We start from the raw sequence: 57,215 nt of genomic DNA on the forward strand, positions 1-57,215 counted from the left end.
GTTCCGGGGTGGAAAACTGCTCCGACAGTTCGGCGATGCGGCGGAAGGCGATCTGCGCGCGGCTGACGATCGGCAAGGTGCTGATCAAATGCTCCAGCGGGCCTTTCATATAAAGCAGCACCAGCACGAAACCGCTCATCACGGTTTTGTCGGCGCTCGGCCAGAAGGTTTGCAGCGCGAGGGCCAGGCCGATGACCACGAAGAACAGCATCGAGCCGAAGGTCTTGGCAATCACGAACGTATTGATCGAACGCACCTGGGTGTTGCAGATGAACTCGGCCGTGGCCTTGATGCCCGAGACGAACATGCGCTGGCGGCGTGGGCGATGAATGCGCAGTTCCTTGGCGCCTTCGGCAATCGCGTTGTAGTGCTTTTGCAGTTCATCTTCGGCCTCTCGGGCGGCCATGAAACCCTGCACCCCTTTGCTCTGGGCGTAGGCCTGAATCGCTGTGCCGATCAGGATGGCGGCGACCATGATCAGGAACATCGGCCACGACAGAATGGCCAGGTAGCCCATGCAGCCCAAGGTCACGGTGACGGAAATGGCCAGCGGCGCGAAGGCGAAAGCGAAGTCGCTGATGGTGTCGACGTCGTGGGTCAGCACCGGGATCAGACGGTGGCTGCGATAGCGCTCGATCTGTTCGATCGGCGCCGACAGGACTTTCTCGCCCAGCTGTTTACGCAGTTTGGCGATGATGTGCTGGCCGACATAGTTGGTGCCGATGTCCGAGCAGATCGAACTGGCCAGTGCCAGCAGGCACAGGCCGGCGAACAGGGCGACGACGCCTTGGGTCAGGCCGGTGTCCGAATGCAGGGCGTTGTTGATGGTCGCCAGCAATACCGTGACGCTCAGGCCGCCGACCATGCCCAGGAAAATGGACGCGGCGACGATGAGCCGAAAGGGTTTCAACAGGGCGAACAATTCGCCGATGGCGCCACGGGTAGGCTGGGTCATGGAAGACAGTTCCTTGGGTCGTGAAGGCAGATACCCAGTAGAACGTCTGGTGGAAGGCTTAATTTAGAAGGGCGCCGACTGGTGGCGATCGCGACTCAAACACATGACCCTGTGGGAGCGAGCTTGCTCGCGATAGCGGACTGACAGTCGACATATCTATCGACTGTGATGCAGTCATCGCGAGCAAGCTCGCTCCCACAGGATTGGGGGTGTGTCTTAGAGATCGCGCACGATTCGGAATCCCATCCAGTCGCCGCGCTCTTGCGGGTACTGGCTGTTGCGGTTGCCGGAGCGGGAGAACACCGGCGCTTCGCCCCAGTCGTTACCGCGAATCCGCACGGCTTTGCATTTAGGCTCGACCCAGGCGCTGCCATCGGTGGGGGCACCGACGGAATCAGGGTGTTCGCAGTCTTCTACCCATTCGTAGACGTTGCCGTGCATGTCGTACATGCCAAAGGCGTTCGGTGGGTAGCTGCCCACTGGCGAGCTGAAGCTGTAACCGTCCGCCGGGCCATAGGTGTTGGCGTGTTTGCTGATGCTGTATTCCTTGCCCTCATCGAACGGGAAGGGGAACGGCCCTTTGCTGCCGCCACGCGCGGCATATTCGCGTTGGGCCTCGCTGACCATGCGGTACGTCTGCCCGGTTTTTTTCGACAGCCAGGCGACGTAGTTCTTCACGTCGTCGAAGTTCATGCACACCGCTGGCTGACGCGGACTTTGCGGATAGCGCGGCTTGCTGGCGACGCACTCGCGACCCGGCCGGGTGTCGCCATTGGCGATGGTCACACCACTCTCGCGCATGTAGCTGTCCCATTCACCGGCGGTGACCTGGAAGCGGCTCATGGCGAACGGCTTGGCGAAGGTCACGTCATGCATCGGACCTTCATCGGATTCGCGACCGACTTCGTCATCGGGGGTGCCCATGGTGAAGGTGCCGGCGGGCAGCACGACCATTTCCGGGCAGTCTCGGCAGTCCTTGAACACCTTGCCCGGTTGCGGGGCGGCGGCCGCCTGGGCGGTGGTCGACAGTAGACCGGCCATGAGGGCGGTCAGGGCGAGTGCCTTGAGCGGGCGGGGTAACAGATCACTGTTCATGCGTCATCTCGATTAAAGAAAAGCGGGGTGTCACGCTCGGTCCAATGTGGGAGCGGGCTTGCTCGCGAAGAGGGCGTGTCAGTCGACACCCATGTTGACTGGCAGTCCGCATTCGCGAGCAAGCCCGCTCCCACAGGGTTCAGCATCACGCGATCTTGCTCAGCAGCGCCATGAAACGGTCGATATCGTTTTCGGTGTTGAGCAGGCCGGGAGCGATGCGGATCACCGGGCCGACGTCGCGGTCCACCGAGTCGCAGACCACGCGGTTTTCCATCAGTTGGACGGCGACTTTTTCGCAGTCGCGATCCTTGATCCGGAAGAAGGTAAAACCGGCCGACAGGTCCGGGCTCTTTGGCGTCACCAATTCGATCTGCGGGTGCTCCAGCAAGCGGTTTTTCGCATAGGTATTGAGCGCGTGGATGCGTGCCTGGACCTCGGCCTTGCCCAGGTCCAGGTGCAGCTTGAAGGCTTCGTTCAGGGCGCAGCGATGCTCAAAGCTGTGATAGCCGCCGGGGGTCATGATGGTCGAGAAGGTGGTGGCTTCGGAGAACGTCGGGATGGTCGGCGTCACGTCCTTGAGCTCGGTCGAACGGGCGCAGATGATCCCGGTACCGCGCGGGCCGAACATCCATTTATGCGTGCCGGCGATGAAGAAATCGCAGTGCATGTCGGGGAAGTCGAGGTCCTCGACGCCGAAGCCATGGACGCCGTCGACCACATACAGGATGCGGTCCTTTTCTGCGCGATTGCGGTTCTGCTCGTCCACCAGTTTGCCGATTTCGCCGATCGGCAGTTTGACGCCGCTGCCCGATTGCACCCACGTCATGCCGAGCACTCGGGTTTCGGGGCGAATGCCTTTGGCAATCGAGCCCAGCACTTCATCCACGGAAATGCTTTGACTGTTCTCGAACAGCTTGAGCTTGCGAACCTTGACGCCGTCCTTTTGCTGACGGTAAACCAGGGCATAGTTCGTGGCGTAGTGTTCGTGTTCGCTGGTGAGGATTTCCTGGTCGGGGCGCACATGAATGCCGCCGTAGATCAGTGAAAGGCCTTCGGTGGTGCTGCCGGTGAGGGCGATCTGCTCGGGCTTGGCCTTTAGGTAACGGCTGGCCCAGACGCGCACTTCCTGCTCGCGCTTTTCGGTTTCCCCAAGGTCCCAGTCCATGGCCAGGCCGGGGTTGCGGTCGAGGTTGGCGCGGTGCATGTCGATGGCGTCACGCACCGGTCTTGGGTGTGAGGTCACCAGAAAGTTGGCGAAGTGCAGGTAATCCGGGTCCTGATTGAACATCTGGCGTAGTTGCGCCCATTTATCCTTCGCCAGCGGCGCCGGATTGGCGGCCAGCGCCGGCAGGTTCACGGCAGCGCCCAGGGGCAGGCCGGCCGCGAGAATGCCGGCCTGCTTGAGGAATGAACGACGGTTGGTCATGAGCAAGATTCGCTTTTGCCAAAGAGGGGATCAGTTTTTTGCCACAGGCTTGGAAGACTTCTGCACCTGGTCCCAGACCCGCAGGAAGTTGCCGCCCCAGAGCTTGGCGATATCGGCTTCGCCGTAGCCGCGACTGATCAGCTCGGCCGTTACGTTGCGTGCCTCGCTGACGTCTTTCCAGCCGTCCAGGCCGCCGCCATCGTTGAAATCGGAACTGATGCCGACGTGGTCGATGCCGATTTTCTTCACCGCGTAGTCGATCGCGTCGCCGTAGTCCTTGAGCGTGGCTTTGGGTTCCTCGTCGACGATGGCATAGAGCTGACTGGCGTACTCGCCGAAACGTTGCTCGGACCAGACGGTGATCACCGGATCGCCCGGCATCAGCGCCATCTCCAGGCCTTGCAGCGGTTGCAGGTCGAAGCGTGCGCGCAGGGCGTTGAGTTTGTCCTGGGTGGCCTGGCTCAGCGGGCGGATGTAGGTCGGGAAACCGACAATCTGCACCACGCCGCCGCTGTGCTTGATCAGCTGCATTTCCTGATCGCTGAGGTTGCGCGGGATGTCCACCAGCCCTCGCGGCGCCGAGTGGGACGCGACCATCGGCGCACGGCTCAGCTGGGCAACTTGCTCCAGCGCCTTGGTCGACATCTGCGAAACGTCGATGATCACGCCGAGGTCGTTGAGGCGATGCACGGCCTGCTTGCCGATCTCCGAGAGGCCGCCAAGGGCGTCGCGGGAATCGTTGAAAAACGGCAACGGCCGGGATGAGTCAGCCCAGGCGTTGTTGCCCACGTAGCTGAAGCCGAACATGCGCATGCCGCGGGCTGCCCACTTGTCCAGGGCGTTCAGGTCGTTGCCCAGCGGATAGGCGTTGAGCATGCTCATGAAGATCGCGAACTTGCCTTCGCCATGCAGGCGGCGGAAATCGTCGGGGGTGTAGGCGATGGCGACCTGATTGGGGAAGTCGCGAACCATTGTGCTGATGATTTTGTAGCGGGTTTCCTGCTCGAACCGTGCTTCGTCGACGAAACCGGCGGTTGGGCGGTGCGGGGCGTTGGCGCCGTTCCAGATTTCCGGCCAGCCAAAGATCGTCAGCGCCGCGCCGGACAAACGTCCGCGCCCGGTTTTGACCAGGTCGAATTGCCCGGTGCCGTCCTTGTCGGCTTCATTGCCGGCGGTACCAAAGTCCAGCGGGACGGTGACGTGGCTGTCGAAGGAGAGGATTCGCTCGTGCAGTTCATCGGCCTGTTTCATCACCTTGACCGGGTAGCCGGGATTGTCCTTGAACCAGTAATCCCAGGCCGCAAAGCCTGCACCGGCGCTGATCGCCAGGGCCAGCGGCAGGCCGATGTAAAGAGCCTTTTTCGAACGTGGTTTTGTCATTGCCGTCTCAGTCAGGTTCGCCGTCGAGGTGCAGGCACAGGGGGCCTTTGCTATCTGGGAAGAACGAGTGACCGACCAGGAAATTTAGATCTCCCCCGAAAAGATCGTCCGAACGCGGCCCGAACCTTCGGCAGCTCCTACATTGGGGCTGCGTACACCTGTAGAGCTGCCGAAGGCTGCGATCTTTTCGAGGCACCATAAATTTCGGAGGGCAACAAACGTTCTAGCTTGGATAAAGCCTGCTTCATGGCTGACACAGGTAGGGCAATGACGATTTCTCGACGATGGTTCATGGCAGGCCTGGCGCTGACCGGCGCCGCCGTGCCTGCGGCTTTTTATGGGCATCGTGAATGGACGAAACCGGATCCGACGATCACCCCCGGCGAAGCGTCATTCGATGTCGCGGATGTCGCTGGCCAGCACTTGGCGAACACCTTGCGCGGTGTCTGGCAGATTCGTTTCGAAGGGCCAGACGCCGGCATCGAAGGCCTGCCACGGGACGGGCTGGAGGTGTTTCTCGACATCGGTCACAAAGGTCGCGGCCTGAGCGGGTTTCTCGACACCGCCGAGCGTTTGCGCTCGAACGAAACGCCGCGTTATTGGGTACTCGGCGATCTGGCCGGCGCCAAACCGGCGCAATTGAGCTGGCGACTGCTCAGCGCCAGTGGCTCGGCGGATTATGAATTCAGCATGGCGATGGACGAAGTCTGGGCCGGTTTCGGCAACGCTGGCAGCGGCACTCTCAGTGGTCGGGTGGTGAATCTGGACCGTCCGTTAATGTTGACGGCCCAGGACAACCGCTTCATTGCCGTCAAGCGCGTGTTCCCCGAAGCTCGCGAGCGCAGCGGTCTCAATCCGACGTTGCTGGCCTGGCTGGTTTCGCCCGAGCATCGACTGTTTCACCAGCTCTGGCATGCCTCCCGGGACAAATGGCACACCCTGTCCGAAGACAAGCGCGGCGCCCTGCGTGGCATTGGCTGGCAGCCTGGCCCGCGGGACAAGGAGCGTGATGCCCGTGGCGCGCGCAAGGATCGTAACGGCTCAGGCGTGGATTTCTTCTTCATGCACCGGCACATGCTAGGCAAGGCGCGCTCCCTGCAGGACTTGCCGTCCTGGCAACACTTCCCATTGCCACAGCCGGAACTGGCGCGTGATCGCGTTGGGTTCGCCCGTTATTTCGACAACCACGACGGCACTGCGCTGCCGCCGACCTGGCTGGCCGAAGACGATGCCGAATACTCGCAATGGGTCAGCGACATCAAGACCGCCGAGACCTACCACAGCAATTTCCAGGTCTGGGAATCGCAGTACCGCGATCCGCGTTATCTGTCGAAGTTGACCCTGGGGCAGTTTGGTTCAGAGGTCGAATTGGGGTTGCACGACTGGCTGCACATGCGTTGGGCCTCGGTGCCGCGTGATCCGTCCAACGGTCAGCCGGTGCCGTTTGCCCGGGATCCGGCGGACTTTTCCGCACGCTGGTATGCGCCGGAAAACGACTTCCTCGGCGACCCGTTTTCGTCTCATGTAAACCCGGTGTTCTGGCATTTTCACGGCTGGATCGATGATCGACTGGAAGACTGGTTCCGCGCGCACGAGCGCTTTCATCCGGGGGAGGTCAGTCGGCTTGAGGTCAATGGCGTGGCGTGGTTTGCGCCTGGGCGTTGGGTCGAGATCGACGACCCGTGGCTCGGCCCGAGCACCCATGGTTGCAGTACTACGCCGGGGTTGCAGACTGGCAAATCGGTGGAGATGGACCCGGAAATCATGAAGCTGGCGTTGCGGATTACCTTTGGTGATGACGAGAAGAAACTGGCGGATCTGTTCCGCAAGGTGCCGCAGCGGCCTTGGTATGCGCGGCATTTGAAGGCTAAACCGATTACGAGTTAAGCAGGTGATACCGCGTTATCGTTCTTCGTCGGAACGCCACCCGGAGCAAGCCCGCTCCCACATTTGGTCTGTGTACACCTCGGTCCAATGTGGGAGCGGGTTTGCTCGCGAAGGCGGCCTGACAGACGCCGCATTACAACGCCTGCCACCCTCCGCCGAGCGCTTTGTACAACGCAATACTCGCCTGCAACCGCGACAACCGCAGCTGCACATTCAAATCCTGCGCCGCATACAGCGTGCGCTGTGTCTCCAGCACCGTCAGCAAATCCTCGGCACCGGCTTGGTAACGGCTTTGCGCAATGTTGAAGGCCGTTTGCGCCTGGTTCAGCTCTTCACCTTGCCACTGCCGCTGTTCGTCCAGTCCGCGAATGCTGTTCAACGCTTTTTCCACATCGGCGAACCCATTGATGATCGCCCCGCGATACGTCTCCAGCAGTTCTTCCTGACGGGCCGTGGCCTTGTCGCGCTCGGCGCTCAGGCGACCATTGTTGAAGACCGGTGCGAGCAGTCCGGCGGTGAGGTTGTAGAAGGGGTTGCGCAGGACGTCGGTGGCGCGGTCGGCACCGGAGCCGATTTCTGCACTCAGGGTCACGGCCGGTAGCATGGCGGCCCGGGCGACGGTGACGTCGGCTTGTGCGGCGGCCAATTGCGCTTCGGCGCGGGCGATGTCCGGGCGACGACTGATCAGCTCGCTGGGCAGGCCAGCGCCAATGGTAGGCCATGCCAGTTGATCAAAGCGTTCCTGACCCAAAGACAACTCCTGCACCGGCCGGCCGAGCAGTGCGGCAAGGCTGATCTGTGCGTCCTGAGCCTGTTGCTGCACCAGTGGCAATTGCCGCTGTTGCGCGGCGACCAGGCTCTTCTGCTGCGCCAGTTCCAAGGCCGTCGCCGAGCCTGAGTCAAAGCGCGTCTGCACCAGTTTCAATACATTCTGCGCGTTCGTCAGATTCAGCTCTGCGATGCGACTTTGCTCACGCAACGACAAGCTTTGCGCGTAGCTGTTGGCCACGCCGCTGAGCAGCGTCAACTCCACCGTCGCCTGATCGAATTCGCTGGCCTGCAAGCCGAATTGCGCACTGTCGCGGGAGGCGCGTTGGCCGCCCCAGAAGTCGACTTCGTAAGTGGCGCTGAGGTTGGCGTTAAAGTAATCGACGGCCTTGTTGTCGCCGTCGGCATCGAGCTGGCTGTAGCCGTTGCCGCGCAATAGTTTCTGCCGATTGGCGTTCAGGCCGGCCTTGACCTCCGGCAGCAGCGTGCCGCCGGCAATCACCGTGTCGGCCTGAGCCTGGCGCACCCGAGCGATGGCGGCGGCCAGGTCGTAACTGCCGACCCGCGCCTGTTCGATCAGGCGATCAAGCTCCGGGCTGCCGAACTGCGTCCACCATTGCAGGTTGCTGCGAGTAGCGCTTTGAGTGTGTGGCGATTGCCAGGCAGCGGGCGGCTGGAGGTCGCTGTCCGGGCGCTGGGCGGGACTGCCGCACGCGCCGAGCAACAGGCAAAGGGTCAGCAGGCTGAGTTGCGGCTTCATAGATCGATCATTCACTGGTAAGGGCCGTGACCGGGTCGAGTCGGGCAGCTTTGCGGGCCGGCATGAAGCCGAAGACAACACCGGTGACCAGAGCGCAGCCGAACGCGCCGAGCACCGCTATCAAGGAGAACGCCACGGCGACTTCGCTGAGGATCAGCACGCCGCCGACGATCATCGCCAAGGCGATCCCGGCAAGCCCGCCGACCACCGAGAGCATCACCGCTTCGGTGAGGAACTGGCGCAGGATGTCCCGTTGGCGGGCGCCAGTGGCCATGCGGATGCCGATCTCGCGGGTGCGTTCGCGCACGGTCATGAGCATGATGTTCATCACACCGATCCCGCCCACCAGCAACGAAATCGCAGCAATCGAACCGAGCATCAGCGACAGGGTATTTTGCGTGCGTGCCTCGGCCTGAATCATTGCGGCGTTGTTGGTCAGCTCGAAATCCTTCTTGCCGTTGTGCAGGCGCAGCATCAATTGCTCGATGGCTTTTTCGGTCTCTTTGACCTTGCGCGCATCGGCGGCGGCGATAGCCACGTATTCGGGGTTGTGGGTGCCGAACAGCCGCACGCTGGCAGCGGAATAGGGGATAGCGATGCGGTCGTCGCTGTCGGAGTCGCCGGAGCTGGCGCCTTTTTCCGCGAGCACGCCGACCACCTGGAACGGCACGTTTTCGATCAGGATGTATTGGCCGATCGGGTTGGCAACGTCCTTGAGCAACTTGGTCCGCACCTTGTGGCCAATCACCGCGACTGCCGCCGCGTTGCGTTCATCTTCCTGGGTGAAGTAGCTGCCTTCCACCACCGGCCAGTTGAAAATCGCCGGGAAATTGGTGTCGTTGCCGCCGACGTAACTCAAATGGTCGAGATTGCCGAAACGCACCCCGGCCTCCTGGCCATTGACCGGCATGATCCGTGTCACTTGCGGCAGGCTTCCCACCGCCGCAACGTCATCCAGGGTGACGATGCCCAGCGGCGTTCGCGGGTTTGGCGACGAGCCGCTGAGGTAAATGATGTTGGAGCCGAACGCGCCCATTTGCGCCATCACCTGGCGCTTGCTGCCTTCACCGACGGCCAGCATCACCACCACCGACGCCACGCCGATGATGATGCCGAGCAGCGTCAGCGCGGTGCGAAAGCGGTTGATCCACATCAGCCGCCACGCGGCTTGCACCGCGTCGATCAGTTCGCCTTTCCAGGCCCCGGTGGCTTCGGCGCCTTCAGTCAGGCGCTTGCGCAGATCCACCGCTTGCAGCGCGCCAGGGTTGGCTGAAGTTTGTGCCTCAGGGTTGTCGCGGGCGCTGTCGCTGATGATCAGCCCGTCGCGAATTTCGATGATGCGTTTGGCCCGGGCCGCCACTTCGCGGTCGTGGGTAATGAGGATCACCACGTGGCCCTGGCTTGCCAGTTCGTCGAGCAGGGTCATGACCTCGGCACCGCTGTGGCTGTCGAGGGCGCCGGTGGGTTCGTCGGCGAGGATGATGTGGCCGCCGTTCATCAAGGCGCGGGCGATGGACACCCGTTGTTGCTGGCCGCCGGAGAGCTGGTGCGGACGATTGCCGGTGCGTGAGGCCAGGCCGAGGCGGTCGAGCAGGGCGGCAGCGCGGGCGTGGCGTTCGGCGGCCGGAGTGCCGGCGTAGATGGCTGGCATCTCGACGTTTTCCTGGGCCGAACCGGACGGGATCAGGTGATAACCCTGGAACACAAAGCCGAAGGCTTCGCGGCGCAGCCAGGCCAGTTCGTCGCTGTCGAGTGCGGCGACGTTTTCCCCGGCGAAACGGTATTCGCCCGAGGTCGGGCGGTCGAGGCAGCCGAGGATGTTCATCAGCGTCGACTTGCCGGAGCCGGAGGCACCGACGATCGCCACGAATTCCCCGGCATGGATCGACAGGTCGATGCCGCGCAGTACGTGAACTTCCGGTGAGTCGCCGCCGCCGTAGGCTTTGCGGATGTCTTGCAGGTCGATCAGGGGCGTCAGCATTCAGCCGCCACTCCCGTCGGTCGGGCCGATCAGCAGGTGATCGCCTTCCTGCAAGCCGTCGAGGATCTGCACCCGCAGGCGATCGCTGATGCCGGTGCGTACGTCGCGTTGCTCGATGCGGCCGTTTTTGGCGACGACCTGGGCGGTCTGATTGTCCGCTCCAGTGCCAGCTTGCAGGGCTGCGATAGGTGCGGTGAGGACGTTTTTCGCCTGCTCGGCGACGAAGAAGACTTGCGTGGTCATTTCCGCCATCAGCGCGTTGTCGGCGTTGTCGACGTCCAGCAATACGGTGTACAGCACCACGCGAGCGCTGCCGCTTTTGCTCGAACTGGCCGGGCTGCCGCCGCCCTGGCTGCTCTGGTCCAGCGGCTTGGGCGGTACCGGCAATATTTGCCGCACGGTGCTGTTCCAGCGACGGTTGCCACCGCTGAGGGTGGTGAACCAGGCCGTCATCCCGGGTTTGACGTGACCGATGTCGGCTTCCGACACCTCGGCCCAGACGGTCATCGGCGACAACTTGGCGATGCGCAGAATCAGTGGCGTTTGTTGCTGGGCGTTGAGGGTCTGGCCGACCCGGGCGTCGAGTGCAACGACGGTTCCGCTCATCGGCGCATAGATTCGCGTGTAACCGAGTTCCGCCTGATCGCTGCGCAGGCTGGCCTGGGCCTGGCGGATCTGCGCCTGGAACATGTCGATACGAGCCTGGGTGGTGCGCAGTTCGGCCTCGGCGGTCTGCACGTCTTCTTCGCGGGTGGCGCCACCGGCCTTGAGGTTCTGCTGGCGCTGGAATTTCTGCCGGGCGAGGTCGTGCTGCGCCCGTTGTTCCTGCAGCTGCGCGTTGAGGTTTTCGATGGAGAAACGCCCGGCGTCGAGTTTGGCCTGTTGCGTGGCCGGATCGATCTCCACCAGCAACTGGCCTTCCTTGACCACATCGCCGACTTCCACGTGGATCTTGTGGATCTGCCCGGATGCCTGGGCACCGACGTCGACATAGCGTCGAGGTTGCAGGGTACCCAGCGCGGTGACGCTGCTTTCGATGTCGGCGCGGGTGACCTGAACGGTGGCGAACTGGTCGCGGCCGGGCGGGATGATCTGCCAGGCGGCCACGGCGATAACGGGGATCAGACAAAGTGCTACAAGCAGGGCGCGTCGGGTCTGTCGGGGACGTTTCATGCAGGGTTCCGGCCAATGGATATCGGCCCGTCGCTCAAAGGGACGGGGAGCTGTCCTGTAAACGATGAAGGCAGCGTGGAATTTAGTCGCAGACATATGGCGTAACACCTGTGTAGGAGCTGTCGAGTGCAACGAGGCTGCGATCTTTTGATCTTGTTTTTAAAAGCAAGAACAAAAGATCGCAGCCTCGTTGCACTCGACAGCTCCTACAGGTGAAGGGGTGTGCAGGTGCTCGAGCAGGACTATTTGTCAGGCAAGGTGAAGCAATACTTTAAATCTATATGAGAATTACTATAAATTACGCGCCTCGAACTGCCACTATCGTGCCACTGCCTATTTCGGCGGTCGCCGGTCTGGCTCAAGGATAGAAACCGCACCCCTGCGGCCGGGAGTCATGTTGGAAAACTACTATCGCGAGCTGGTGTGTTTTTTGAACGCCAAGCTGGGCAACCGTCAGGTGGCCGAAGATGTGGTGCATGACGCTTATCTGCGGGTATTGGAGCGCTCCAGCGACACGCCGATCGAGCAACCTCGGGCGTTTCTGTACCGCACCGCACTCAACCTGGTGATCGACGACCATCGGCGCAATGCCCTGCGTCAGGTCGAATCCCTGGAAGTGCTCGACAACGAAGAGCGCTACTTCACCCCATCCCCTCATTACAGCCTCGATCACGGTCAACGCCTGGAGATGCTCCAGCGTGCATTGGCGGAATTGCCACGGTTGTGCCGCGAGAGTTTCCTGCTGCGCAAGATCGACGGCCTATCACACCCGGAGATTGCTGAACACCTCGGTATTTCTCGCGCGCTGGTGGAGAAGCACATCGTCAATGCAATGAAGCATTGCCGGGTGCGGATGCTGCAATGGGATGCCCATTGATCCGACCCGATCAATCAAGCTGCATTAAATTTTTTTTCATTGTCCTCGTTCCCTTCAACAGACGATCTGCTGTCCTGCTCAAGGCCGGTCAGGTCACTTAGGCTTACTCCCCGCTGCTTCGGGGGTTCATCCAGAGGACACTGGAAATGACACAGGCAATTGCATCGCCCATCGTTCACGACCTGATCGGCGTCGGTTTCGGCCCTTCGAACCTGGCGCTGGCCATCGCTCTGCAAGAGCGCGGGCCGAGCCAGGGCGAGCTGGATGTTCTGTTTCTCGACAAGCAGGCCGACTACCGCTGGCACGGCAACACCCTGGTGACCCAGAGCGAGTTGCAGATCTCCTTCCTCAAGGACCTGGTGACCCTGCGCAACCCGACCAGCCCTTACTCCTTCGTCAACTACCTCAAGCACCACGGCCGTCTGGTGGACTTCATCAGCCTGGGCACCTTTTATCCGTGCCGCATGGAGTACAACGATTACCTGCGCTGGGTCGCCGGGCAATTCGAAGCGCAGAGCCGCTATGGCGAAGAAGTGCTGACCATCGAGCCGGTGCTGCACAACCAGCAGGTCGAAGCGCTGCGGGTGATCTCGCGCGATACCCACGGTCAGCAGCACGTTCGCACCGCCCGCTCGGTGGTGGTCAGTGCCGGCGGTACACCGCGCATTCCCGAAGCGTTCAAGGCGCTCAAGGGTGATAGCCGGGTGTTCCACCACTCCCAGTACCTGGCGCAGATGGCCAAGCAACCGTGCGTGAACAACCAGCCGATGAGCATCGCGATCATCGGTGGCGGGCAGAGCGGGGCGGAAGCGTTCATCGACCTCAACGACAGCTTCCCGTCGGTGCAGGTGGACATGATCCTGCGTGGCTCGGCCCTGAAACCGGCGGACGACAGCCCGTTCGTCAACGAAGTGTTCTCGCCGGAGTTCACTGATCTGGTGTTCCAGCAGGCGAGCAGCGAGCGTGAGCGTCTGGTCAGCGAGTACCACAACACCAACTATTCGGTGGTGGACATCGACCTGATCGAACGCATCTACGGCATCTTCTATCGCCAGAAAGTCTCGGGCATTGCGCGCCACGCGTTCCGTACCCTGACCACCATCGAAAAAGCCACGGCCACCGAGCGCGGTATCGAGTTGGCCGTGCGCAACAACGCCACTGGCGAAGTCACGGTCCGTCATTACGACGCCGTGGTGCTGGCCACCGGTTACGAGCGCCAGATGCACCGCAAACTGCTGGCGCCGCTGGAACAATACCTGGGTGACTTCGAGGTTGACCGTAATTACAAACTGATCACTGACGAGCGCTGCAAGGCCGGCATCTATATGCAGGGCTTCTGCCAGGCCAGCCATGGTTTGAGCGACACGCTGCTGTCGATCCTGCCGATCCGTGCCGATGAAATTGCCGGTTCGTTGTATGACCATGGCAAGGCACGGGGGCATGGCCGTTCGGTGATGGATTTGTTGCTAGCCACCGCCAGCTAAGATATGTAGCGCCTGTTTAGTCGCCTTCGCGAGCAAGCCCGCTCCCACATTTTGACCTGTGTTCGCAGATCGAGTGTGGGAGCGGGCTTGCTCGCGAAGAGGCCCTGAAGAACAGCACAAATTCAGAATCCTGAACCCTTCCTGAAGAACCCCGCGATTCCCCCTCCACACGCCTTTGCTTCGTTTACTCTGCAGAAATCGGGGCGTAAGCTTCGCGCGTTTTCAATCAATAGCGGAGACCCACAGTGGGTACTTGTTCGAGTGACAGTAGTCGGCCGGTTTCGATAACCGGCACCTTCCCGGCAAGATAACGCGCCACTTTTTTGTGCCGTTGTCTCGCCGAAAAGCGAGCAGCGGCATCCCGATCGCGACCAGTCCTGGTCCGTGTCCCGACGTCCCTCTCATCGACGCTGAACCGTGCGTGATGTTCGACTTTGTGTCGTCATCGCGGCGTATCGACACGCCTGCTCGACGGTTTCCCGGCTGACCCTGGGGGAACTGCCATGAACCTGACCCTGCTCAAAGAATTCTTCGCCGGATTCCTGCGCACCCGCCACATCGCCCGACACTTCCGTCGCCTGGCGCTGCTGGAAAACTTCACCGACACCACGGTCAGCCGCGAGGTACCGCCCACCCTGGCGCAAACCCTCGTGAGCGCCGCCAACAGCGACACCGGCCAACTGCTGAACAACCTCGGTAGCCACACCGATGGCTTGAGCGAACTCGAAGCCGATGCACTGCGCGTGCAATTCGGCCTCAACGAAGTCGAGCACGAACAGCCTCTGCCGTGGTGGACCCACTTGTGGCACTGCTACAAAAACCCGTTCAACCTGTTGCTGACCTTGCTCGCGGTCATCTCCTGGCTGACCGAAGACATGAAAGCCGCCATCGTGATTTTCTCCATGGTGGTGCTCTCGACATTGCTGCGCTTCTGGCAGGAAACCAAATCCAACCAGGCCGCCGACGCGCTCAAGGCGATGGTGAGCAACACCGCCACGGTGTTGCGTCGGGATGCGCAACGTACAGAACTGCCGATCAAGCAACTGGTGCCAGGCGACCTGATCGTGCTGTCCGCCGGTGACATGATCCCCGCCGATTGCCGGGTGCTCAACGCCAAGGACTTGTTCGTCAGCCAGGCCGCCATGACCGGCGAATCGATGCCGGTGGAAAAATTCCCGCGCCAACAGAACGGCGATACCCACAATCCGCTCGACCTCGACAACATCCTGTTCATGGGCACCAACGTGGTGTCCGGCACGGCGATGGCGGTGGTTCTGACCACGGGCAACAACACCTATTTCGGCGCCCTGGCCCAGCGGGTTGGCGCTACCGATCGCGCACCCACTTCATTCCAGACGGGCGTCAACAAAGTCAGCTGGCTGCTCATCCGGTTCATGTTCGTCATGGCGCCGTTGGTACTGTTCATCAACGGCTTCACCAAGGGCGACTGGACCCAGGCGCTGCTGTTCGCGCTATCGATTGCCGTGGGCCTGACCCCGGAAATGCTGCCGATGATTGTCACCTCGACGCTGGCCAAGGGCGCGGTGTTCCTGTCGCGTAAAAAAGTCATCGTCAAACGCCTCGACGCGATCCAGAACTTCGGCGCCATGGACGTGCTGTGCACCGACAAGACCGGCACCCTGACTCAGGACAAGATCTTCCTGGCACGCAATGTCGATGTCTGGGGCAACGACTCCGATGACGTGCTGGAAATGGCCTACCTCAACAGCTACTACCAGACCGGCCTGAAAAACCTGCTGGACGTGGCGGTGCTCGAACACGTGGAAATCCACCGTGAACTGAAAGTCGGCACAGCGTTTCGCAAGGTCGACGAGATCCCGTTCGACTTCACTCGCCGGCGGATGTCGGTGGTGGTCGCCGAGCGCGATCATTCGCACCTGCTGATCTGCAAAGGCGCGGTGGAGGAAGTGCTGGCGGTGTGCACGCGGGTGCGTCATGGCGAGGTCGATGAAGCACTGAGCGATGAATTGCTGGCGCGGATTGGTCAGGTGACCGCATCGTTCAACGCCGAAGGACTTCGTGTCGTAGCCGTCGCCGCACGGCCAATGATTGAGGGCCGCGACACCTACAGCCTGGCGGATGAGCAGGAACTGACATTGATCGGTTACGTGGCGTTTCTCGATCCACCGAAGGAAAGCACCGCGCCGGCCCTCAAGGCATTGGCCGCTCACGGCGTGGCCGTAAAAGTGCTGACCGGCGACAACGAACTGGTAACCGCGAAGATTTGCCGCGAAGTCGGCCTGGAGCAACAAGGGCTGCTGATGGGCAACGACATCGAGCGCATGAGCGACGCCGAACTGGCGATAGCGGTGGAGACGACCAACGTCTTCGCCAAACTCACGCCGTCGCACAAGGAGCGCATCGTGCGTTTGCTCAAGGGCAATGGCCATGTGGTCGGTTTCATGGGCGATGGCATCAACGACGCGCCGGCGCTACGCACCGCCGATATCGGTATTTCGGTGGACAGCGCCGTCGACATCGCCAAGGAAGCGGCGGACATCATCCTGCTGGAGAAAAGCCTGATGGTGCTGGAGGAGGGCGTGCTGGAAGGGCGCCGGACCTTCGCCAACATGCTCAAGTACATCAAAATGACCGCCAGCTCGAACTTCGGCAACGTGTTCTCGGTGCTGGTGGCCAGTGCGTTCATCCCGTTCCTGCCGATGCTGCCGATGCACCTGCTGGTGCAGAACCTGCTCTATGACATTTCGCAGATCGCCATCCCGTTCGACAACGTCGATGAAGAAATGCTGAGCAAACCGCAGCGCTGGCAGCCAGCGGATGTTGGCCGGTTCATGCTGTTTTTCGGACCGATCAGCTCGATCTTCGATATCACCACGTTTGCCTTGATGTGGTACGTGTTCGACGCCAATACCCCGGACCATCAAACCCTGTTCCAGTCCGGCTGGTTCGTGGTCGGGCTGCTGACCCAGACCCTGATCGTGCACATGATCCGCACACCGAAAATCCCGTTCCTGCAAAGCCGCGCGGCGATGCCGTTGATGGTGATGACCGGAATCATCATGGCCGTCGGTATCTTCCTGCCGATGGGACCGCTGGCGCACTACTTCAAATTGCAGGCGCTGCCGTCGCTGTACTTCGTGTTCCTGCCGGTGATTCTGCTGGCGTACATGGGCCTGACGCAGGCGGTGAAGGGGTTCTATATCCGCCGGTTTGGCTGGCAATAAAGCCGAACAGTTCCTTTGTGGCGAGGGAGCTTTCCTGTGGGAGCGAGCTTGCTCGCGATAGCGGCCTGACAGTCACATAGACAGTGAATGTGCCGCCGTCATCGCGAGCAAGCTCGCTCCCACAGGAAAGCACCTGGCCACAGGGATCGGGTATTTTTCAAGGATTTTCTTATGCAAGCCATCAACAACATCAACCTGACCTCCTTGGTCGACACCCTGGTCAGCCTCAGCGCGGCCTTCATCCTCGGCGGCCTGATCGGTTTCGAGCGCCAGTACCGCCAACGTACCGCCGGCCTGCGCACCAATGTGCTGGTGGCGGTGGGGGCGGCGATCTTTGTCGACATGGCTAACCGCCTCGGTGGTGCCGAAGGTGCCGTGCGAGTGGTGGCCTACGTGGTCTCCGGGATCGGCTTTCTCGGTGCGGGGGTGATCATGCGCGAGGAAGGCAATGTCCGCGGGCTCAATACCGCTGCCACCCTATGGGCTTCGGCGGCGGTGGGGGCCTGCGCCGGTGCCGACCTGCTGCTCGAAGCGCTGCTGGGCACGTTGTTCGTACTGGCGGCCAATACCTTGCTGCGGCCGATCGTCAACAACATCAACCGCCAGCCGCTGGATGTGATTTCGGCGGAAGTCACCAACATCGTGTACGTGATCGCCCGGCGCTCGCAACAACAGGCGGTACTGGCCTTGTTAGAGGCAGAGCTTGAGCGCAGCAACTACCCGGCGAGCGATATGGATGTGCACGCGTTCGGCACGGATGAGATCGAAATCGAAGCAACGCTGGCGACAACGTCGGTCGATGGCGATGAACTGGATGCACTGGTGGGGCGGATTTCAACGTCGACGTTGGTGGTGCAAGCGTTCTGGAGTCCGAGTACGACGGAATAGCCGTTCTTTCGATTTTCCTTCTGCCACCGGAGGAAGCGTCCTGGTTTTTAGGAAAAGTCCTACAGAAAGCTCGGCGGGTCTTCCGTAGCCTTGCGCCCTCACGAATCTGACACTCTCCTGGGGGCCCACGTTGTCGAACAAAGCCTTACGTATCCTGATCGCCGACGAGTTGCATTTTCACCGCATGAAGGTCGAGCGACTGTTCAATCAACTCGACTACTACCGGATAGCACCGGTGCACAGCCTTGAAGAGCTGTTAACCCTGGTCGAATACGGTTGCGAGCCATTTGATCTGGTGGTCGTCAATGCCTCGCTGGCAGACAGAACGTTGAATCTGCTCGATTTTTTCCGCGATAACCATCAAGTTCATCACGCATTGATCTACGACGGTCAGCAGGCGCAACTGCCGCCCATTCCTGCCTGCGTTCAACAAACCGTCAAGGTGAGCCACGCGACGCTGCCTGATCTGGCATCCATTGAGCGGCTGATGGAGATCGTCGACCCTCGTCTACCGTTCGTCGGTACTGTCATTTCTGTCAGGTAGTTGCGCCCGGTTTTCCATGCAAAAGTCTTTGCGCAGCCGGTGCGTTCAACCGGGTCGGGCTCATGGGCATTGATTGCTCAATCGTCGTTGTTGTTGCACAGGGAGTTGCCATGAAGTCAGTGCTGATTGTGGACGATCATCCGGTGGTTCGCGCCGCAGTCAAAATCGTACTGGTGCAGGAGGGTTTCAAGCAGATTTACGAAGCGGCGAGTGGTAATGAGGTCTTGCCGAAGATCCGCGAGCACAAGCCTGATCTGGTGGTACTGGATCTGGTGATGCCCTCGCTCGACGGGCTGGATGTACTGGCACGGATCAAGACCAGTGGGGTGCCCTGCCGAGTGCTGGTCTTCACGTCCCAGGAACCCATGTTTTATCAGGATCGTTGCATGCACGCCGGCGCCGCAGGCTATGTCGCCAAGTCCAATGACTTGCAGCACTTGCACAGAGCCGTGCACGCCGTGATGGCCGGTTACACCTATTTCGCCCAGCTACCCTCGGCGTCGGTGTCGCTGAACTCGATACAAATGAGTGAAAAACAGATGATCGATAAACTCTCCGACCGGGAACTGACGATCTTTCAGCATCTGGCCCGGGGCATCGGTAACAAGGCGATCGCTGAAATCATGCACTTGAGTCACAAGACCGTCAGCACCTACAAGACCCGTTTGGTTGGAAAGCTCAACGTGGAATCGGCGGTGTACCTGAGGGATTTTGCCAAGCGTAATCATCTGATCTGAGTGAGCCCGGTCATGCGCGATTGTTTGTGGGCTCTGTTGCTGTTCTGTGTACTGGGAGCACCGGTGACGGCGGCCGATGAACCAAAGCTTTTGCATGTGCTGGGGCGTTCCGCGGTGGAGGGTTATCAGGTCCAGCTGGATGAAAAAGACTGGCAGTGGTTGCGTGGCAAACGAGTCTTGCGCCTCGGGGTGTCGGGGCCGGACTACCCGCCGTTCGAGATCACGCGAAACGTTGATGAGCTGGAAGGCATCACCGCAGACTATGCCGCACTGTTGGGGCAACTGCTGCACGTAAAAATCGACGTGCTTCGTTATCGCACGCGCGAGGCGGCCATGGATGCGCTCAAACGCGATGATCTGGACCTGCTCGGTACGTCCAACAACTTCGAGGCGGCTGACCCCGAGCTGACCCGATCCAGCGCCTATGCCGAAGATCAGCCGATGCTGGTTACCCGCGTGGACGACTGGATGCCCGTCGACCTCGCTGGCAAACGCATCGCCATGGTCGATGACTATCTGCAGGCGCAGACTGTCGAAGCCTTCTATCCCGATGCGAGCTTGCAACGCTACCCCTCGGCACTCGACGCGATCGGGGCGGTGGCGTTCGGGCAGGATGATGTGTACCTCGGGGACTTCATCAGCGCCAATTACCTCATCAATAACAACTACCTCAGTAACGTACGCCTGGTTGGGCCTTCCGGCCTGGACGCCAATCCGTTCGGCTTTGCCTTGAGCCGGGGCAACCCACGTCTGAAGAGCATTGTCGATAAGACGCTGGCGGCGATTCCCATGGATCAGCGCACGGCCATCGAGCAGCGCTGGAGTGCCGGAAGAGCCAACATGGCGGGTCAAGAGCGAGTTCGTTTGAGCGCCAGTGAACAACGTTGGCTGGATCAACATCCGACGGTGCAAGTAGGTGCCGTCGAGAGCTTTGCGCCGCTGACTTTTTACGATGCACAGGGACAACTCAGCGGGTTGACCGCGCAATTGCTGACGCTGATCAGCCAGCGCAGCGGCTTGACCTTCAAGGTGCAGCGGGGTAACTCCCTCGATCAGCAGATCCAGCAACTCAAGGACGGCAAGATCGACGTGTTGCCGGTGGTCACGCCCGGTATCGAACGCGAAGTCGATCTGCGTTTCACTCGGGCCTACTTGAACAATCCGTTTGTACTGGTCAGTGCGACCACCCCGGGAAGCCCCAGGACCCTGGATGATATGGCCGGTAAACGCCTGGCGATTTATCGCGGTCATCCGTTGCTCGGGTTCATCCGCGCTCGGGCGCCCAATGTACGTCTGGTCGAAGTGCAGAGTCCGGCGCAGGGTATGGAATGGGTGATCAAGGGCCAGGCCGACGGGGTAGTCAGCTCATTGATCGTGGCTCGGTATCTGATCACCCGGCAATACCGCGAGCGTCTGCGGATCAGCAGCACCGTGGGTGATGAGCCGGCGCGTATCGCTCTGGCCACCAGCCATGGTGCGCTGGAGTTGCACTCGATTCTGAACAAGGCACTGCTGAGCATTTCGCCCCGGGAGATGGATGAGCTGTTAGCCCGCTGGAGCAATGATGTGGTGGTCGATGACAGCTACTGGCTGCGTCATCGCCTAGGCATTCTCCAGGCGTTTGCCGCTGCGGGCGCCTTGCTGTTGCTCGCACTGGCCTGGATTGCCTGGCAGCGTCGGCAGATCACTCAACGCCAACAACTGCTCGGGCAATTGCAGGATGCCAAGAACGCCGCCGACGATGCCAACCGCGCAAAAACCACCTTTCTGGCGACCATGAGTCATGAAATCCGCACACCGATGAATGCCCTGATCGGCATGCTCGAACTGGCGCTGAAGCGAGCGGAAGAGGGCTTCACTGATCGCTCCGCCATCGAAGTGGCATCCAATGCCGCGCAGCAATTGCTGGCGTTGATCGGCGACATTCTGGACATCGCCCGCATCGAGTCCGGGCATTTGTCGCTGACCCCTGAGCGGGCCAATCTACGCACGCTGGTGGAGTCGGTGTGCCGGGTTTTCGAAGGCCTGGCACGGCAGAAGAACTTGCAGTGGCGGGTCGAATTGGCCGAACACAGCGATCGTGACGTGTTAGTCGACCCCACGCGCTTCAAGCAGGTGCTGTCCAATCTGCTGAGCAACGCGATCAAGTTCACCCGTGAAGGTGAGGTGAGTCTGACACTGCGAGTAGAGCCCGGTGTGTCGGGGCATCTGGCAGTCAGTGTGCGTATTGAGGACAGCGGCATCGGTGTCAGTGTGGTCGATCAGCAACGACTGTTCAGCCCGTTCGTGCAGGCCGGTAACAGCCAGCAGTCAGGCCACAATGGCTCCGGTCTGGGACTGGTGATCAGCCGCACTCTGTGCGAGATGATGGGCGGCCGATTGCAGCTCGACAGCGTCCTCGGACTGGGTACGCAGGTCGACATCAGCTTTGATCTGATTGCGTTGAAACCGTTGACCGCCAGCGAGTGGGCCGATACCGGATTGCAGGTGGCCACTCGGCTGCTGACGATTCTGGTGGTCGACGATTACCCGGCCAATCGATTGTTGCTCTCACGGCAGCTGAGCTACCTGGGGCATCAGGTGCTGGAGGTTGAGGATGGCGAGCGTGGTCTTGCGAAGTGGCGCGAGCATGAGCTCGATTTGGTCATCACCGATTGCAACATGCCGGTGGTCAATGGTTATGAATTGGCGGGTGCGATACGCGATGAAGAGCGCGCTAATGGCTTGCCACCCACGCTGATTCTTGGGTTTAGCGCCAATGCGCAGCCGGAGGAAAAGATCCGTTGCCTTGAAGCGGGCATGGACGACTGTCTGTTCAAACCGATCCGGCTTGCAGATTTGAGTGCCTGGCTGGCGTCCCGATTTGTGAATGAGCCGCCAGCGCCGGTTGAAGAGCAAGCAACGTCCGAGATCGACTTGACCGGCCTGGAGCTCTACGTCGGCGAAGACCGGACGCTGATCAATCAGTTGTTGCGCGAACTGACCGAGACCAATCGCTACGATCGCGATGATCTGCTTGCAGCGCACGTCAATGGCAATCGTCACCGGCTGCAAGACCTGGCGCACCGCATCAAAGGCGGTGCGCGGATGGTTCGTGCAAAACGTTTGATCGAGTGCTGCGAACATCTGGAACGTGCCTGCGCCGAAGGGCGCGCGACGTTGATCGACGAGGCCGTCGATCAATTGCAACACGCCATGGCACGCCTGGATCAGAGCCTCAAGAGAGACTGACGTTTAATCCCAGTGGGGCGCGATGCCTTTGGGAATGGACACGAGTATCCCCGGCTGCACCGGGGGATACACCCCAACCTCAGCTGTACTGGAAAAAACCCGAAATCTGTATCTCTCCACGCGTAGGAAAATTCGCCAGTATTTCTACAAGCCTTGGCGAGCCGATGAATGGCTCTACTTTGCGCCCCGCAACACGCTCGACGCTTACAGTCGGCAGAGCGTAATACCTGATTTTTTGAATAGATCGGCGTCCACCGCAAGGTCACTTCCTGTCCAGCTAAAAAATCTGAAAACAAACCCAACAGGCGAACTGCTTTTACTGCTTTTCAAACATTCCAGGATGAATGCTGGCGCCCCCGTGCGCCCGGCATAAGAGACGAAACGGACGACGTATGATCAAGCAACTTATCAATGGAGATAGTTATGTGCAGATTGGGGATCTTTGCAGCGCAACGATCCAACTGAAAATCGAAGGACTGAATCCTGCCGGATCAATAAAACTCAAAACCGCCCACGCCCTCGTTACGGATCTGGAAAACCAGGGCCGGATTACCCATAAAACTCGGCTGGTCGAATTTTCGTCGGGGAATCTGGGGGTCGCGCTGGCCATGGTCTGCGCCGCCAAGGGTTACAAGTTTGTCTGTGTGATCGACCCCAATATTTCTGCGCCGAACAGAAAGCTCATGCAGGCACTGGGTGCCGAGATGATCATGGTTGATCAGCGTGACGAGAACGGCGGCTACCTTAATTCGCGCATTCGTTTGATCGAGCAAATGGTCGCGCAAAACCCGGACTACATCTGGCTCAATCAATACAAGAATCCGACCAACCCCTTCGCCCACTATCAAGCGACGTCCAGGTCCATTGCCCATAAGTTTCCACACGTGGATTACTTGTTTGTCGGCGCTGGTACGACCGGCACGCTGATGGGCTGCAAGAACTACCTCGCCGAACATCATCCGCACACCAAAGTCATCGCCGTCGATACCGTCGGCTCGGTCACGTTTGGTCTACCGGGGGGTACGCGCCATATTCCGGGGCTCGGCACCAGCCGCCTGCCGGAGATATTCGAGCCGTCCGGTATTCACGACTTCCTGTCGATTCCCGAGGAACAGACGATCAAGGTCTGCCGCTGGCTGGCGCAACGCTACGGTCTGCTCTTCGGCGGCTCCACCGGCACTGTCCTCGCGGGTATCCAGCAATGGGCGCCGAACATTCGTCCCGACGATGTCGTTGTGGCGATCTCCCCGGACATGGGTGAGCGCTCCCTCGAAACCATCTATTCCGACGACTGGGTTTCCCAGCGCATCGGCGCAGCAGCGCTGCATCCACTTTTCCCAGAAATCGCTCTGGCACTTTCGGCGTAATTCCCAATGACCACTCAGACTTCGATTCAACCGTTCCACGTCATTCCCGGCGCAGTCGTCAAGGACATACTCAACGGACTTCGTCAGGAAGCCATCGAGATCGTCGCGCAGACTTACCTGACCCATGAACGCGGCGAAACCGTTAACCCCGACAGTTACTTCCTGCGTTTTCCGGCGGAACCGGCGAACCGGATCATTGCCTTGCCGGCGGCGATCGTCGACAGCGAGGGCGATCAATCGGTCTCCGGGATCAAGTGGATTGCCAGTTATCCCGATAACATCAAGTCGGGCATTCCGCGCGCGTCGGCGGTGCTGATCCTCAACGAACCGGACACTGGCTATCCCTATGCCCTTCTGGAAGGCGCGCTGATCAGCGCGGTGCGCACGGCGGCGTCGGCGGTGCTCGGCGCCTGGTGGCTCAATGGCCAAAGCAGCGCGCCAAGGCTGTCGATCATTGGTGGCGGGGTGATTTCCCGTAACATCCTTGAGACGTTCATCGCCGACGATTGGTCTTTCGACAGTGTCGGCATTCATGACCTCAACCTCGAATCCGCTCAAGCGCTGGCCACATTCGGCGAACAACTCGGCCTGCCGGATGTGCGGCTGTTGTCGCTTGCAGACGCACTGACCGCCGACATCGTGGTGTTCGCCACCAGTGCCGGCGAGCCCTACGTCCAAGGCAGCGGGACATTCCGCCCGGGGCAGATCGTGCTGAACATCTCGCTGCGTGATATCGGCGCAGAAATCATCGAGGAAAGTTACAACTACTTCGACGACGTCACCCATTGCCTGAAAGCCAATACCTCGCCGCACCTGGCCGAGCAGAAGTATGGTCATCGCAAGTTCGTCACCGGCACCGTGGCGCAGCTGATTCGCGGCGATCTGCAAGTCGCCACGGACAAACCGCTGATCTATTCGCCGTTCGGCATGGGCATTCTCGATCTGGCGATTGGCCGAATGATCCACGACATCGCGGTCAAGGACGGTTCGGCTGTCGCCATTCCATCCTTCTTCGGGGAGGAGCGCAGATGGTGAAGGCGCCTCTGCACATCGGCCTGGTCGGCTGCGGATCGCGCGGGCTGTCGATTTTCGAACGCCTGTTGAGCCTTGCTGAAGAGCGCCCGGAGCAACCCGTCGTCATCGACATTTTCGATCCCAATGTGCTCGGTAGCGGCGCGCATTGGCCGGACCAACCGGACTACCTACTGCTCAACACCGTTGCCGGCCAGCTCGGGGTATTCCCCGATGCGGCAGCATTCGGGAACCTTGCGGATGCGCGGGAACGATCGGGGCCGGATTTCCTGACGTGGTGTCGCGCGCAGCGGCTCAAAGTCGATCCGGACAGCGGCTTGCTCGCCGCCAATGGACGCGATGTCGAGCCGCAGGACTTCCTGCCGCGTCATTTGCTTGGTGCTTACCTGGCTGACGCCTTTGCGCAATTCTTCGCCACGGCCCCTCAGTGGGTGAGCGTGAATCTGCATCAACAAGCCGTCACGGCTGTCGAGCGCAACGAGGATCATCAGTACCTTCTGAAAAGCGCTTCAGGGGCTGCGGTGACGGTGGATCAGCTGATCCTGACGGTCGGCCACACCGGTCGCCTGCAAACTGCTGATCACAAACGCGTCGAGAACATCTATCCGCTGCCTCGCAGCCTCGATGCCATTGAGCCCGGCGAAACCGTGCTGATCGAAGGTCTGGGACTGGGCGCGATGGACACCTTGGCGGCGCTCACCTCTGGACGGGGCGGACACTACAAGCGGATGGCCGACGCCAGTCACGCCTATGAACCGTCAGGTCGCGAGCCGGTGATCTTTATTCAGTCGCGGGACGGGCTGCCGTTTCGAACCCGTCCCAATGGCCTGATAGAAAATCCCCGCCACCAAGCCGTGCTGCTGACGAGTGCGCGCATCGAAGCCTTGCGCGCGAATGCACAAAACCGACAACTGGATTTCGAGCAGGACATCCTGCCGCTCATGCTGCTGGAGATGCGGGCTGCAGCCGTCGCCGTCCTGCACGGACAATCAGGGCCGGAGCAGGTGCTGGCACAACTCAGGGCCGTCAGTGTTGCGGGCAGTCCCGGGGTTGTCGCTTGCGAAGCGTTGCTGCGCGATTACGAAGCTACCTGCGGCTCGATCAATCCGCAGGCGCTGATCTGGCACGCACTGCCCGACGACGTGACGCCTTACAACTATCACGCCTGGATCTACGACACGATCGAAGCTGACCTGTACGAATCGCGGCTTGGGCGTGGGGAATCGGCGATCAAAGCGGCCATCGAGGTCTGGCGCGATCTGCGTGACCGACTGCGCGAAGCCGTGGATTTCGACGGGCTGACCGACGCCTCGCATCGCCAGTTCTACGGCCGTTGGCACAAGGCGATCAACCGCCTCGTCGCCGGCCCGCAGAAAGAGCGCCACGCCGACCTGCTCGCCCTGTGTGACGCGGGCCTGCTGACGTTCCTCAAGCCCGGCTCACGACCTGCGATAGACAACTTCCGGCGTGTTGCCGGCTATGTCCAGGGCAGTGGCGTGACCAACAGCGACTGCGCGCCGGTGCGCGATCTCGCGCGACTGGGCCTGATCCGTCCGAGGAGCAACGAGCCGGGCATCGACGGCATCGATGTCGATGCGGCGTGTCATCCCAAGTCGATTTCGGGCGAACCGGTACGCAACATCTGGGTACTCGGCCCGCTCGCCGAAGGCTCTTGCTACTACAACCACTACGTCACCTCGGCGGGTGCGCCCTCGCGTCTGTTCATGGACGCCCATCGCGCGGCCACTGCAATCCTCCAGGCAGGTACTCCAGCATGAAAACTTTCTACCAGACGCATTCGCCCTACGCCCGCAAAGTACTGGTGCTGGCTCACGAACTCGGGATTGCTTCGAACCTGGAAGTCATCCACCACGAGACCAGCCCGACCTAATGAGGTCATCTACAAGGCCAACCCGTTGGGCAAAGTACCGGTGCTGATGCTGCCCGACGACACGGCGCTGTTCGACTCCATCGTGATTTGTGAATACCTCGACGACCTGAGCGACGGGCCGAAACTCATCCCGGCAAGCGGCCCCGAGCGCTATAAGGCGCTGCGCCTTCAGGCCTTGGCGCAGGGCATGTGCGATGTCGGCATCAAGCTGCGCTGGGAAGTCGAGCGTCGCCCGGAGGCCTTGCGCTATCCGGCCTACGCCGACGGTCAAGCCTTCAAACTCAAAGAGGCTTACCGCTTCATCGAAGAACACGTCGACCTCAATGGCCCGATCACCATCGGCCACATTGCCCTGGCGACTGCGCTCGACTGGATTGCCTTTCGCCAACTATCGGACTTTTCCGCTCAAGCACGCCTGACCGAGTGGTATCAGACTTTTTGTGGGCGCGCGTCCATGCGGGCGACCGAGTACAGCGGGCAGACTCACGATTAAGTTAAGGAAAACTGTGTATGAGCTCTCTCTTGTTGCAAATGTCGCCGATCGCTCTGGTGATCGCATTGATCCTGATCGTCCGCCGGCCACCGGTACAAGCCGCGCTGGCGGGTGTGGTGCTGGTGCTCGTGCTGTGGGCATTGGGCGCGGCCGGGCCTGTGTCCACGACGATCACCGCGGCGATCTTTCAGGACACCACGATCCTGTTTCTCAGCACCGCGTGCGTGATCGTACCGGGGCTGGCCTTCGTCATCCTGGTCGAGCGCGGTGGTGCGCCGCAGGCCATCGGCGCCTGGGTCAAGGAGCTCGGCTGGACGCCACCGGCACAAGTCATCTTCATCGTGCTGGGCCTGGCGCCGCTGCTGGAAGCGATGACCGGTTTCGGCGTCTCGCTGATCGCTACCGTGCCCTTGCTCATGGGCCTGTTCACGCGTCAGTCGGGGATGAAAATTGCCCTGGCCGGCATGGTCATCATGCCGTGGGGCACCTTGGGTCTGGCCACGGTGATCGGCGCGTTGCTAGCGCACTTGCCGGCGGAAACCCTTGGCAGCCATTCGGCGCTGATCAGTGCGCCGGTGTTCCTCTGCCTGGCCGCCATCGCCATGTGGCAGGGCGGCATCCGCACCGTCTCGCCGTGGCTCGGGCTGATTGTGGTGACGGCGCTGTTCGTCGCCGTGCTGTTTTCCATCAACCTGTGGATCGGCCCGGAAGTCTCCGGTGTGCTGGCCGGTCTTGCCGTGGCCTGCGTAGGTCTGGGCATCTCGTACGCGCAACGCAAGAAACTGGTGCGTTGGCCGAGCGCGGCATGGCCTTATCTGGCCTTGCTGGGGGTGATCGTGGCGTCGCGCGGGTTGTTTGTCATGTCGGGCTGGGATGCGCTGTGGATCGTCAAGGGCGAGCACGTTTCGTGGAAGCCATTGGCATCCCCGGGCCTGGCGCTGCTGATTGTTACCCTGCTGATGGCGATCAAACAAAGCGCCCCAGCGGGTTTCCCATGGCGCGCGCTGTTCAATCGGGCGAAGTTTCCGGTCACGACGATTTTCCTGTTCCTGCTGCTTTCTCAGGTGATGGTCAACGCCGGTTTCCTCGTCGAGGCACAGCGCACACTGCAATCGTTGTCGGGGATTTCCCTGGCGCCGACGATCGCCTTGCTGGCGGGTATCGCCGGTTACGTCACCGGTTCCAACGTCGGCGGCAACACCCTCGTCATGCCGTCCATCGCCGCGCTGACCAGCGAACACGGGGCGTGGCTGGCCGCGATGGTCAACAGTGCCGCAGGGCATGGTGCACTGGGGTCGCTGTCGATTCTGTCGCTGATCACCGGGCTGGCGGGCGCCAATCGGCATGAAGAAAACAACCTGATTCGATTCGCCTTCGGACTGGTCGCCCTCAACATCGTCATAGTTGCTGCAACGGGAGTCGTTTTGCTCTACTTTCTCTGAATTGTTTCGAGAAATAACAGAGAACTTATGGACAGGTTTGATTTACCGGACAAACGCTGGCGGATAGTCAAGGACTGGATTATTCGTCAGATCGAAAGTGGTGATTGGGCAGCCGAAACAAAACTGCCCTCGATCCGCACCCTGGCGCGAATGTTTGAAACCAGCATCACTACCGTTCAGCGCGCCTTGGCTGATCTGGAAGCCGATGCCTATGTGTCGACCGTCCCTCGTGTCGGCTATTTCGTCTCGGCCTCCGGGCAGGCCAAACCCGCCAGCGGGTTTGATTTCTCCAGTGTCACGGTCAACATCAATCATGCGGTGGTCGCGATGCTCTCCCAAGCGGCCTCGCGGACCACCGCGTCGTTGAACTCGGCCGTCCTGCACAGCGACCTCACACCGAATGTGCTCCTCAACAAATGCCTTTCAGTGCTGGCCGGCAAGGCTGACAACTCGCTGACCGGACTGGTCGCGCCGCCGGGCCTGCCGGCGTTGCGACGGCGCATCGCCGGGCTGATGCTGACTCGCGGCGTGGTCTGTGGGCCGGACGATATCCTCGTGACCTCGGGTGACACCATTGCCCTGGAACTGGCCCTCGAAGCCGTCGCGCCAAGAGGCGCTACGGTCGCCATCGAAACGCCGACCTATTACGGCATCTTGCAGACCATCGAACGCTTGGGCATGCGCGCCCTGCCGATCCGCACTCACAGCAAACTGGGCCTGGACGTCGATCACCTCGAAGAAGCGTTGAAACTGAAAAAGGTCGCGGTGATCTTTCTCAACCCAACCCTGCAGAATCCCCGTGGTTTCATCATGCCCGATGAAACGCGCGCACGACTTTCACACATCGCGCGCGAAGCGGACGTGCCGATTATCGAGGACGACATTTTCTTCGACCTGGTGCCGGAAACAGAGCGCCCGCGCGCCATCAAGAGCTACGACACCAGCGGGCAGACGATTTACTGTTCGTCATTCTCCAAAACCATCGCACCCGGTTATCGCGTCGGTTGGTGCCTGGCCGGCAAGTACCGCAATGCCATTCTTGCGCAAATGTTTTCGCGCAACCTGGCGGTTTCCAGCCTTGCGCAAAATGTTCTCAACGAATTTATCGGGCGCGGCTACATGGAAGAACACTGCGCCAGGCTCAGGTCGCAACTGTCATCGCTGGCGAGCTTTGTCGAAGCGCTGGTGCGCACAGATTTCCCTTCGGGAACCGTGTACGTGCCACCGCGCGGAGGCTTCATCCACTGGATCGAAATGCCTGGGCACACCGACATGCCCGCACTGCAACAGTTGGCAACCGAACGCGGATGCCACGTGGCCGGCAGCGGGATCTTTTTCGCCGATGGCCATGCAACCACAGGCGTGCGCATCTGCCTTGGCACAGCGCTGACCCCTGGCGTGATCGAGATTCTGAAGGTGATTGCCGAGTGTGCGCACCTCGCCGGGCGACCGTCGAATGTGCGACAACCACTGATTGAGCAACAGGAAGAACCGGCGCTCTCCTGAACGCCAAAGCCGCGTGACGTTTTGGCTGACCGTGCTGGTTGGCGTGCTGATTGCCTTCGCCATCGGTGCCTCGATCTACAGGCTGATCGACAGCTGGATCAGCGGCTCCATCACCACCAACAACCGCGGCCCGCGCGACACCTATACGCTGGCCTTGCAACCACGACGGTTCTGGGTCGAGTTCGTGTCGCAATGCATAGGAACCGTGTTTATTTTGCTTATTGGCGTGTTCGGGGTGTGGGTTTATCGCAAAGTGCAGGACCCCGCGCAGAAACCGAAGGCCAAACGCCCTCGACGATAAACGGAGGGCCGACTTCAGAGGGTGTTGACGTAGTCGACTGGCAGCAGAACGGTGTCGAGTGCGGCGTCTACCGGCAGGGACACGACGGTGATCAGCGGACAGACAATCATGATGTAACAGATGATCGCCGCGGGTTTGCTTTCCTTTCCTGTCACGCCGAGGAGCTGCAAACCGCCGTCGACGCCTTTGTAATAATCCACGTCCGACATGCCATTGCTGACGCGCCCGATCATGGTTCCACAACCGGCCATCATGACGACAAGGCCCGCCAGACAGCCAACACGCAAAATCCCTTTCAAACCCGCACTTCCTTTGCCACTCACTATGAGGCGTGGGATTGTACCCGCGCCATCCCATGAGAAAAACCGCTGGATCGGCAAAGCAATGTTTACCGCAAGTCATGAATCGGGGTGGCAGAAGGCTTTGTGGTGTTTGATCTGGCGCCTTCGTCGGAACGCCGCCCGGAGCAAGCTCGCTCCCACAGGGGATCTGTGGTGTACGCAAATCCAATGTGGGAGCGAGGTTGCTCGCGAAGGCCGCGACTCGGTTTAAAGCCTTACCCCCGCGCCTCAAGAATCATGCAGGTGGTCGACCCCGTCGCGTACAACCGCCCATCCACGTCATAAATCCGCCCCTCGGCCAGCTGCTATGGAGTGTGTACGGGCTTCTAAGCAATATCGCTGTGGCTGAATTCCTCGCCCAGAAAGTCGATCAATGTACGCACCGACGGCAGCAGCCCACGGCGTGACGGGAAGATCGCATGCACGATCCCGCATTTGGGTGCCCAGCCCGGCACCAGTTCCACCAGTCGGCCCGCGGCAATGTCATCGCGCACCACCACGCTGGGCAGGTGAGCGATGCCGATCCCGGCCACCACGGCGTGACGCAACGCCAACAGGTCATCGGTGACCATTCGTGGCGCATGCCGAATCACCGCGCTGGCGCCGTCCGCCCCAAACAATTCCCACTGATATTCACGCTGCGCCGCGCCCCAATGCAGGCTTGGCAAACCGCTGAGGTCGGCCGGGGAGGCCGGTGATGACAGACTCGGCACAAAGGCCGGGCTGCCCACCAGGCACTGGGTGCTGTTGCCCAGCACCTTCATCACCATGTCGGTATTTTCCAGCGGCGGAAAGCGCACCCGCAGGGCGATGTCGAACCCCTCGTGGATCAAGTCGACCCGGCGGTTGGTGCTCTCGATGAACAACTCCACCAAGGGGTACTTGAGCATGTAGCGGGTCAGCATTGGCCCGACCCAGGAGTTGAGCAGCGCAGTCGGGCAACTGATGCGCACCAGGCCCTGGGGTTCGGAGCGGTTGCGTTCGATCAGTTCGGCAGCGCTTTCTGCTTCCACGCGCATCGCCAGGCAGCGCTGGTAATAGGCCTGACCGATTTCCGTCAGTGAACAATGCCGGCTGGTGCGGTGCAGCAGGCGTACGCCGAGGCGCTGTTCGAGCTCGGCAATGCGTCGGCTCAGCTTCGACTTGGGCATGTCCAGCGCACGGCCGGCCGGGGCGAAACCGTGGTGCTCCACCACTTGGGTGAAGTAGTAGAGGGTGTTGAGGTCTTCCACCATCGTTCTCCATATAGAACGCTAAGGCTGATTTTTGCAGTCTAGTGCATCAAAGGGTTCAGTTTTAAGCTTTGTCCATCGCGTCACTCAACAGATTCGGAGGCGGAATGAAAAACATCATCGGTATCTACACCAGCCCACGGACCCATTGGGTCGGCGACGGTTTTCCGGTTCGCACGCTGTTTTCCTACGACAACCTGGGCAAGCACATCAGCCCGTTTTTGCTGCTCGATCACGCCGGTCCCGCTGAATTCACCCCGACCACCGAGCGTCGTGGCGTTGGTCAGCACCCGCACCGCGGTTTCGAGACGGTGACCATCGTCTACAAAGGCGAGCTGGAACACCGCGACTCCACCGGCAGCGGCGGCAAGATCGGGCCGGGCGACGTGCAATGGATGACGGCCGCCTCGGGGATCCTCCACGAAGAATTCCACTCCGAAGGTTTCGCCAAAACCGGCGGCACCCTGGAAATGGTCCAGCTGTGGGTCAACCTGCCGGCCAAGGACAAAATGGCCGACGCCGGTTACCAGACGATTCTCGATGGCGACATCCCGAGCATCCCGCTTAAGGACCAGGCCGGCAGCCTGCGCTTGATCGCCGGTGAGTTCGACGGCCACACCGGCCCGGCGCGCACGTTTACCCCGATTGACGTCTGGGACCTGCGCCTCAACGGCGGCAAGTTGCTGACCCTGGACCTGCACGAAGGTCGTAACACGGCACTTGTAGTGTTGCGTGGCACGGTTCAGGTCAACGGTGTGGAACTGGTGCGCGAAGGGCAGTTGGCGTTGTTCGAACGCAATGGCCAGCAGCTCAGCCTGGAAGCCAATAACGATGCCGTCGTGTTGCTGCTCAGTGGCGAACCGATCGACGAACCCATCGTCGGCCACGGCCCGTTCGTGATGAACAACGAGCAGGAAATCCATCAGGCCTTCGCTGACTTCCAGTCAGGCCGGTTCGGTCGGATAAGCGGTTGAACTCATTGTTGTAACGCTGTGGCGTGCCGGGCGTGGGCGACTACCCTTGCTTGGCCGCGTTTTAACGAACTTTCAGGTTTCTCTCACGCCGGCCCGTTCGGCATCGATAAAAAGCGAGGATTACTCCCATGACTACTTCTTACAAACGTCTCGACAAGGATAACGCCGCCGTTCTGTTGGTCGATCACCAGGCGGGTCTGCTTTCTCTGGTGCGCGACATCGAGCCGGACCGTTTCAAGAACAACGTGTTGGCCCTGGCTGACCTGGCCAAGTACTTCAAGTTGCCGACCATTCTTACCACCAGTTTCGAAACCGGCCCCAATGGCCCGCTGGTGCCCGAGCTCAAGGCGCTGTTCCCGGACGCGCCGTACATTGCCCGTCCTGGCCAGATCAATGCGTGGGACAACGAAGACTTCGTCAAGGCGATCAAGGCGACCGGCAAGAAACAACTGATCATCGCTGGCGTGGTAACCGAAGTGTGCGTGGCGTTCCCGGCGCTGTCGGCACTGGCTGAAGGCTTCGAGGTGTTCGTGGTGACTGACGCTTCAGGCACCTTCAACGAACTGACCCGTCAATCGGCCTGGGACCGCATGTCGGCCTCCGGCGCACAGTTGATGACCTGGTTCGGCCTGGCCTGTGAGCTGCATCGCGACTGGCGCAACGACGTGGAAGGCTTGGGCACATTGTTCTCTAACCACATCCCGGACTACCGCAACCTGTTTACCAGCTACAACGCCCTGACCAACAGCAAGTAACCCCGGCGCACATCGCCCCTTGTAGGAGCTGCCGAAGGCTGCGATCTTTTGATCTTCTTGGATCGCCAAAAGATCGCAGGCTTCGCCAGCTCCTACAATCCGTGCGATGTTTGCGTCATTGGTTCTTGCTGGAGTTGCTTGATGCTGTCACTGCTTACCGATCACCCGTTGCTCTGCGCGATGGCTTTGATCCTTATCGATCTTGGGCTGTGGCGCTTGCTCAGTGCCAATGGCAGCCAATGGAAACTGGTCGTGCGGCTGGTGATTTTTTCGTTGTTCAGTGTCCTGCTGTTCAACGAAGGCATGAACCCCATGGAAACGGCGCCCTGGGTCGACAACGTCCCGCTGCACCTGGCGGCCACCGGTTTGCAGATCGGCTGGTGGCTGTTCGGCGCACGCACCCTGACGGTGCTGATCGGCGCGGTGATGATGCAACGGGTCGGGCACACCGGGCGCTTGCTCCAGGATCTGCTCGGCGCTGTGATTTTCCTGATTGCGATCATCGCGGCACTGGCGTACGTACTCGATCTGCCGGTCAAGGGTGTGTTGGCGACGTCCGGTGCGTTGGCAATCATCGTCGGCCTGGCCTTGCAGAGTACCCTCAGCGACGTGTTCTCCGGGATCGTCCTCAACACCACCAAACCCTATCAACTGGATGACTGGATCTCCATCGACGGCACCGAAGGTAGGGTTATCGACATCGACTGGCGCGCCACGCGCCTGCAAACGGGCCAGGGCAGCATGGCGGTGATCCCCAACTCCCTGGCGGCCAAGGCCAAGATCATCAACTTCAGCCGGCCCAGTGACATTTTCGGCGTATCCATCAGCCTGCAACTCAGCCCGCACGCGCGTCCGCAAACGGTGATCGACGCGCTGGAACGGGCGATGCAAGGATGCCGCTATTTGTTGATCAAACCGGCGCCGTGTGTCGCGTTGAAAGGCTCCAGCGCCACCGGCGTGGAATACGAAATCAGTGGTTTCGTGGTCTCCATGGACCAGAAACGCATGGTCCGTAATCTGCTGTTCGACCTGGCATTCCGGCACTTGCAGGCCAGCGGTGTCAGCCTGTTGTCGAACGTCGAACCCAATGCACCTGCCAACCTGTCACGGCCACGGGCATTGCTGGACGCGTCGAACATTTTCTCGACCCTGCGTCAGGAAGAGAAAGAAACCTTCAGCCAGAACATGACCCTGCAAAACTTCCGCGCCGGTGAAATGATCCTGCCGGCGGGGGAGGTCAGCGATCATTTGTTCATCATCGAATCAGGTGTGGTGTCGGTGGAGCTGAGCCGTGGCGGGGTCAAGTTCGAATCCGGGCGCATGGGCCCGGGTGAGGTGATCGGCGAAGGCGGGATTTTGTCCGATACGGCGCTACCGGCGGACTTCAGCGCCAAGACAGCGTGCAGCTTGTACCGGATCGAAAAGGACTACCTCAAACCGTGTCTGGATGCGCGGCATGACATCAGCGAAGCGATGAAGGCGTTGCTGGATTTCCGCTTGAACAAGTCTCAGACGTTGACTCAGGAAGCGCCTAGGGTTGTGCAGAAGAAGGGATTTTTGCAGTGGCTGCGCAATCGAGCGTAGGGGCGCGAACGTCTTGGGTGCGGGTGCAATCGAGTGAGCCGTCGGCAGGCGTCCCATTGGCATCCTCAACTTCCCAATAATTGGCTATTTGCTGCAAGTCACTGCGCGATTAACGTAGCTCCACACCCCTTTAGACTGGAGCCCACCATGAAACCTCGCATCGATTTCTACACTGCTTCCTCTGATGCACTCAAAGCCATGATCGCGCTGGAAACCGCTGTGTCGAAGCTGCCTCTGGAAAAGACGCTGATCGAACTGGTCAAGCTGCGTACCTCGCAAATCAACGGCTGCGCGTTCTGCCTGGATATGCACAGCGCCGATGCCCGCAAGGGCGGTGAGGCCGAGCGTCGCCTATACACTCTGTCGGCCTGGCGTGAAACGCCGTTCTTCACACCCCGCGAGCGTGCGGCGCTGGCCTGGACCGAGTCCCTCACGCTGCTGAGCCAGACCCACGTTCCGGACGAAGATTACGAACTGGCTACTTCCGAGTTCAGCCCCAAGGAAATGGTCGACTTGACCGTGGCCATTACCACCATTAACGCCTGGAACCGCCTGGCGGTAGGCTTCCGAAAAATGCCTCAGGAGTGATACCTGGGCTCAATGAGCATCGGCACTCGGCGCGGCCGGTGGTTGCACCTTGCGCATCAAGGGCACCATCGCCGTGGCGATGATGAAGCAGACCATGATCATCAGGAATGCGTCGCCGTAGGTTTGCGTCTGCGCTTCGCGGTAGGTCAGCAGCCACAGCTGATGCAGGCTGGCGGTGACGCCCACGTCACCGCTTTGGCCGAGGGCGGCGAAGTTGTTGCCGACCTGGGACAGCCATTGGTTGAGTGCTTCATTGGTGCTGTTGAGGTTTTCCGCCAACCGGGTGAAGTGCAAGTTGGTGCGGTCATTCAGAATGGTCGCGCACGCGGCGATGCCGATGGCACCCCCAAGGTTTCGCATCAAGTTGAACAGTCCCCCACGTTCAATTGCGCCAGATCACGTTCGGCACGAGCCTGCATCAGCGCGGCGCGGGCTTGCTGTTTCTGGGTTGCGATCACGTTCAGCTGACGTTGCGCGGCGAGCAATTCAGCCTGGGCCCGGGCGCTGAGGGCTTGGGCGGTCTTGAAGGTGGCGTTGGCGCGTTGGGCGCTTTCCACCGAGACGGCATTGCTGCCGACCAGTTTTTTGTAGCGAGCATCGTCATCCCGTGAGCGGGCGGTTTCGGCACCGGCGGCATCGATCCCGGCGCGGGCCTGGCCGATCACCGCGTGTTGCAATTGTTCGGTGGCATCGAGGTTGGCGAGCAGTGCTTCTTCGGCGGCCACCGCACCTTCGGCCTTGGCCAGGTTGGCGCGGTAGTCGCGGGAGTCGAGACGAATCAGCACATCGCCGGCCTTGACCTTCTGGTTGTCGGTCACCAGCACTTCTTCGATGTAACCCGCCACCTTCGGCCCGATCACCGTTACATCGCCGCCGATGTAAGCGTCGTCGGTCTCTTCGGTGAAACGGCCGGCGGTCCACCAGTGACTCGCGTACAGCCCGGCGAACACCAGGGCAGCGATGACCGCAGCGAGCAAGATCAACCGTTTGAGCAGGGGAGGCTTGGGTGTGCTCACCGGGACAGCAAGGTCGGGTTCAAGGCTGGGCATGCTGGTCATGGAAATACCTGTGGGAAACGGGTCTTTATTACGCGTGTAATATTGCGTAGGTAATATTTTGTGGCAATTCATTTTTGTTGCCGGTCGTCAGGTGCACGGTCGCCAGCCAGGAAGGTGGGATAGCGGTTGAATCGTGCAGGGCGTAAGAAACATCCGGAAAAAAGCGTGTGGTCACGGACTTTTGCTGCTTGTGCTAGCGTCAATCGCAGATTTGGAAACGCGCGTAAAACTGGGATTTTGCCAATGGCGGCTCAAATCGATCCTCAAGGAATTCAAAAATAAAACTCGCAAGGAAGCTCGATTATGCCGCTACAACGGCCCATTTCCTCCTTACCGGCCTATGACACCTTTGGAAATCCCTTTCAGGTGAAAGTCTGCGTCGTACCGATGACTAAAGGGTTAGCGAAACAATGGCATGAAAAGGTTCAACCTCTCGTCAATAGCAATTATTCACATGAGGGCGCGACGGACCGCAGAGTTCGCGCTGACGTTGGATGGCGCTGGCCAACGTATCTAAAACTTGTGGGGATCCATAACTACCTCACCCAGATGCCTGGTAATTGCTCCGAAAAAGGAAAGGCAATGTGCGTTGTTGTTTCGAGAGGTGAGCAAACGTTTCCGATCGGGATGCTTTCCATCGTTCCGAAATTGCATAGCAACGTCGAGGGCGTGGAGCGGCAGCGCGCTTTTACTTGGTACCTTTCCGATGCACCGTCAGAAGCTTATGAGCAGTTTTTGGGGCAGCCAGCGGTTCGTGGTGTTGCCAAGACCCTGATTGATTGCACGATTCAAGCTGCTTTGGACGAAGGCAATGACGGAGAAATGCTGTTGCATGCCGATCCCAAAGGAGGCAGGAAGCTCATCGATTTTTACGAGGCTGGATGTAAAATGCGCCGGCTCTCACCCAACAACGGCTGCGTCACGGTGATTTGGCGCAGGAGTCGCCCAGATGAATATTTCCACTTCAACGGGGCAGATGCTCGGGCATTTTCTTCTCGCTATGACGCACGGCGATAGGCGGTCATGGTTCCACTTTGCGCTACGGACTATCGGGAGGTAGAGTAAATTTTATGAATGATGCCAGACCCCAACTTTCAAAGGCCGAGCTTGCCTACGCGCTTCGCGAGATGAAGGGGTTCAATGCCGATCTGGAAACGCAAAGTGGTTACGAAGCATCGGCGGCGTTGCTCTCTGAAATAATGGCTGACCCAGTTCAGCGCGATCAGCTCGTTGCATTGCTGGAGCAATTTGATGAGTGCGGGGCGGAGCGATCGGATGTTAACTGGGTAAATGATGGTTCACCTCTTGACCTGTCCTCAAGGTCATTGGTTCTGGATGATCTTTACTTTGATCTTCCAACAGGGGCTGAAGAGGCGAGTCTGATGTCGGGCTCTTCTGTTGCTACTGTCAAGAATTTCCTGAGTAAGTACAAAGAGGAAATGTCCGCTTCCAATGGTTTTAGGTATGAGTCTCCCCCGTTGACTTGTGGCACCTATATGGCGGTGGCCGAACCACGCTCGTATGATTGTCAGAGGTGTCCGGATCATATTTCTTACGATGCCGAGGCTTGGAGCCAAGTGCTGATTTTAGCGAAACAGAAGTTGCAGGACGAGGCGACTCGCCACACTTCATTTTTATCCCGGCTTGCCCAGGTTTTTAACAGGAATGAGCCGCCGGAATGGGAAGTCGAAAAGTGCCCGATCGCCCGGGACTCTATTTTAGTTATCTTGCATCATGGCAATGATCACGCCTCTATCGGTTTTGTAGGCTGCGGTCAGAGTGCTTATGTCATGGTGTCGATCAACGATACTGCGTTGACAATGAATGAGTCTTTCCTAAATACCCAAAAATTTGCGTCTCGTATCGCGGATTTTTTTACCGATGCTCCCAAGTCCGGCCACAAAGCCATCCACCATATGCTCAAAGCATTGTGACGTGGAGTTCTTCAATCCCCCCGCGCTTCTACGAGGGATTGGTGAGCTGTTTTTGAGCGGCCAACGTGTCACTGGCCACCGTTAACCCATCCTGGCCATCCCGACTGCCAACCCCGGCAAGCCACGCCTCCAGCATCGTCGGATGAGCCTTCAACCACGTCTTGGCCGCCGCTCGCGGTTTGTGATGCTGATTCAACACCGCATCCATCAACTGGTTCTGGTCAACGTGAACTACTAAGGGTCTGGCGGTCCTGTGAGGCGCGTCGTGCAACCTCTTTACCGAGCAACCGAGCAACCGAGCAACCGAGCAAGCGCACGCGTTCTCCTCAACTGTTGACGCTCGGGAATCCGCATAGAACTGACACAAACGGAAATCGGAGACGGTTATTTCGGAAACCTCCCACACCCAGAGTTTGAGCTTCCCGGTAGGGTCAACGGCCCCGGCACCCTGCCGAGACACCCCAAGGAAGAACGAACCATGACCAGAAAGGCCGTTATCGTTTTCAGCGGCGGACAAGACTCGACCACCTGCTTGATCCATGCATTGCCGATGTACGATGAAATTCATTGCATTACGTTTGATTATGGCCAGCGCCATCGTGCGGAAATCGCAGTGGCGCAACAGCTTTCAAAACAGCTTGGCGTGAAGGTGCATAAAGTATTGGACACTTCATTGTTGAGCGAACTGGCCATTAGCAGTTTGACGCGTGACCACATTCCAATTGCAAGGAGTACGGGGAACGGCGTGCCTGATACGTTCGTGCCTGGCAGGAACATTCTTTTTTTAACTTTGGCTTCTATTTATGCCTATCAAGTGGGTGCTGAAGCTGTCATCACGGGTGTGTGTGAAACAGAGAGCTCTGGCTACCCTGATTGTGGTGATGAGTTTGTCAAGGTGTTGAACAGCGCCATTCACTTGGGCATGGACTATAAGGTACGAATCGAGACGCCGCTTATGCGGCTTAATAAAGCTGAGACCTGGGCTTTGGCTGATTATCATGAGCAGCTGGATTTGGTTCGTTACCATACATTGACTTGCTACAACGGGATAATGGGGAGTGGATGTGGTAACTGTGATGCTTGTAGTCTTCGTTCAAAAGGATTGAGTGAGTTTTTGGAAGATAGAGCAGAGGTTATTCACAGTTTAAAAATTAAATTAGAACTATAGGAAGTAATGCACAACGGGGGAGGGCGATTAGCAGCTAATTCACACTCCCCTAGGTCTTATGCGGTTTTGGCTTCAGATATGTATCTTTTAAATAATGATCTTGCCCCGTAGGCAGGCAGAATGTTTAAAATAGCGAAGCACATTTTTATGGTTATTTGTACATAAACTATATTAAGGATATCGCTTTTCTGCATGGTTCCGTAAAACGCGATAAAGCAAAAAATGAAGCTATCTATTATTACGGCAAAAAAAGTGCTGAAAAACACTCGCAAGAATAAAAATCTTGAGTTTGTAAGTTTTTTTATTCTGCATAGAAGATAAGAGTTGACGTATTCAGAAAAAAGGAAAGAAATGCAGGATGCTACTAATGCAGATGACACATGTGTAATCACCTCGCTGTAGGGTTCGTCGAGTTTCCAACCAGTTAATCCTGGAAGATAGCTGGTGGTACTCAGTAAAATGATAATAAATGCATTACTTGCAAAAGCAAACAGTATGGCTCGCCTCGCGAGTCTGAGGCCGTAAGATTCATTTAGTATGTCAACTACTAAAAAGGTCAGTGGGTATAGAAAAACACCCGGGGTAACAACAATGTCAAATAGTTCTATGTATACCAGTTTCGTCGCGGCAACATTTGTGAATATGTACAGTGCGAAAAGAAGCAGATTGAGGGCAACGTAAGCCATCCACGACCTTTCATTGCGATCATTCATTTCATATGCGGTTAACGCAGTGCCGCCAGAATAATATTTTCGGTATATGTCCTTGATTTCCGGTTTGCTTAGGTCGTCTATTATTTCACTTTTTAATATCTCGCCTAGCTTCACTTTTATAATTTTGCCTGTGGAAATCACCATAATAACGACAAGATTTTTATTTTTCTCAAAACCCAACAATTTGTATTTTCTGTTTTCGGCTTCGTTGTTAATTGCCATTAAATCTTTCCTCGATCACTGCTCCAATAATACAGCTAGTGTCAGTGTCAAAGCCGTCAGTGGTAATGCTTAGTTTTTTTGTTGTTTTGTCGTACGCCAATTTTTCTCCATCGCCACTTGACGAGCCCTTCTTAACTATCAAAATATCTCCTGGTTCGTTCATCCCACTAATCTCATTCTCCAGAAGCACACCTATTAAGTTGCAGGCCGTGCCGAAGTAATATGTCAGCGGATGCGTGATGGCTAACTCACCAATTCTTTTGTCCAGACTTTCAATCAGCAAACACTCTTTGATAACCGGGACTGCCGCGGGATTCATATTCCCTTGTGGTGAGACACTACTCTCTATTATTTCTTTCTCTTCAAAATCTATTGTCTCTATCTCTTTATAAGACACACCAAAAAAATCCGATATTTTTCGAATGGTAGATTGTTGTACATGGACAACCCTTCCTTCCAAAATGTTATAGATGGTCGTTCTGGTCAGTCCGCTAGCATTGCACAAGGAAAGCCGAGTCTCTCCACGGCTCTTTATCAGGTACTTGATGTTGTTTTTTAACTTTTCCGTTCTGTCTTTCTTGTGCATTAAATATTTACCATTTGCTTGTCGTTGCAATAGATCGCACGTAGTGAGGTGATTCGCTTTGAGTGCAGCATCCTACACGCCTGCCCCCTAGACAAAAAAGATAATTTTTCACACGGGTTAAACAACTGTGGAATATTTTCTATTGCCGCGATTGAGTTCTGACATTGCATGTAAGACGCTGCCTACTCAGGTTGTAGAAGTTTCTTACAGTAACTAGGAAGAGCCAAAAAACATTAATCTGGCGAGAATCATTTAATTACACAGATGTTCATTTATTTGATTAATTAAATGGAATTTTCTGGTAATAAATCTACCGGCCCGCACTGTATCGCCGTCACCCAATCCTGGTTGAGGGCAAGAGACGGGCACTTTCTTACCCTTGCAAGGAGCTCCGGCATGAAAAAGATCACCTCAATCGCAATCGAACCGTCAGGCCTTCCGGCCGACGACACCGTCGATTCATCCAGTCCCGCCAAAGTCACCGAACAACTCGTCAGCGTGCCCCTGCGCACTCACACACGTCCCGCATCTGCCAACTATTTCTTCGCCGTCGTTCCGGATGTCGACACGGAATCCCTGCTCTGTCACGCCTCTGAAACCCTCGCCTCCCTCAGTGTCATGGCCACCGATCTCGCCCGTGAACTGGAAGGCCCTCGTCGCCATGTCATTGTGGGTATTCAGCAACTGTCCGCGCTGGGGGAATTGTTGGTCAATCGAGCACTGGACAACCTGGAACCGCCCCGGGGATTGTCTGAAGGTCGCCCAACTGCCAACGCTGAATAATCGTGTGCCTTTACCCAATGGAGGTTTTTCATCATGGATCGATACATGCCTATCACTGGCATCGACTGCAACATCCCATCATTGCTGATCGACACTGAAGCACCACTGGACGTGTTGCATAAAACCGCGGCTTACCGCATTCGTACCGCAACGCAGCTGCTGGAGAACATTGCGTTTGGGGAGGGTGTCCACAGTGAGCTGGCGCGGGTGTTGGTGACTTCACTGCGCGATGGCTGTGATTTGATGGATGTCGTCGGACGACGATTGCAGGGGCAGGTTTCAGCGCAGGAAAACAGGTAGTGCCCATCAGTTAAGCCGTAAAACGATCTGTAGCAGCTGGCGAAGCCTGCGTTCGGCTGCGCAGCAGTCGTAAAACCAGAGTTTGCGGTCTTCCTGAAACACCGCATCGTCTGATTTACGACTGCTGCGCAGCCGAACGCAGGCTTCGCCAGCTGCTACGGTCCGTGTTGTTCCTTAACGGGTCGGCTCCTACGGACTCTTAATCCCATTGCTTCCAGTTAATAGGAAGTATTACTATTCACGCCCCGTCTTCACAGCACACCGCAATGACCCCCAAGCTGCCCCGCAGACACGGCTTTTTCGAGCATTACGAAGAGTTGGTCGGGACCTGGACCCGTCGCCTGAGAAATCGTCAGCAGGCTGAGGACCTGGCCCACGACACCTTCGTGAGGGTGCTTGAGTCGGATTCGGCGACGGTTGCACAACCTCGGGCGTACTTGCACCAGACCGCGCGCAACATCGCGGTGGATGGTTATCGGCGGGAGGATCGGCGGGGCGCCATGGAGTCGGAGGCGGTTGATCACAGTGTGTCGTCGTCCGGCGACCCGGAGCATTTCATGCAGGCGATCCAGTTGGCTGACTCCATCGAACGGGCGCTCACCGAGTTGCCGGTCAACTGCCGCAAGGTGTTTGTCTGGCAGAAGATCGAAGGCCTGACCCAGGCCGAAATCGCCGAACGCCTGGGGCTGTCCAAGAACATGGTGGAAAAGTATATGATCCGCACGCTGCGGCATCTGCGCGACCGCCTTGACGGATTGCAATCATGATGTGCGGTGGCTTTTGTAGGAGCTGGCGAAGCCTGCGATCTTTTGGCGGCATTGAAATCGCTGGAGATCAAGATCAAAAGATCGCAGCCTGCGGCAGCTCCTACATAAGGCAAATCGGCGGTGCCTTCTCATCCCCAGCCAAACAGGAACTTCCATGATGGATACTCGTGATTGTGCGTGCGGGCAAACAACGGTTCGCGACGAGGCGGCGCGGTGGTTTGTGCGTTTGCAGGAACCTGCGATCAATGTCGAAGAGTACCGGCATTTCGAAGCCTGGCTGGACGAACACCCTCAGCATCGCGATGAATTCCAGTTGCTCCAGGGCTTGTGGTCGGCGGCTGATTTGCTGCCGGCGGCGCGACTGCAAGCCTTGTGTGAAACCGCGCCTGCGCGCAGCAAACGCCGCCCGCTGGTGCGTTATGCGGTGGCCGCCAGTGTGTTGGCCGTCGCGCTCGGGTTGGGGCTGTTCAGCGGTTTGAATCACCCGGCGATCTACACCGCCGAATTTTCCACGGCTCTGGGCGAGCGACGTCATGTGGCGTTGCCGGACGGTTCGGTGATCGACCTGAACAGCCGCAGCCGCGTTCAGGTGCACTATGAAAACGACCGCCGTAACATCGAGCTGACGCAGGGCGAAGCGATGTTCAGCGTCGAGCACGATACTCGCCGGCCCTTCGTGGTCGAGGCGGGCAGCGGCAAGGTCACGGTCACCGGCACCCGTTTTGATGTGCGCCGCGACACCGCCCAAACTCGGGTCGTGGTGGAGCAGGGCTCCGTCAAGGTTCAGGGGCACGCAGCGGCAGGCAGCGATTTCATCAGCCTCACGGCCGGCCTCGGCACGCACATCGATGCCCAGGGCAAAGTGGCCGCTGCCTACGCGGTCAACCCTGCCGAGCTGACCGCCTGGCGCAGCGACAAACTGGTGTTCAACAACGCCAGACTCAGCGATGTCGCCGAGGAAGTCTCGCGCTATCGGGCTAAACCGCTCACCGTCGGCAACGACAAAGTGGGCAATCTGCGCCTGACTAGCGTGTTCAAATCCGACAACACCGACGCACTGCTCAAGGCCTTGCCGAGCATTCTGCCGGTGGCCGTGCGCACCCTCGATGACGGCAGTCAGGAAATAATTTCCAAATAAATTCAGGTTTTTTTCGAGTTGATCGTCTTCCTGTCCAACTGCAACTGGTTTGCATTAACAAGCGCACACTCTTGCGATCCACAGGACTACGTTCGACGTGAAAAAATCCACCGCTAAAAACAACAAATCACCTTGGTTGCGCCTCGCTCTCGCCCTGGCTGTCAGCACGGCGCTGCCCCAGGTCTTTGCCGCCGACGCGATTCACATTCCGGCGCAACCCCTGGGGCAGGCCCTGAGTGAACTGGGCCAGCAAACCTCGCTGCAGGTGTTCTTCAGCCCTGAGCTGGTTGCCGGCAAACAGGCCCCGGCGGTGGACGGCAACCTTTCGCCAGAAGACGCGCTGCGCCAGCTGCTGCGAGGCAGCGGTCTGCAATACCAGATCGACGAAGGCTCGGTCACGTTGATGCCGGCTCCGACTTCGGCTGCCAACGGCCCTTTGGAACTGGGCGTGACCGACATCAAGGTGGTCGGCGACTGGCTCGGTGACGCCGATGCCGCCGTGGTGCAGAACCATCCCGGCGCCCGTACGGTGATTCGCCGCGAGGCGATGATCGAGCAGGGTGCAATGAACGTCGGCGACGTGTTGAAGCGCGTGCCCGGTGTGCAAGTGCAGGACGCCAACGGCACCGGCGGCAGCGACATTTCCCTGAACGTCGGCGTGCGAGGCCTGACTTCACGCCTGTCGCCACGCTCCACCGTGCTGATTGACGGCGTGCCGGCAGCGTTCGCCCCGTACGGCCAACCGCAGTTGTCCATGGCCCCGATTTCTTCCGGCAACCTAGACAGCATCGACGTGGTTCGCGGCGCCGGCTCCGTGCGTTACGGGCCACAGAACGTCGGTGGCGTGATCAACTTCGTCACTCGCGCGATTCCGGAGAAAGCCACCGGTGAAATCGGCTCGACCCTGGAAACCTCCCAGCACGGTGGCTGGAAGCACATCGACACGGCGTTTCTCGGTGGCACCGCGGACAACGGCATCGGCATGGCGCTGTTGTACTCGGGCGTGAACGGCAACGGTTACCGTGAACGCAACAACGGCAACGACATCGACGACGTGATCCTCAAGACCCACTGGGCACCCACCGATGTAGACGATTTCAGCCTCAACTTTCACTACTACGACGCCAGCGCCGACATGCCCGGCGGCCTGACCCAGGCGCAGTACGACGCCGATCCGTTCCAGTCCGACCGCAACAACGACAACTTCAGCGGACGCCGCAAGGACGTCTCGTTCAAGTGGGCACGGCAGATCGACGACCGCACCCAGGCCGAAGTGCTGACCTACTATTCCGACAGCTTCCGTGGCAGCAACATCGCCGCTCGCGATCAGAAGACCCTCGGCTCATTCCCGCGTACTTACTACACCTTCGGGATTGAACCGCGGGTGTCCCGTGTGTTCGACGTCGGCCCGACCACCCAGGAAGTCAGTGTCGGTTATCGCTACCTCAAGGAAGGCATGCACGAAGAGGCGAGCCGCCTGGCGCTGGTCAACAACGAGCCGGTCGTGACCAAAAACTCCGACGGCCATGTCTATCAGGACCGCACCGGTGGCACTGAAGCCAACTCGGTGTACGTCGATAACAAAATCGACGTCGGCAACTGGACCATCACCCCCGGCATCCGCTTTGAACACATCAGCACCGACTGGCACGACCGCCCGGTGCTCGACACCGCCGGCAAACCGGTGCTGGAAAAGAACCGCAGCATCGAAAGCAACGAGCCGCTGCCGGCCCTGAGCGTGATGTATCACGTGTCGGAAGAGTGGAAGCTGTTCGCCAACTACGAAACCTCGTTCGGCAGCCTGCAGTATTTCCAGCTCGGCCAGGGTGGCGCGGGTGACAACACCGCCAATGGCCTGGAACCGGAAAAGGCCAAGACCTACGAGGTCGGCACGCGCTACAACAATGATGTGTGGGGCGGGGAAGTGACGCTGTTCTACATCGACTTCGATAAAGAGCTGCAATACATCAGCAACGATGCGGGCTGGACCAACCTCGGCGCGACCACGCACCAGGGCCTCGAAGCCTCGGTGCACTACGACATGGCGGCACTGGACCCACGCCTCGACGGCCTGACCGCCAACGCCGGTTTCACCTACACGCGCGCCGTTTATGAAGGCGAGATCCCGGGCTTCAAGGGTCGTGACCTGCCGTTCTATTCGCGTCAGGTCGCGACTGCCGGCTTGCGTTACGACATCAACCGCTGGACCTACAACCTCGATGCGTTTGCCCAGTCCAAGCAGCGTTCGCCGGGCGTTGCCGTCAACGCTGACGGCAGCTTCACCAACAACTACATCACCGAAGGCACCGCGGACGGCCAGTACGGCGATATCCCGGGCTACGTCACCTGGAACGTGCGCGGCGGTTATGACTTCGGCGCGACGCTTTCGAACCTGAAAGTCGGCGCCGGGGTGAAGAACATTTTCGACAAGCAGTACTTCACCCGCTCCAGCGACAACAACTCGGGGATGTACGTTGGCGCACCGCGCACGTTCTTTGTGCAGGCTAGCGTCGGGTTTTAACGGCTGAAGATCAAAAGATCGCAGCCTCCGGCAGCTCCTACATTTGGATGGCGTACATCCTGTAGGAGCTGCTGTGTAGGCTGCGATCTTTTCGCTTTCAGACCTTCAACACCTTCCCGCCAATGGCCACCGCCACCAGCAACACCGCCATCAACCCGAAGGCAAAACTCAAACTGCTTCCATGGGCGATAAACCCGATCAACGCAGGCCCCGCAAGAATCCCGGCATAACCGAGTGTGGTAATGGCCGGCACGGCGACGCTTTCGGGCATCACCGTCTGTTTGCCCACGGCGGTGTACAGCACCGGCACAATGTTCGAACAACCCGCCCCCAACAATGCATAACCCACCAGCGCCGCTTCCCAACTCGGGGCGAAGGTCGCCACAAACAGGCCCGCTGCGGCCGTCAACCCACCGAACACAATCACCCGCGTAGCGCCGAGACGACGGACGATCGAATCACCGGTCAATCGTCCGACGGTCATGGTCAACGCAAACGCCGCGTAACCCAGTCCCGCATAAGCGGTGTCGATCCCGCGTTCCTGCGCCAGGAACACTGCGCTCCAGTCGAGCGCCGCGCCTTCGGCGAGGAACACGATGAAACACATCCCGCCGATGAACAGCACAATGCCATGGGGAACGGCAAACGCCGGCCCCGAACTTTCGCTGCCGTAGGGCAATAGGTGCGGCGCGGCCTTGGCCAGGGCGATCAGCAGCATCACGATCACCACCAGCGTTGCCCCCAGCGGTGAAACCCCAAAGCCGAGCAGCGCGCTGACGCCCGCCGCCCCGACAATCCCGCCGAGGCTGAACAGCCCATGGAAACCCGACATCATGGTCTTGCCGCTGGCCCGTTCAACGATCACCGCTTGCAGGTTCACCGTCGAATCCACCGTGCCAAGGCCCGCGCCGAACATGAACAACGCGGCAATCAACGCCGGAATCGACGACACCGTCGCCAGCAGCGGCAGGGCCGTACAGATCAGCAACACCCCGGCGCTCACCACCCGGCGACAGCCGAAACGCTTGGCCAGAAGCCCCGCCATCGGCATCGCCAGAATCGACCCCACCCCCAGGCACAACAGCAGCAAACCGAGCGTCCCTTCATCCAGCCCGGCCCGAGCCTTGGCGTAGGGCACCAGCGGCGCCCACGCGGCGATGCCGAAACCGGCAATGAAAAAGGCGATCCGCGTGGACATCTGTTCCAGGCGTCCGGGGATGACGGGCGCAGACGTGTTGAGGGCAGTCATGAAAAATCCTTGGCGTTGCGGGTTGCTGACAATAGACAGAGGAGCATCCTTGCATATCAGACAGCGTGTCGCGACCCTGAGGGTTTCTCCTAATCGTCAATCGCAACGTTAAAACGCCCCTCCCGTTGTGCTGCCCATCTCGCTGGTCAAGCTCACGTTGGGACCCGGCTGCCAGCGCATGCCGCTAGACGGATCATAGGATCCCACGCCCCCTGGGCGTCTTAATGGTCGCGCAGGTTGATGAATTCAGAGTTGAAGGTTTCGAACACGCGCGGATTGTCAGTGTTTAGATTGGCTTTGCCATCAAGGAAAACATCGCCTTTATCACAGGGTTCACAATCGTGACGCCATTCGTTTCGGCCTCTGAGGAACAGCGGTTCGGGGTTATTGTTGTCGGTCATGTGGTTGGGCATGACGTCGTCGATCACCTTTACGCCGGCGCCGTTTTGACCGGCGATGACCGCACCGCCCAACGTGAGGGCAATCAGCAGGTGTAATAGGAACGTCCTTTTCATGATCGTTACCACACGATAGAGGCGAGGTTCTACTTTGGGGCGAGTTGGATGGGCTGTCTGCTGTCACAACTGACAGGTTGCAGCGATTGTTTTGCGATAAGAGGCGGGGGTTAAATAACCGGATCGTTTGCGGTTTTCTTCCGGGAGCCCCTAAAGTACAGGTTCTTTTCTGGCTGATTTCAGGACCGATCCATGGCGTCGTTCTACGATGCTCGAGGCAATATCTATGCGGTTGCAGCGCCCGAGGCCGTGCGCTGCGCGGGTATCGATTTACCTGAGCTGGCCGGTCCGGCAGCGCAAACCCGCGAGGCATGGGCGCTGTCGGCCATCGAGGCGTTCTGTGGCTGGGCGCCTGGTACACAACCGTCCGGCAGCAAGGACCATCGTTGCGATGGCTTGCTGATCGGGCCGTTTCAAGACTCGCCACCGTTTGACCTGCTGATCGTTAACACTGACGGCACGCTCGCGTTGCGCAGTGGCAACGGGCTGACGATTTTCTCTCAGGCCCTGAGTGAGCAAGGGCTGCTGCCGAGGGACGAGGTTTGTTTGCTCAGGGTTCATCATGACAAGGCTGATGCGGTTTCACCGGTGGACACTTCGGTGAAACCGGCCGAGATCGAGGGTGTAAAAGGGTTCTGGCTGGATTTGGGCAAACCCTCGTTCGGGCCTGACGCGGTGGGGGCAAAAGGGGTTGAAAGCGTGCTGTTGAACGGTCGCGACGCCAGCCATGTGCAGCCGTTGTCGGCGCTCGATCCCGCCTGGTCTCGAAGCCAGTTCGTGCGCATCGGCAATCCACATTGTGTGACGCTTTTAGAGAAAGCCGATGCATTGCCGAGCAATGAGCAGATGCGCGAGCCGGGGTTGTCCGAAGGGCTGACGCGTATCGCCTACGCCATGCCGACCGGGGCAGGGGAGCCGTGTGCTGCTGGCGTGAATCTGCAATGGGCGATGCTTGAGTCAGAAGGGCGAGTCGTCGCGCGAGTATTTGAACGCGGAGAAGGGCCGACGGCGTCGTCGGGCACCAGCGCCAGTGCGGTGGCTTGCGCGGCGTGGCGGGTGGGTTGGGTCACGGCTGGCGAAGTGAAAGTCGTCATGCCCGGCGGTACGGCGCCGATTCTTCTGGAAGAAGAGCAGGGTGAGTTGAGTCGGGTCAGGTTGTTCGGCACGGCGCGGTTGATGGGGTGAATTCAACATCGCCTTCGCGAGCAAGCCCGCTCCCACAGGGGATTTGTGGACGACACAGATCCAATGTGTGGAGCGGGCTTGCTCGCGAAGAGGCCCGCATAATCAGCGAGAATTTAGGGCTGAACCGCCCATTCCACCACCGGCATCTGCCGCTTCATCAACACCTTGCCATCGCGCACCGAATACAGCGGCAGGCCCTGGCTGCGGATCACCTCGTAATCACTGTCCGCCGACAGAATCAGCAAATTCGCTGGCCGCCCGCGTTCCAGTCCATAACGATCACCCAGGTTCATGGCCTTGGCGCTGTTGTCGGTGACCAGGTCCAGCGCGCTTTGCAGGTTGCGGTACCCGAGCATGTGGCAGATGTGCAGGCCGGCTTCGAGCACCCTCAAGATGTTGCCGTTGCCCAGCGGATACCACGGGTCGACGATCGAATCCTGGCCGAAACACACGTTCATCCCGGCTTCGAGCAGCTCGTTGACACGGGTCACGCCACGGCGTTTCGGAAAGTTGTCGAAGCGCCCTTGCAGGTGAATGCTTTCGGTGGGGCAGGAGACAAAACTGATCCCTGAATGCCCGAGCAGGCGAAACAGTTTGGCGCAGTAAGCGTTGTCGTAAGAGCCCATGGCCGTGGTGTGGCTGGCGGTGACCCGTGAGCCCATGTCGCGGCTGCGGGCTTCTTCGGCCAGCACCTCTAGAAAGCGTGAGTGCGGGTCGTCGGTTTCATCGCAATGCACGTCCACCAGGCAACCGGTGCGCTCGGCGAGGTCCATCAGGAATTTCACTGAGCTCACGCCTTGATCGCGGGTGTACTCGAAATGCGGAATACCGCCGACCACATCGGCCCCCATGCGGATCGCTTCTTCCATCAGCTCGCGACCGTTGCGGTACGACTCGATGCCTTCCTGCGGGAACGCAACGATCTGCATGTCGATCAGGTGACGGCTTTCCTCGCGCACTTCGAGCATCGCCTTGAGCGCGGTGAGCTGCGGGTCGGTGACATCGACGTGGGTGCGCACGTGCTGGATGCCGTGGGCGGCGAGGGTCCGGATGGTTTTCTTGGCGCGGGTTTTGGTGTCCTCTTCGGTGATGGTCACCTTGCGCTCGCCCCAGCATTCGATGCCTTCGAACAGCGTGCCGCTCATGTTCCAGCGCGGCTCGCCGGCGGTGAGCGTGGCGTCGAGGTGAATGTGCGGCTCGACGAAGGGTGGCACTACCAGGTTGCCGCCGGCGTCCAGATCATCGGGGCCCAGGGTCGGCGCTTCGGTCTGTCGGGCGATGTTGCTGATCTGGCCGTTTTCCAGGTGCAACTCATGCAGGCCATCTTGGTTGCGCAGGCGGGCGTTGATGATGTGCATCAGGCGAATCCTTTTATAGATCTTGTAATGGTGCGTTGGCAGTACGGGCACCCAGCACGCCGGTCAGTAACACATACGTTAGCGCGGCAGCGGCAATCCCTACCAGCGGCGCGACCCACGGTGAGCTGAACGCGGCGACCGTGCCGACTGCGTAGGCGGCCAAACCGGACCAGTTGAACGCTGGCAATCGAGCATCGGCCAGACGTGGGTATTGACCACGATAGCGGTAGAAGAAGTCCGCCATGATCACGCCGCCAATCGGCGGAATCACGGTGCCCAGCAGAATCAGGTAGGGCACCAGCATGTCGTACATGCCCAGCAGTGCCAGCAACGTGCCGATCACCGCGCCCGCCAGGGTCACGGTTTTGCGACGGCCGGTGCGCAGCAGGTTGCAACCGGCGACGGCGAAGTTGTAGATGGTGTTGTCCTGGGTGCTCCAGATATTGAGCAGCAACATCGCCATCGCCGCCATGGCGAAGCCTTGTAACAGCAACACTTCGACCACATCCGGTTGCTGGTAGACGATGGCACCGTAAGCACCGATCAACACCATCAGGCCGTTGCCGATGAAAAAACCGATCAGGCTCGCCATCACCGCGACGCGCGCTGAACGGGAGAAACGCGTCCAGTTGGTCGCCTGGGTTGCGCCGCTGACAAAGGTGCCGAACACCAAAGTAATGGCGGTCGACCAGTCCAGTGTTCCCGTCGGGACTACAGCGAGTAAACCGTCGAGCCCGCCTACCTTCACCGTGGCCACCCACATCGACAGCGTCAGCAGCAACATCATCGCCGGTACGGCGATGTACGACAGAATCTCCAAGCCGCGATAACCGACATACGCGGTCGCGCAAAACACCAGGCCGAACAGCACCATCAGCCCGAGAACGGTGCCCTCGCTCAATTCGAAATACTTGCCCAGCACCACGGCGGCAGTGGCCGTGCCCCAGGCGTACCAGCCGATCTGGGTAAAACCGAGGATCAGGTCGCTGAGCTTGCTGCCCACTTCACCGAAGCAAAAGCGTCCCATCAGCACCGAATTCAGGCCGCTCTTGAAGGCGATGTAGCCAAGGCCTGCGGCGTAGATCCCCAGCAGCAGATTGCCGACGATAATCACCGCCATCATCTCGCCGAAACTGAACGCCACACCGAGCTTGCCGCCGGCAAACATGGTCGCGGTAAAAAAGGTGAAACCCAGCAGCACCATGGCCGTTGAGGCCAGGCCTTTGCGGGCATGCATCGGGACTTCGCTGAGGGGGTAATCGTTGCCGGGATCGTTCTGCGTCATGGGGCGTTCCTTGCTGAATGAGTGACGCGGGGCGTGTTGCAGTGGTCGTGCCAAGCGTGGGGTGGTGTAGTTATTTATAGCCGAGCGGGGAGACTTGGCGCGGAAAGGGGCACGAAAGCGGTGCACCTGAAGGAACACAGAACCCATGTGGGAGCGGCGGTGCGGCGATCCGACTTGCTCGCGAAAGCGGTTGAGCATTCAACACTGAGGTCGACTGCCCCAGCGCCTTCGCGAGCAAGTCGGATCGCCGCACCGCCGCTCCCACATTTGATTCGGTTTTTTCAGGGGGATTTGTGTTGCGGCAGAAACCGCAGCAACGCCGCGACGATCGCTTCCGGCGCATCTTCCTGAACCAGATGCCCGGCATTCGGAATCGCCTGAAACCGCGACCCCGGAATCATCTGATGCAACGCCTGCCCACGTTCAATGGGAATCCACTGATCATCTTCCCCCCACAGAATCTGCACCGGACAACGAATCGTCGGGTACAGCCCTTCGGCCTCACGGGTGTAACGCTCATCCATCTGAGCAATCTGCCGATAGAACGCCGCTTGCCCCGGATCGCCGAGCCACGGCTGCACATACGGCGCCAGTTCAGCATCGGGGATTTCGCGCTTGATCGCCCCGCGAATATAGGTCGGCACAATCGCCCGCTGAATGTAATCGGGCAGGCCACTGAATGCCGCCTCATGCTGACGCACATGCTGCACAAACGGCGAACCCCAGGGTGTCAGCGCCACGGGATCGATCAGCGTCAGGCTGCGGTAGTCCTTGCCGTTCAGCAGGTGAGCACGCAGAGCAGTGGCGCCGCCGAAGTCGTGAGCGACGAGGTCTGGTCGCTCCAGGCCCCAGTGATCCAGCAAGTGAGCCAACAGGTCGTTCTGCACACCCAACGACACATCGCCGTCGATTTTCTCCGATAGCCCATAACCCAGCAGGTCAAAGTAATGCACCCGATGCGTGGTGATGAAGTGCGGCGCAATCCGGTGCCACACATAAGAAGAGAAGGGCGTGCCATGCACGAACACCAACGGCGGACCGTCGCCCCGTACGGCGTAGCGAACGGAGTGCCCGTTGAAGCGATAGGTCTGAGGCAGAGGCCAGTCAGTCATTGCGGGTGTCCTCTTGGCGTGGGGGAGCCAAAAAAGCATAGGCATAAAAAAACAGCCATTGAAGGCTGTTTTTATATTCACTGACGAAACGCCTGTCCCTGTGGGGGCGAGCCTGCTCGTGATGGCGTCTGCACATTCAACATCAATGTGACTGCCAGGCCGCCATCGTCGGAGCGCCGCCCGGAGCAAGCTCGCTCCCACAGGTTTTTAGTGCGCTCAACCCAGCGATTTGCTCATGTGCACACGGCGCAGGCCGTTCTCTTCGACCCGGTGGGTTTCGACATACCCTCGGCGGGTGTACAGCGCAATGTTTTCGCTCATGGCTTCGTTGGTGTACAGCCGGATCGATGGGTAACCCGCGTCGAGTGCGTGGCGTTCGGCGAAGTCCAGCAACTGACGGCCATAACCTTGCCCCTTGACCGCCGGGCTGACCGCGATGTTGTCCAGCAGCAAGTACTCTTCCGTGTCGATCAACACCACAAAGCCGCTGAGTGTCTGCTCGTGGGCGAGCACATGGACGCGCCTGGCCAGCACTTGACTGGCGTAGTCATCCAGCATCGGTGCGGGTTTGCGGCCAATACGCTCGATGTAGGGCGAGTAAGCCGCCTCGACGATGGCCTCGATCTGCGCGATATCCTCAAGGGTAGCGGGACGAATAAGCAGCGACATCGGACGGGTTCCTTTGGGCCAAGGATGAGGCCCGACTGTACCGGGGAGGACGGCGAAACGACAGGCATAAAAAAACCACCGTCGCCGGTGGTTCTTTTCAATCGGGTGTTTTTATTCACCGTGATAGATGCAGCCGCTGGTGCACGTCTCGTGGATGCGAATCGCGCTGAGTTCCGGCAGCAGAGGCTTCAATTCCTTCCAGATGAATTTGGCCAGCACTTCACTGGTCGGATTTTCCAGGCCAGGAATGTCGTTCAGGTAGTTATGGTCCAGGCGTTCATAGAGCGGCTTGAAGATCGCCTTGATTTCCGAGAAATCGCGGATCCAGCCCGTGTGCGGATCGAGGTCGCCGCTCAGGTGGATCGCCACTTTGAACGAGTGACCGTGCAGGCGGCCGCACTTGTGGCCGTCCGGTACGTGGGGCAGGCGGTGGGCGGATTCGAAGGTGAACTCTTTGAAAATTTCCACAGTGGTTTCAGCTCTGTCAGGTGGCGATCGCCGCGGCGATGTGGGCAGGCGGCGAGTTTAACAGTTTGCGTTTGGCGTTGCGGGAAAACACTGACTAAAGGGTCAGCAAGCGCTCCCCGAGGCGACCGCTGGCAGCCAGTTCGAGGAACTCATCGCCCATGCGACGGCTTTCATCCATCGTCGTGCGCCAGTATTTCTGCCGGCTCGGGGCATCGCCCATGAAGCGTTTGAAGTCGTTGCGGTCCGGGAGTTTGCCGTAGGGCAGGCGCGCCAGGTAATCCTTCGACGGCGCCAGCAACAGGACATCCTGCAAACGCGCGGGACATGCGCGGCGCCACGGCAGGGCCTTGTCGAACCAGCCGGGAATGACCCGGTCGGTGAAATGCGGATAGAGCACGATGTCGTTGCCGCTGTAGGGCAGGTCGAGGTGATAGTCCAGCAGACCGCCATCGCGAAACGTCCCGGCACCGGCACCCGGCAGATCACGCACGCCTTCCATCACCATCGGGATCGAGCCTGACGCGAGCAAGGCCTGGCGCAGGTTGTCGGCATTCAGCGCAACGAAGCGCGAGGGGAAATCGTTCAATGCATTGACCGGCGGTGCCAGACGCGGATCGTGAATGATCAGCCGCTCGAAATGCCGCGACAGGCGCGCCCGGCCACGCAGGTTGTCGGCGATCACCGATGACAGGCCCAGCCCCAGTCGGCCGCGATGATCGTCCGCCAGCAGGCCGTGGCTTTTGACCACCATGATGTTCAGTCGGTAATGGGCGTTGTCCAGAATCGAAGCATCGCGGCCGTCAAGCAGCTCATCGAGCATGCGCCGGGAGCTCTGGCTGATCTGCGCCATGGTCACGCCCTTGGCGAAGTTTTGCTTGGTGTAGAGGTGACCGAGGCGGCGGATACCTTCGGCGGCATTCGGCAGACAAGCGCTGGCGAAGCGCCAGGAACCCACCGACGCACCGATCAGCGAACGTTCCCGCGGCGCCGCCGGCAGCCATTCACCGAACAACGCCAGGTCCAGACCTTGAATCCCCAACGCCTTGGGGCCACCGGCGGCACCCGGCAGCGTGCCCACATCGGCGGCGCTCAAACCGTTTTCACGGATGCGCGCCAAGGCGCGAGGGCCGGCCTTGAGGGTCAGCGAGGGGAACTTGATGTGGATAGCGGTCATACCGGTCTCGATGTCTGGCAAGCGGGGGATTATAAGTGCATGAATCCCCTGTGGGAGCGAGCTTGCTCGCGATAGCTGTGTGACAGTCGACATATTTGTTGAAAGTTAAGCCGCCATCGCGAGCAAGCTCGCTCCCACAGGTTTTGCGCAGCTCTGCGATATCGAGGTGCCACTCCTGATGATGGCAATTCAGTTTCAGTTAAGTTCGCCCCGTTAAGGTGCACCCCGTAAGCAACACATAAAAAAATACGGAGACACCCCATGAGAACCCTGACTGCCCTGTTCACCGCGTCCATCATCGGCATGACCGCCAGCATCGCCCACGCTCGCGACCTCGGTCCCGATGAAGCCCTGAGACTGCGCGACGCTGGTACCATTGTGTCTTTCGAGAAGCTCAACGCCACCGCTCTGACCAAACATCCCGGCGCCAGGATCACCGAAACCGAGCTGGAAGAAGAGTACGGCAAGTACATCTATCAGGTGGAATTGCGCGACCCTCAGGGCATTGAGTGGGATCTGGAATTGGACGCTGTCAGCGGGCAGATTCTCAAGGATCATCAGGATACGTAATGAAGGTGCTTTCTGTTTCAAAGCGGCGCGTGAGCGGTCGAATGGCTCTGGCGCTTCTGGTTTTTTGCTCGGTGGTCATGGCCCGCGACCTGGATCAGGACGAAGCCCTGCGCCTGCGTCAAACGGGCGTGATCCTGCCGCTGGAGCAGCTGTTGCAGCAAGCTCTGGACCGCTATCCCGGGGCCAAATTGCTGGAAGCCGAGCTTGAAGAGAAACACGAGGTCTACGTGTATGAAGTCGAGTTGCTGACCACCGAAGGTGCTGTCCGCGAACTGGACCTTGACGCCACCACCGGCCAGTTACTGAAAGACAAGGAAAATTGATCGATGCGTTTGCTTCTGGTGGAAGACCATGTGCCGCTGGCCGACGAACTGATGGCCGGCCTCAATCGGCAGGGTTACGCCGTGGACTGGCTGGCCGACGGTCGCGACGCGGTGTATCAGGGCAGCAGCGAGCCTTACGACCTGATCATCCTCGACCTCGGCCTGCCGGGTTTGCCAGGGCTCGAGGTGCTGACTCAATGGCGGGCCGCTGGCCTGTCC

Annotated in this window: 51 protein-coding genes and 3 pseudogenes (2 of these 54 cut by a window edge); 31 read left to right on the top strand and 23 right to left on the bottom strand. The window is 59.4% G+C overall.

Features of this window, described 5'->3' with window-relative positions; all coding sequences use genetic code 11:
* The 4 genes from E3W21_RS30415 to pvdM all read right to left on the bottom strand — a co-directional run.
* Positions 1-955 carry the 5' portion of a cyclic peptide export ABC transporter gene (locus E3W21_RS30415; RefSeq protein ID WP_134423415.1) on the bottom strand. Its footprint begins 695 nt before the window's first position, so only the first 955 of its 1,650 coding nucleotides appear in the window; the start codon lies at positions 953-955; its stop codon lies off the left edge, out of view.
* 216 nt (positions 956-1,171) lie between these two features.
* Positions 1,172-2,050 (bottom strand): formylglycine-generating enzyme family protein, encoded by an 879-nt coding sequence (locus tag E3W21_RS30420; protein ID WP_134423417.1) that lies wholly within the window; start codon positions 2,048-2,050, stop codon positions 1,172-1,174.
* 145 nt (positions 2,051-2,195) lie between these two features.
* Positions 2,196-3,476, bottom strand: coding sequence for an aminotransferase class V-fold PLP-dependent enzyme (locus tag E3W21_RS30430; protein WP_134423419.1), 1,281 nt, complete (start codon positions 3,474-3,476; stop codon positions 2,196-2,198).
* A gap of 30 nt (positions 3,477-3,506) precedes the next feature.
* On the bottom strand, positions 3,507-4,856 hold the full coding sequence (pvdM, locus tag E3W21_RS30435; RefSeq protein ID WP_134423421.1) for a pyoverdine-tailoring dipeptidase-like protein PvdM: 1,350 nt from the start codon (positions 4,854-4,856) through the stop codon (positions 3,507-3,509).
* 267 nt (positions 4,857-5,123) lie between these two features.
* Here pvdM and E3W21_RS30440 point away from each other — a divergent pair, with 267 nt between their 5' ends.
* Positions 5,124-6,743 (top strand): PvdJ/PvdD/PvdP-like protein, encoded by a 1,620-nt coding sequence (locus E3W21_RS30440; protein ID WP_134423423.1) that lies wholly within the window; start codon positions 5,124-5,126, stop codon positions 6,741-6,743.
* A gap of 133 nt (positions 6,744-6,876) precedes the next feature.
* Here E3W21_RS30440 and E3W21_RS30445 read toward each other — a convergent pair whose 3' ends face one another.
* From E3W21_RS30445 to E3W21_RS30455, 3 genes are read right to left on the bottom strand one after another with little or no spacing between them, the layout of a single operon-like run.
* Complete coding sequence (locus tag E3W21_RS30445) at positions 6,877-8,271, bottom strand: efflux transporter outer membrane subunit (protein ID WP_134423425.1); 1,395 nt, start codon at positions 8,269-8,271, stop codon at positions 6,877-6,879.
* Between the two features lie 7 nt (positions 8,272-8,278).
* Positions 8,279-10,252, bottom strand: a complete 1,974-nt coding sequence (locus E3W21_RS30450) for a MacB family efflux pump subunit (RefSeq protein WP_134423427.1) — start codon at positions 10,250-10,252, stop codon at positions 8,279-8,281.
* Entirely contained in the window at positions 10,253-11,425 is a 1,173-nt protein-coding gene (locus E3W21_RS30455; RefSeq protein ID WP_134423429.1) for an efflux RND transporter periplasmic adaptor subunit, read from the bottom strand.
* A 394-nt stretch (positions 11,426-11,819) separates the two neighbouring features.
* Between E3W21_RS30455 and E3W21_RS30460 the strand changes: the two genes are divergently transcribed.
* From E3W21_RS30460 to E3W21_RS30520, 14 genes are all read left to right on the top strand, one after another.
* Positions 11,820-12,302 (top strand): sigma-70 family RNA polymerase sigma factor, encoded by a 483-nt coding sequence (locus E3W21_RS30460; protein ID WP_134423431.1) that lies wholly within the window; start codon positions 11,820-11,822, stop codon positions 12,300-12,302.
* A gap of 146 nt (positions 12,303-12,448) precedes the next feature.
* Entirely contained in the window at positions 12,449-13,786 is a 1,338-nt protein-coding gene (locus E3W21_RS30465; protein ID WP_134423433.1) for a lysine N(6)-hydroxylase/L-ornithine N(5)-oxygenase family protein, read from the top strand.
* 503 nt (positions 13,787-14,289) lie between these two features.
* The gene (gene mgtA / locus E3W21_RS30470; RefSeq protein ID WP_134423435.1) at positions 14,290-16,992 is read left to right on the top strand and encodes a magnesium-translocating P-type ATPase; all 2,703 of its coding nucleotides are present in this window, start codon (positions 14,290-14,292) and stop codon (positions 16,990-16,992) included.
* 171 nt (positions 16,993-17,163) lie between these two features.
* Positions 17,164-17,880: an MgtC/SapB family protein gene (locus tag E3W21_RS30475; protein ID WP_129437142.1), complete on the top strand. Its 717-nt coding sequence runs from the start codon at positions 17,164-17,166 to the stop codon at positions 17,878-17,880.
* 130 nt (positions 17,881-18,010) lie between these two features.
* Positions 18,011-18,424 (top strand): response regulator, encoded by a 414-nt coding sequence (locus tag E3W21_RS30480; RefSeq protein WP_134423437.1) that lies wholly within the window; start codon positions 18,011-18,013, stop codon positions 18,422-18,424.
* Positions 18,425-18,534: 110 nt separating this feature from the next.
* Positions 18,535-19,161 carry a response regulator transcription factor gene (locus E3W21_RS30485; protein ID WP_129437138.1) on the top strand — a complete coding sequence of 209 codons (627 nt, stop codon included), beginning with the start codon at positions 18,535-18,537 and terminating at the stop codon, positions 19,159-19,161.
* A gap of 12 nt (positions 19,162-19,173) precedes the next feature.
* Positions 19,174-22,392, top strand: a complete 3,219-nt coding sequence (locus tag E3W21_RS30490; RefSeq protein WP_134423439.1) for a transporter substrate-binding domain-containing protein — start codon at positions 19,174-19,176, stop codon at positions 22,390-22,392.
* 392 nt (positions 22,393-22,784) lie between these two features.
* The gene (gene sbnA, locus E3W21_RS32190) at positions 22,785-23,759 is read left to right on the top strand and encodes a 2,3-diaminopropionate biosynthesis protein SbnA (protein ID WP_305955720.1); all 975 of its coding nucleotides are present in this window, start codon (positions 22,785-22,787) and stop codon (positions 23,757-23,759) included.
* A 6-nt stretch (positions 23,760-23,765) separates the two neighbouring features.
* Positions 23,766-24,794 (top strand): 2,3-diaminopropionate biosynthesis protein SbnB, encoded by a 1,029-nt coding sequence (gene sbnB, locus E3W21_RS32195; protein ID WP_305955721.1) that lies wholly within the window; start codon positions 23,766-23,768, stop codon positions 24,792-24,794.
* Positions 24,788-26,569, top strand: coding sequence for an FAD/NAD(P)-binding protein (locus E3W21_RS30500; RefSeq protein ID WP_134423441.1), 1,782 nt, complete (start codon positions 24,788-24,790; stop codon positions 26,567-26,569). The genes sbnB and E3W21_RS30500 overlap by 7 nt, the downstream gene beginning before the upstream one ends.
* 66 nt (positions 26,570-26,635) lie before the next feature.
* Positions 26,636-27,175 (top strand): glutathione S-transferase N-terminal domain-containing protein, encoded by a 540-nt coding sequence (locus tag E3W21_RS30505; RefSeq protein ID WP_218570190.1) that lies wholly within the window; start codon positions 26,636-26,638, stop codon positions 27,173-27,175.
* A 17-nt stretch (positions 27,176-27,192) separates the two neighbouring features.
* Complete coding sequence (locus E3W21_RS30510; protein WP_134423443.1) at positions 27,193-28,617, top strand: L-lactate permease; 1,425 nt, start codon at positions 27,193-27,195, stop codon at positions 28,615-28,617.
* Positions 28,618-28,644: 27 nt separating this feature from the next.
* Positions 28,645-30,123 carry a PLP-dependent aminotransferase family protein gene (locus E3W21_RS30515; protein ID WP_134423445.1) on the top strand — a complete coding sequence of 493 codons (1,479 nt, stop codon included), beginning with the start codon at positions 28,645-28,647 and terminating at the stop codon, positions 30,121-30,123.
* Between the two features lie 13 nt (positions 30,124-30,136).
* Entirely contained in the window at positions 30,137-30,424 is a 288-nt protein-coding gene (locus E3W21_RS30520; protein ID WP_256661702.1) for a hypothetical protein, read from the top strand.
* Between the two features lie 14 nt (positions 30,425-30,438).
* Here E3W21_RS30520 and E3W21_RS30525 read toward each other — a convergent pair whose 3' ends face one another.
* The 3 genes and pseudogenes from E3W21_RS30525 to E3W21_RS30535 all read right to left on the bottom strand — a co-directional run bounded on the left by E3W21_RS30525 (position 30,439) and on the right by E3W21_RS30535 (position 32,000).
* Positions 30,439-30,723: a YceK/YidQ family lipoprotein gene (locus tag E3W21_RS30525; protein WP_256661703.1), complete on the bottom strand. Its 285-nt coding sequence runs from the start codon at positions 30,721-30,723 to the stop codon at positions 30,439-30,441.
* Between the two features lie 257 nt (positions 30,724-30,980).
* A pseudogene (locus E3W21_RS32100) lies at positions 30,981-31,067 on the bottom strand (PaaI family thioesterase); the annotation flags it as partial.
* Positions 31,068-31,091: 24 nt separating this feature from the next.
* Positions 31,092-32,000, bottom strand: a complete 909-nt coding sequence (locus tag E3W21_RS30535) for a LysR substrate-binding domain-containing protein (RefSeq protein WP_134423449.1) — start codon at positions 31,998-32,000, stop codon at positions 31,092-31,094.
* 104 nt (positions 32,001-32,104) lie between these two features.
* Between E3W21_RS30535 and E3W21_RS30540 the strand changes: the two genes are divergently transcribed.
* The 4 genes from E3W21_RS30540 (at position 32,105) to E3W21_RS30555 (ending at position 35,898) form a co-directional block, all read left to right on the top strand.
* Positions 32,105-32,971 carry a pirin family protein gene (locus E3W21_RS30540; RefSeq protein ID WP_134423451.1) on the top strand — a complete coding sequence of 289 codons (867 nt, stop codon included), beginning with the start codon at positions 32,105-32,107 and terminating at the stop codon, positions 32,969-32,971.
* Positions 32,972-33,099: 128 nt separating this feature from the next.
* A complete protein-coding gene (gene ycaC, locus E3W21_RS30545; protein ID WP_033061120.1) occupies positions 33,100-33,726 on the top strand; it encodes an isochorismate family cysteine hydrolase YcaC in 627 nt (208 codons plus the stop codon).
* Positions 33,727-33,867: 141 nt separating this feature from the next.
* Entirely contained in the window at positions 33,868-35,310 is a 1,443-nt protein-coding gene (locus E3W21_RS30550) for a mechanosensitive ion channel domain-containing protein (RefSeq protein WP_134423453.1), read from the top strand.
* Positions 35,311-35,457: 147 nt separating this feature from the next.
* The gene (locus E3W21_RS30555; RefSeq protein ID WP_134423455.1) at positions 35,458-35,898 is read left to right on the top strand and encodes a carboxymuconolactone decarboxylase family protein; all 441 of its coding nucleotides are present in this window, start codon (positions 35,458-35,460) and stop codon (positions 35,896-35,898) included.
* A 9-nt stretch (positions 35,899-35,907) separates the two neighbouring features.
* Here the strand turns inward: E3W21_RS30555 and E3W21_RS30560 are convergent.
* A pseudogene (locus tag E3W21_RS30560) lies at positions 35,908-36,273 on the bottom strand (EmrB/QacA family drug resistance transporter); the annotation flags it as partial.
* A pseudogene (locus tag E3W21_RS30565) lies at positions 36,273-36,956 on the bottom strand (HlyD family secretion protein); the annotation flags it as partial. The pseudogenes E3W21_RS30565 and E3W21_RS30560, both read right to left, overlap by 1 nt.
* Before the next feature lie 303 nt (positions 36,957-37,259).
* Here E3W21_RS30565 and E3W21_RS30570 point away from each other — a divergent pair.
* Positions 37,260-37,973 (top strand): hypothetical protein, encoded by a 714-nt coding sequence (locus E3W21_RS30570; protein WP_134423457.1) that lies wholly within the window; start codon positions 37,260-37,262, stop codon positions 37,971-37,973.
* Positions 37,974-38,026: 53 nt separating this feature from the next.
* Complete coding sequence (locus E3W21_RS30575) at positions 38,027-38,890, top strand: hypothetical protein (RefSeq protein ID WP_134423459.1); 864 nt, start codon at positions 38,027-38,029, stop codon at positions 38,888-38,890.
* A gap of 28 nt (positions 38,891-38,918) precedes the next feature.
* Here the strand turns inward: E3W21_RS30575 and E3W21_RS30580 are convergent, their stop codons facing one another.
* Positions 38,919-39,086, bottom strand: a complete 168-nt coding sequence (locus E3W21_RS30580) for a hypothetical protein (RefSeq protein WP_371927181.1) — start codon at positions 39,084-39,086, stop codon at positions 38,919-38,921.
* A 282-nt stretch (positions 39,087-39,368) separates the two neighbouring features.
* On the opposite strand from E3W21_RS30580, the gene queC reads away from it, so the two are divergent.
* Positions 39,369-40,058 (top strand): 7-cyano-7-deazaguanine synthase QueC, encoded by a 690-nt coding sequence (gene queC, locus E3W21_RS30585; protein WP_134423461.1) that lies wholly within the window; start codon positions 39,369-39,371, stop codon positions 40,056-40,058.
* A 56-nt stretch (positions 40,059-40,114) separates the two neighbouring features.
* On the opposite strand, the gene E3W21_RS30590 is transcribed toward queC, so the two are convergent.
* Positions 40,115-40,993 (bottom strand): queuosine precursor transporter, encoded by an 879-nt coding sequence (locus tag E3W21_RS30590; protein ID WP_134423463.1) that lies wholly within the window; start codon positions 40,991-40,993, stop codon positions 40,115-40,117.
* Complete coding sequence (locus E3W21_RS30595; protein ID WP_134423465.1) at positions 40,983-41,579, bottom strand: helix-turn-helix transcriptional regulator; 597 nt, start codon at positions 41,577-41,579, stop codon at positions 40,983-40,985. The genes E3W21_RS30590 and E3W21_RS30595 overlap by 11 nt, the downstream gene beginning before the upstream one ends.
* Before the next feature lie 396 nt (positions 41,580-41,975).
* Here E3W21_RS30595 and E3W21_RS30600 point away from each other — a divergent pair, with 396 nt between their 5' ends.
* From E3W21_RS30600 to E3W21_RS30620, 5 genes are all read left to right on the top strand, one after another.
* The gene (locus tag E3W21_RS30600; RefSeq protein ID WP_134423473.1) at positions 41,976-42,362 is read left to right on the top strand and encodes a DUF6124 family protein; all 387 of its coding nucleotides are present in this window, start codon (positions 41,976-41,978) and stop codon (positions 42,360-42,362) included.
* A 33-nt stretch (positions 42,363-42,395) separates the two neighbouring features.
* Positions 42,396-42,662 (top strand): hypothetical protein, encoded by a 267-nt coding sequence (locus tag E3W21_RS30605; RefSeq protein ID WP_134423480.1) that lies wholly within the window; start codon positions 42,396-42,398, stop codon positions 42,660-42,662.
* Between the two features lie 266 nt (positions 42,663-42,928).
* Positions 42,929-43,429, top strand: a complete 501-nt coding sequence (locus tag E3W21_RS30610) for a sigma-70 family RNA polymerase sigma factor (RefSeq protein WP_129437094.1) — start codon at positions 42,929-42,931, stop codon at positions 43,427-43,429.
* Positions 43,430-43,583: 154 nt separating this feature from the next.
* Positions 43,584-44,567, top strand: a complete 984-nt coding sequence (locus E3W21_RS30615) for a FecR family protein (protein ID WP_134423487.1) — start codon at positions 43,584-43,586, stop codon at positions 44,565-44,567.
* Between the two features lie 97 nt (positions 44,568-44,664).
* Complete coding sequence (locus tag E3W21_RS30620) at positions 44,665-47,088, top strand: TonB-dependent receptor (RefSeq protein ID WP_134423493.1); 2,424 nt, start codon at positions 44,665-44,667, stop codon at positions 47,086-47,088.
* A 97-nt stretch (positions 47,089-47,185) separates the two neighbouring features.
* On the opposite strand, the gene E3W21_RS30625 is transcribed toward E3W21_RS30620, so the two are convergent.
* Together E3W21_RS30625 and E3W21_RS30630 are read right to left on the bottom strand one after the other, a co-directional pair.
* A complete protein-coding gene (locus E3W21_RS30625) occupies positions 47,186-48,337 on the bottom strand; it encodes an MFS transporter (RefSeq protein ID WP_134423500.1) in 1,152 nt (383 codons plus the stop codon).
* Positions 48,338-48,558: 221 nt separating this feature from the next.
* Positions 48,559-48,852 (bottom strand): hypothetical protein, encoded by a 294-nt coding sequence (locus E3W21_RS30630; RefSeq protein WP_129437090.1) that lies wholly within the window; start codon positions 48,850-48,852, stop codon positions 48,559-48,561.
* Between the two features lie 192 nt (positions 48,853-49,044).
* On the opposite strand from E3W21_RS30630, the gene E3W21_RS30635 reads away from it, so the two are divergent.
* Entirely contained in the window at positions 49,045-50,037 is a 993-nt protein-coding gene (locus tag E3W21_RS30635) for a diaminopimelate epimerase (protein WP_134423507.1), read from the top strand.
* A 113-nt stretch (positions 50,038-50,150) separates the two neighbouring features.
* Here the strand turns inward: E3W21_RS30635 and codA are convergent, their stop codons facing one another.
* The 6 genes from codA to E3W21_RS30670 all read right to left on the bottom strand — a co-directional run bounded on the left by codA (position 50,151) and on the right by E3W21_RS30670 (position 56,103).
* The gene (gene codA, locus E3W21_RS30640) at positions 50,151-51,395 is read right to left on the bottom strand and encodes a cytosine deaminase (RefSeq protein WP_134423514.1); all 1,245 of its coding nucleotides are present in this window, start codon (positions 51,393-51,395) and stop codon (positions 50,151-50,153) included.
* A gap of 13 nt (positions 51,396-51,408) precedes the next feature.
* Positions 51,409-52,680 carry a cytosine permease gene (codB, locus tag E3W21_RS30645; RefSeq protein ID WP_134423516.1) on the bottom strand — a complete coding sequence of 424 codons (1,272 nt, stop codon included), beginning with the start codon at positions 52,678-52,680 and terminating at the stop codon, positions 51,409-51,411.
* 281 nt (positions 52,681-52,961) lie between these two features.
* Positions 52,962-53,792 (bottom strand): alpha/beta fold hydrolase, encoded by an 831-nt coding sequence (locus E3W21_RS30655; RefSeq protein ID WP_134423520.1) that lies wholly within the window; start codon positions 53,790-53,792, stop codon positions 52,962-52,964.
* Positions 53,793-54,008: 216 nt separating this feature from the next.
* Positions 54,009-54,461, bottom strand: coding sequence for a GNAT family N-acetyltransferase (locus tag E3W21_RS30660; protein ID WP_129437084.1), 453 nt, complete (start codon positions 54,459-54,461; stop codon positions 54,009-54,011).
* Between the two features lie 111 nt (positions 54,462-54,572).
* Complete coding sequence (gene queD, locus E3W21_RS30665) at positions 54,573-54,929, bottom strand: 6-carboxytetrahydropterin synthase QueD (RefSeq protein WP_059405420.1); 357 nt, start codon at positions 54,927-54,929, stop codon at positions 54,573-54,575.
* Positions 54,930-55,023: 94 nt separating this feature from the next.
* The gene (locus tag E3W21_RS30670; RefSeq protein WP_134423522.1) at positions 55,024-56,103 is read right to left on the bottom strand and encodes a patatin-like phospholipase family protein; all 1,080 of its coding nucleotides are present in this window, start codon (positions 56,101-56,103) and stop codon (positions 55,024-55,026) included.
* Between the two features lie 261 nt (positions 56,104-56,364).
* Here E3W21_RS30670 and E3W21_RS30680 point away from each other — a divergent pair, with 261 nt between their 5' ends.
* The 3 genes in view from E3W21_RS30680 to E3W21_RS30690 are tightly spaced (at most 3 nt apart) and all read left to right on the top strand, a layout consistent with a single transcriptional unit that may run on beyond the window.
* Positions 56,365-56,673, top strand: coding sequence for a PepSY domain-containing protein (locus tag E3W21_RS30680; protein WP_129437081.1), 309 nt, complete (start codon positions 56,365-56,367; stop codon positions 56,671-56,673).
* Positions 56,673-56,996 carry a PepSY domain-containing protein gene (locus E3W21_RS30685; RefSeq protein WP_134423526.1) on the top strand — a complete coding sequence of 108 codons (324 nt, stop codon included), beginning with the start codon at positions 56,673-56,675 and terminating at the stop codon, positions 56,994-56,996. Before E3W21_RS30680 ends, E3W21_RS30685 begins: the two co-directional genes overlap by 1 nt.
* 3 nt (positions 56,997-56,999) lie before the next feature.
* Positions 57,000-57,215, top strand: partial view of a response regulator transcription factor gene (locus E3W21_RS30690; protein WP_134423528.1) — the start only. The gene runs 453 nt beyond the window's last position; only the first 216 of its 669 coding nucleotides appear in the window; it begins with the start codon at positions 57,000-57,002; its stop codon lies beyond the right edge, outside the window.

The sequence above is a fragment of the Pseudomonas sp. F01002 genome (assembly GCF_004402115.1).
In the GTDB taxonomy this organism is placed as follows: domain Bacteria; phylum Pseudomonadota; class Gammaproteobacteria; order Pseudomonadales; family Pseudomonadaceae; genus Aquipseudomonas; species Aquipseudomonas frigoris.

What these genes read in the sequence shown, in the direction of transcription:
- E3W21_RS30420 (WP_134423417.1), bottom strand. Translation starts at nt 2,050, where the DNA reads ATGAACAGTGATCTGTTACCCCGCCCGCTCAAGGCACTCGCCCTGACC.
- E3W21_RS30430 (WP_134423419.1), bottom strand. Translation starts at nt 3,476, where the DNA reads ATGACCAACCGTCGTTCATTCCTCAAGCAGGCCGGCATTCTCGCGGCC.
- pvdM (WP_134423421.1), bottom strand. Translation starts at nt 4,856, where the DNA reads ATGACAAAACCACGTTCGAAAAAGGCTCTTTACATCGGCCTGCCGCTG.
- E3W21_RS30440 (WP_134423423.1), top strand. Translation starts at nt 5,124, where the DNA reads ATGACGATTTCTCGACGATGGTTCATGGCAGGCCTGGCGCTGACCGGC.
- E3W21_RS30445 (WP_134423425.1), bottom strand. Translation starts at nt 8,271, where the DNA reads ATGAAGCCGCAACTCAGCCTGCTGACCCTTTGCCTGTTGCTCGGCGCG.
- E3W21_RS30450 (WP_134423427.1), bottom strand. Translation starts at nt 10,252, where the DNA reads ATGCTGACGCCCCTGATCGACCTGCAAGACATCCGCAAAGCCTACGGC.
- E3W21_RS30455 (WP_134423429.1), bottom strand. Translation starts at nt 11,425, where the DNA reads ATGAAACGTCCCCGACAGACCCGACGCGCCCTGCTTGTAGCACTTTGT.
- E3W21_RS30460 (WP_134423431.1), top strand. Translation starts at nt 11,820, where the DNA reads ATGTTGGAAAACTACTATCGCGAGCTGGTGTGTTTTTTGAACGCCAAG.
- E3W21_RS30465 (WP_134423433.1), top strand. Translation starts at nt 12,449, where the DNA reads ATGACACAGGCAATTGCATCGCCCATCGTTCACGACCTGATCGGCGTC.
- mgtA (WP_134423435.1), top strand. Translation starts at nt 14,290, where the DNA reads ATGAACCTGACCCTGCTCAAAGAATTCTTCGCCGGATTCCTGCGCACC.
- E3W21_RS30475 (WP_129437142.1), top strand. Translation starts at nt 17,164, where the DNA reads ATGCAAGCCATCAACAACATCAACCTGACCTCCTTGGTCGACACCCTG.
- E3W21_RS30485 (WP_129437138.1), top strand. Translation starts at nt 18,535, where the DNA reads ATGAAGTCAGTGCTGATTGTGGACGATCATCCGGTGGTTCGCGCCGCA.
- E3W21_RS30490 (WP_134423439.1), top strand. Translation starts at nt 19,174, where the DNA reads ATGCGCGATTGTTTGTGGGCTCTGTTGCTGTTCTGTGTACTGGGAGCA.
- sbnA (WP_305955720.1), top strand. Translation starts at nt 22,785, where the DNA reads ATGATCAAGCAACTTATCAATGGAGATAGTTATGTGCAGATTGGGGAT.
- sbnB (WP_305955721.1), top strand. Translation starts at nt 23,766, where the DNA reads ATGACCACTCAGACTTCGATTCAACCGTTCCACGTCATTCCCGGCGCA.
- E3W21_RS30500 (WP_134423441.1), top strand. Translation starts at nt 24,788, where the DNA reads ATGGTGAAGGCGCCTCTGCACATCGGCCTGGTCGGCTGCGGATCGCGC.
- E3W21_RS30510 (WP_134423443.1), top strand. Translation starts at nt 27,193, where the DNA reads ATGAGCTCTCTCTTGTTGCAAATGTCGCCGATCGCTCTGGTGATCGCA.
- E3W21_RS30515 (WP_134423445.1), top strand. Translation starts at nt 28,645, where the DNA reads ATGGACAGGTTTGATTTACCGGACAAACGCTGGCGGATAGTCAAGGAC.
- E3W21_RS30535 (WP_134423449.1), bottom strand. Translation starts at nt 32,000, where the DNA reads ATGGTGGAAGACCTCAACACCCTCTACTACTTCACCCAAGTGGTGGAG.
- E3W21_RS30540 (WP_134423451.1), top strand. Translation starts at nt 32,105, where the DNA reads ATGAAAAACATCATCGGTATCTACACCAGCCCACGGACCCATTGGGTC.
- ycaC (WP_033061120.1), top strand. Translation starts at nt 33,100, where the DNA reads ATGACTACTTCTTACAAACGTCTCGACAAGGATAACGCCGCCGTTCTG.
- E3W21_RS30550 (WP_134423453.1), top strand. Translation starts at nt 33,868, where the DNA reads ATGCTGTCACTGCTTACCGATCACCCGTTGCTCTGCGCGATGGCTTTG.
- E3W21_RS30555 (WP_134423455.1), top strand. Translation starts at nt 35,458, where the DNA reads ATGAAACCTCGCATCGATTTCTACACTGCTTCCTCTGATGCACTCAAA.
- E3W21_RS30570 (WP_134423457.1), top strand. Translation starts at nt 37,260, where the DNA reads ATGCCGCTACAACGGCCCATTTCCTCCTTACCGGCCTATGACACCTTT.
- E3W21_RS30575 (WP_134423459.1), top strand. Translation starts at nt 38,027, where the DNA reads ATGAATGATGCCAGACCCCAACTTTCAAAGGCCGAGCTTGCCTACGCG.
- queC (WP_134423461.1), top strand. Translation starts at nt 39,369, where the DNA reads ATGACCAGAAAGGCCGTTATCGTTTTCAGCGGCGGACAAGACTCGACC.
- E3W21_RS30590 (WP_134423463.1), bottom strand. Translation starts at nt 40,993, where the DNA reads ATGGCAATTAACAACGAAGCCGAAAACAGAAAATACAAATTGTTGGGT.
- E3W21_RS30595 (WP_134423465.1), bottom strand. Translation starts at nt 41,579, where the DNA reads ATGCACAAGAAAGACAGAACGGAAAAGTTAAAAAACAACATCAAGTAC.
- E3W21_RS30600 (WP_134423473.1), top strand. Translation starts at nt 41,976, where the DNA reads ATGAAAAAGATCACCTCAATCGCAATCGAACCGTCAGGCCTTCCGGCC.
- E3W21_RS30605 (WP_134423480.1), top strand. Translation starts at nt 42,396, where the DNA reads ATGGATCGATACATGCCTATCACTGGCATCGACTGCAACATCCCATCA.
- E3W21_RS30610 (WP_129437094.1), top strand. Translation starts at nt 42,929, where the DNA reads ATGACCCCCAAGCTGCCCCGCAGACACGGCTTTTTCGAGCATTACGAA.
- E3W21_RS30615 (WP_134423487.1), top strand. Translation starts at nt 43,584, where the DNA reads ATGATGGATACTCGTGATTGTGCGTGCGGGCAAACAACGGTTCGCGAC.
- E3W21_RS30625 (WP_134423500.1), bottom strand. Translation starts at nt 48,337, where the DNA reads ATGACTGCCCTCAACACGTCTGCGCCCGTCATCCCCGGACGCCTGGAA.
- E3W21_RS30630 (WP_129437090.1), bottom strand. Translation starts at nt 48,852, where the DNA reads ATGAAAAGGACGTTCCTATTACACCTGCTGATTGCCCTCACGTTGGGC.
- E3W21_RS30635 (WP_134423507.1), top strand. Translation starts at nt 49,045, where the DNA reads ATGGCGTCGTTCTACGATGCTCGAGGCAATATCTATGCGGTTGCAGCG.
- codA (WP_134423514.1), bottom strand. Translation starts at nt 51,395, where the DNA reads ATGCACATCATCAACGCCCGCCTGCGCAACCAAGATGGCCTGCATGAG.
- codB (WP_134423516.1), bottom strand. Translation starts at nt 52,680, where the DNA reads ATGACGCAGAACGATCCCGGCAACGATTACCCCCTCAGCGAAGTCCCG.
- E3W21_RS30655 (WP_134423520.1), bottom strand. Translation starts at nt 53,792, where the DNA reads ATGACTGACTGGCCTCTGCCTCAGACCTATCGCTTCAACGGGCACTCC.
- E3W21_RS30660 (WP_129437084.1), bottom strand. Translation starts at nt 54,461, where the DNA reads ATGTCGCTGCTTATTCGTCCCGCTACCCTTGAGGATATCGCGCAGATC.
- E3W21_RS30670 (WP_134423522.1), bottom strand. Translation starts at nt 56,103, where the DNA reads ATGACCGCTATCCACATCAAGTTCCCCTCGCTGACCCTCAAGGCCGGC.
- E3W21_RS30680 (WP_129437081.1), top strand. Translation starts at nt 56,365, where the DNA reads ATGAGAACCCTGACTGCCCTGTTCACCGCGTCCATCATCGGCATGACC.
- E3W21_RS30685 (WP_134423526.1), top strand. Translation starts at nt 56,673, where the DNA reads ATGAAGGTGCTTTCTGTTTCAAAGCGGCGCGTGAGCGGTCGAATGGCT.